General features: G+C 58.0%; 58 protein-coding genes, 1 tRNA gene and 1 pseudogene (1 of these 60 only partly in view). 25 read left to right on the top strand and 35 right to left on the bottom strand.

Features of this window, described 5'->3' with window-relative positions:
• Positions 1-170, top strand: partial view of a polyprenol monophosphomannose synthase gene (locus tag RAE09_RS00300; protein ID WP_005324764.1) — the 3' end only. The gene continues 724 nt to the left of window position 1, outside the view; only the last 170 of its 894 coding nucleotides appear in the window; its start codon lies beyond the left edge, outside the window; its stop codon occupies positions 168-170.
• Positions 171-249: 79 nt separating this feature from the next.
• On the opposite strand, the gene RAE09_RS00295 is transcribed toward RAE09_RS00300, so the two are convergent.
• A complete protein-coding gene (locus tag RAE09_RS00295) occupies positions 250-633 on the bottom strand; it encodes an RNA polymerase-binding protein RbpA (protein WP_005324763.1) in 384 nt (127 codons plus the stop codon).
• 130 nt (positions 634-763) lie between these two features.
• Here RAE09_RS00295 and RAE09_RS00290 point away from each other — a divergent pair, with 130 nt between their 5' ends.
• The 4 genes from RAE09_RS00290 (at position 764) to RAE09_RS00275 (ending at position 3,987) form a co-directional block, all read left to right on the top strand.
• Entirely contained in the window at positions 764-1,105 is a 342-nt protein-coding gene (locus RAE09_RS00290) for a hypothetical protein (RefSeq protein ID WP_034655353.1), read from the top strand.
• Positions 1,106-1,108: 3 nt separating this feature from the next.
• The gene (locus tag RAE09_RS00285; RefSeq protein WP_005324760.1) at positions 1,109-1,810 is read left to right on the top strand and encodes a YceI family protein; all 702 of its coding nucleotides are present in this window, start codon (positions 1,109-1,111) and stop codon (positions 1,808-1,810) included.
• 2 nt (positions 1,811-1,812) lie between these two features.
• Positions 1,813-1,989 (top strand): hypothetical protein, encoded by a 177-nt coding sequence (locus tag RAE09_RS00280; RefSeq protein ID WP_005324759.1) that lies wholly within the window; start codon positions 1,813-1,815, stop codon positions 1,987-1,989.
• A gap of 1,089 nt (positions 1,990-3,078) precedes the next feature.
• Positions 3,079-3,987, top strand: a complete 909-nt coding sequence (locus RAE09_RS00275) for a Dyp-type peroxidase (protein WP_150850617.1) — start codon at positions 3,079-3,081, stop codon at positions 3,985-3,987.
• Positions 3,988-3,998: 11 nt separating this feature from the next.
• On the opposite strand, the gene RAE09_RS00270 is transcribed toward RAE09_RS00275, so the two are convergent.
• The gene (locus tag RAE09_RS00270; RefSeq protein ID WP_179386497.1) at positions 3,999-5,312 is read right to left on the bottom strand and encodes a class I SAM-dependent methyltransferase; all 1,314 of its coding nucleotides are present in this window, start codon (positions 5,310-5,312) and stop codon (positions 3,999-4,001) included.
• Between the two features lie 233 nt (positions 5,313-5,545).
• On the opposite strand from RAE09_RS00270, the gene RAE09_RS00265 reads away from it, so the two are divergent.
• From RAE09_RS00265 to RAE09_RS00250, 4 genes are all read left to right on the top strand, one after another.
• Positions 5,546-6,889, top strand: a complete 1,344-nt coding sequence (locus RAE09_RS00265; protein WP_302257670.1) for an NAD(P)/FAD-dependent oxidoreductase — start codon at positions 5,546-5,548, stop codon at positions 6,887-6,889.
• 249 nt (positions 6,890-7,138) lie between these two features.
• On the top strand, positions 7,139-7,951 hold the full coding sequence (thiM, locus tag RAE09_RS00260; RefSeq protein WP_302257668.1) for a hydroxyethylthiazole kinase: 813 nt from the start codon (positions 7,139-7,141) through the stop codon (positions 7,949-7,951).
• Positions 7,952-8,581 (top strand): thiamine phosphate synthase, encoded by a 630-nt coding sequence (gene thiE / locus RAE09_RS00255; protein ID WP_150851598.1) that lies wholly within the window; start codon positions 7,952-7,954, stop codon positions 8,579-8,581. It abuts the gene before it with no gap.
• On the top strand, positions 8,574-10,109 hold the full coding sequence (locus RAE09_RS00250) for a bifunctional hydroxymethylpyrimidine kinase/phosphomethylpyrimidine kinase (protein ID WP_302257664.1): 1,536 nt from the start codon (positions 8,574-8,576) through the stop codon (positions 10,107-10,109). The genes thiE and RAE09_RS00250 overlap by 8 nt, the downstream gene beginning before the upstream one ends.
• Here RAE09_RS00250 and RAE09_RS00245 read toward each other — a convergent pair.
• Positions 10,106-10,708, bottom strand: a complete 603-nt coding sequence (locus RAE09_RS00245; RefSeq protein ID WP_316980677.1) for a class I SAM-dependent methyltransferase — start codon at positions 10,706-10,708, stop codon at positions 10,106-10,108. The genes RAE09_RS00250 and RAE09_RS00245 overlap by 4 nt on opposite strands.
• Positions 10,709-10,816: 108 nt before the next feature.
• On the opposite strand from RAE09_RS00245, the gene RAE09_RS00240 reads away from it, so the two are divergent.
• Both RAE09_RS00240 and RAE09_RS00235 read left to right on the top strand, forming a co-directional pair.
• Entirely contained in the window at positions 10,817-11,890 is a 1,074-nt protein-coding gene (locus RAE09_RS00240; protein WP_302257659.1) for a magnesium and cobalt transport protein CorA, read from the top strand.
• A 23-nt stretch (positions 11,891-11,913) separates the two neighbouring features.
• Entirely contained in the window at positions 11,914-13,080 is a 1,167-nt protein-coding gene (locus tag RAE09_RS00235; RefSeq protein WP_316980676.1) for a saccharopine dehydrogenase family protein, read from the top strand.
• Here RAE09_RS00235 and RAE09_RS00230 read toward each other — a convergent pair.
• A complete protein-coding gene (locus tag RAE09_RS00230) occupies positions 13,077-13,523 on the bottom strand; it encodes a PaaI family thioesterase (RefSeq protein ID WP_316980675.1) in 447 nt (148 codons plus the stop codon). The genes RAE09_RS00235 and RAE09_RS00230 overlap by 4 nt on opposite strands.
• A 59-nt stretch (positions 13,524-13,582) precedes the next feature.
• Here RAE09_RS00230 and gndA point away from each other — a divergent pair, with 59 nt between their 5' ends.
• From gndA to RAE09_RS00210, 4 genes are all read left to right on the top strand, one after another.
• Positions 13,583-15,034 carry an NADP-dependent phosphogluconate dehydrogenase gene (gene gndA, locus RAE09_RS00225; protein ID WP_179386491.1) on the top strand — a complete coding sequence of 484 codons (1,452 nt, stop codon included), beginning with the start codon at positions 13,583-13,585 and terminating at the stop codon, positions 15,032-15,034.
• A gap of 107 nt (positions 15,035-15,141) precedes the next feature.
• Positions 15,142-16,440, top strand: coding sequence for a DEAD/DEAH box helicase (locus RAE09_RS00220; RefSeq protein WP_316980674.1), 1,299 nt, complete (start codon positions 15,142-15,144; stop codon positions 16,438-16,440).
• 19 nt (positions 16,441-16,459) lie between these two features.
• Entirely contained in the window at positions 16,460-17,308 is an 849-nt protein-coding gene (locus RAE09_RS00215) for a hypothetical protein (protein ID WP_005329571.1), read from the top strand.
• Between the two features lie 40 nt (positions 17,309-17,348).
• Entirely contained in the window at positions 17,349-18,194 is an 846-nt protein-coding gene (locus RAE09_RS00210) for a hypothetical protein (RefSeq protein ID WP_316980673.1), read from the top strand.
• Between the two features lie 283 nt (positions 18,195-18,477).
• Here RAE09_RS00210 and RAE09_RS00205 read toward each other — a convergent pair whose 3' ends face one another.
• The 5 genes from RAE09_RS00205 to secA2 all read right to left on the bottom strand — a co-directional run bounded on the left by RAE09_RS00205 (position 18,478) and on the right by secA2 (position 23,476).
• Positions 18,478-19,041 carry a MerR family transcriptional regulator gene (locus tag RAE09_RS00205; RefSeq protein WP_225746972.1) on the bottom strand — a complete coding sequence of 188 codons (564 nt, stop codon included), beginning with the start codon at positions 19,039-19,041 and terminating at the stop codon, positions 18,478-18,480.
• 146 nt (positions 19,042-19,187) lie between these two features.
• A complete protein-coding gene (locus tag RAE09_RS00200; RefSeq protein ID WP_316980672.1) occupies positions 19,188-19,781 on the bottom strand; it encodes a bifunctional nuclease family protein in 594 nt (197 codons plus the stop codon).
• Positions 19,782-19,819: 38 nt separating this feature from the next.
• Positions 19,820-20,566 carry a transcriptional regulator FtsR gene (gene ftsR / locus RAE09_RS00195; RefSeq protein ID WP_316980671.1) on the bottom strand — a complete coding sequence of 249 codons (747 nt, stop codon included), beginning with the start codon at positions 20,564-20,566 and terminating at the stop codon, positions 19,820-19,822.
• A 98-nt stretch (positions 20,567-20,664) separates the two neighbouring features.
• The gene (gene odhI, locus RAE09_RS00190; RefSeq protein WP_005324732.1) at positions 20,665-21,099 is read right to left on the bottom strand and encodes an oxoglutarate dehydrogenase inhibitor Odhl; all 435 of its coding nucleotides are present in this window, start codon (positions 21,097-21,099) and stop codon (positions 20,665-20,667) included.
• Between the two features lie 85 nt (positions 21,100-21,184).
• Positions 21,185-23,476, bottom strand: coding sequence for an accessory Sec system translocase SecA2 (secA2, locus tag RAE09_RS00185; protein ID WP_316980670.1), 2,292 nt, complete (start codon positions 23,474-23,476; stop codon positions 21,185-21,187).
• Between the two features lie 87 nt (positions 23,477-23,563).
• On the opposite strand from secA2, the gene RAE09_RS00180 reads away from it, so the two are divergent.
• The 3 genes from RAE09_RS00180 (at position 23,564) to RAE09_RS00170 (ending at position 25,255) form a co-directional block, all read left to right on the top strand.
• Positions 23,564-24,721: an alpha/beta hydrolase family protein gene (locus RAE09_RS00180; RefSeq protein ID WP_316980669.1), complete on the top strand. Its 1,158-nt coding sequence runs from the start codon at positions 23,564-23,566 to the stop codon at positions 24,719-24,721.
• Positions 24,721-25,110: a YchJ family protein gene (locus RAE09_RS00175; RefSeq protein WP_179386485.1), complete on the top strand. Its 390-nt coding sequence runs from the start codon at positions 24,721-24,723 to the stop codon at positions 25,108-25,110. The genes RAE09_RS00180 and RAE09_RS00175 overlap by 1 nt, the downstream gene beginning before the upstream one ends.
• A gap of 71 nt (positions 25,111-25,181) precedes the next feature.
• Positions 25,182-25,255 (top strand) — tRNA-Pro (locus tag RAE09_RS00170).
• Between the two features lie 50 nt (positions 25,256-25,305).
• Here RAE09_RS00170 and RAE09_RS00165 read toward each other — a convergent pair.
• Complete coding sequence (locus tag RAE09_RS00165) at positions 25,306-25,878, bottom strand: cadmium resistance transporter (RefSeq protein WP_316980668.1); 573 nt, start codon at positions 25,876-25,878, stop codon at positions 25,306-25,308.
• Between the two features lie 91 nt (positions 25,879-25,969).
• On the opposite strand from RAE09_RS00165, the gene RAE09_RS00160 reads away from it, so the two are divergent.
• The 4 genes from RAE09_RS00160 to RAE09_RS00145 are packed head-to-tail and all read left to right on the top strand — an operon-like array spanning position 25,970 to position 29,446.
• The gene (locus RAE09_RS00160; RefSeq protein WP_316980667.1) at positions 25,970-26,869 is read left to right on the top strand and encodes an ABC transporter ATP-binding protein; all 900 of its coding nucleotides are present in this window, start codon (positions 25,970-25,972) and stop codon (positions 26,867-26,869) included.
• Positions 26,870-26,908: 39 nt separating this feature from the next.
• Positions 26,909-27,700 (top strand): ABC transporter permease, encoded by a 792-nt coding sequence (locus RAE09_RS00155; RefSeq protein WP_150851084.1) that lies wholly within the window; start codon positions 26,909-26,911, stop codon positions 27,698-27,700.
• Positions 27,637-28,845 carry a sensor histidine kinase gene (locus RAE09_RS00150; RefSeq protein ID WP_316980666.1) on the top strand — a complete coding sequence of 403 codons (1,209 nt, stop codon included), beginning with the start codon at positions 27,637-27,639 and terminating at the stop codon, positions 28,843-28,845. The genes RAE09_RS00155 and RAE09_RS00150 overlap by 64 nt, the downstream gene beginning before the upstream one ends.
• On the top strand, positions 28,838-29,446 hold the full coding sequence (locus RAE09_RS00145; protein ID WP_150851083.1) for a response regulator transcription factor: 609 nt from the start codon (positions 28,838-28,840) through the stop codon (positions 29,444-29,446). The genes RAE09_RS00150 and RAE09_RS00145 overlap by 8 nt, the downstream gene beginning before the upstream one ends.
• A gap of 45 nt (positions 29,447-29,491) precedes the next feature.
• Here the strand turns inward: RAE09_RS00145 and RAE09_RS00140 are convergent, their stop codons facing one another.
• Both RAE09_RS00140 and RAE09_RS00135 read right to left on the bottom strand, forming a co-directional pair.
• Positions 29,492-30,880 carry a hypothetical protein gene (locus tag RAE09_RS00140; protein WP_316980665.1) on the bottom strand — a complete coding sequence of 463 codons (1,389 nt, stop codon included), beginning with the start codon at positions 30,878-30,880 and terminating at the stop codon, positions 29,492-29,494.
• A 198-nt stretch (positions 30,881-31,078) separates the two neighbouring features.
• Positions 31,079-31,252: an antitoxin gene (locus RAE09_RS00135; RefSeq protein ID WP_150851667.1), complete on the bottom strand. Its 174-nt coding sequence runs from the start codon at positions 31,250-31,252 to the stop codon at positions 31,079-31,081.
• Between the two features lie 336 nt (positions 31,253-31,588).
• On the opposite strand from RAE09_RS00135, the gene RAE09_RS00130 reads away from it, so the two are divergent.
• Positions 31,589-32,848, top strand: coding sequence for a site-specific DNA-methyltransferase (locus RAE09_RS00130; RefSeq protein WP_316980664.1), 1,260 nt, complete (start codon positions 31,589-31,591; stop codon positions 32,846-32,848).
• On the opposite strand, the gene RAE09_RS00125 is transcribed toward RAE09_RS00130, so the two are convergent.
• The 3 genes and pseudogenes from RAE09_RS00125 to RAE09_RS00115 form a co-directional block, all read right to left on the bottom strand.
• Positions 32,845-33,612, bottom strand: a complete 768-nt coding sequence (locus RAE09_RS00125; protein ID WP_285439611.1) for an alpha/beta hydrolase family esterase — start codon at positions 33,610-33,612, stop codon at positions 32,845-32,847. The two genes, RAE09_RS00130 and RAE09_RS00125, sit on opposite strands and share 4 nt — an antisense overlap.
• A 188-nt stretch (positions 33,613-33,800) precedes the next feature.
• A pseudogene (locus tag RAE09_RS00120) lies at positions 33,801-35,544 on the bottom strand (ABC transporter ATP-binding protein).
• Positions 35,544-36,974, bottom strand: a complete 1,431-nt coding sequence (locus tag RAE09_RS00115) for an ABC transporter ATP-binding protein (protein WP_316980663.1) — start codon at positions 36,972-36,974, stop codon at positions 35,544-35,546. Before RAE09_RS00115 ends, RAE09_RS00120 begins: the two are co-directional and overlap by 1 nt.
• Positions 36,975-37,011: 37 nt before the next feature.
• On the opposite strand from RAE09_RS00115, the gene RAE09_RS00110 reads away from it, so the two are divergent.
• The gene (locus RAE09_RS00110) at positions 37,012-37,818 is read left to right on the top strand and encodes a class I SAM-dependent methyltransferase (RefSeq protein ID WP_316980662.1); all 807 of its coding nucleotides are present in this window, start codon (positions 37,012-37,014) and stop codon (positions 37,816-37,818) included.
• Here RAE09_RS00110 and RAE09_RS00105 read toward each other — a convergent pair.
• The 5 genes from RAE09_RS00105 to scpB form a co-directional block, all read right to left on the bottom strand.
• Positions 37,815-39,200 (bottom strand): anaerobic C4-dicarboxylate transporter, encoded by a 1,386-nt coding sequence (locus RAE09_RS00105; protein ID WP_150850987.1) that lies wholly within the window; start codon positions 39,198-39,200, stop codon positions 37,815-37,817. The two genes, RAE09_RS00110 and RAE09_RS00105, sit on opposite strands and share 4 nt — an antisense overlap.
• A gap of 156 nt (positions 39,201-39,356) precedes the next feature.
• Positions 39,357-40,937, bottom strand: a complete 1,581-nt coding sequence (der, locus tag RAE09_RS00100) for a ribosome biogenesis GTPase Der (protein ID WP_316980661.1) — start codon at positions 40,935-40,937, stop codon at positions 39,357-39,359.
• Positions 40,930-41,625 carry a (d)CMP kinase gene (gene cmk, locus RAE09_RS00095; protein ID WP_250409718.1) on the bottom strand — a complete coding sequence of 232 codons (696 nt, stop codon included), beginning with the start codon at positions 41,623-41,625 and terminating at the stop codon, positions 40,930-40,932. The genes der and cmk overlap by 8 nt, the downstream gene beginning before the upstream one ends.
• Positions 41,625-42,536, bottom strand: coding sequence for a pseudouridine synthase (locus RAE09_RS00090; RefSeq protein WP_005324678.1), 912 nt, complete (start codon positions 42,534-42,536; stop codon positions 41,625-41,627). Before RAE09_RS00090 ends, cmk begins: the two co-directional genes overlap by 1 nt.
• 55 nt (positions 42,537-42,591) lie before the next feature.
• On the bottom strand, positions 42,592-43,146 hold the full coding sequence (gene scpB / locus RAE09_RS00085) for an SMC-Scp complex subunit ScpB (protein ID WP_150850798.1): 555 nt from the start codon (positions 43,144-43,146) through the stop codon (positions 42,592-42,594).
• A gap of 88 nt (positions 43,147-43,234) precedes the next feature.
• On the opposite strand from scpB, the gene RAE09_RS00080 reads away from it, so the two are divergent.
• Positions 43,235-43,801: a GNAT family N-acetyltransferase gene (locus RAE09_RS00080; RefSeq protein WP_316980660.1), complete on the top strand. Its 567-nt coding sequence runs from the start codon at positions 43,235-43,237 to the stop codon at positions 43,799-43,801.
• Here the strand turns inward: RAE09_RS00080 and RAE09_RS00075 are convergent.
• The 15 genes from RAE09_RS00075 to RAE09_RS00005 all read right to left on the bottom strand — a co-directional run bounded on the left by RAE09_RS00075 (position 43,798) and on the right by RAE09_RS00005 (position 56,420).
• A complete protein-coding gene (locus RAE09_RS00075) occupies positions 43,798-44,595 on the bottom strand; it encodes a segregation and condensation protein A (RefSeq protein WP_316980659.1) in 798 nt (265 codons plus the stop codon). The two genes, RAE09_RS00080 and RAE09_RS00075, sit on opposite strands and share 4 nt — an antisense overlap.
• Before the next feature lie 6 nt (positions 44,596-44,601).
• On the bottom strand, positions 44,602-45,474 hold the full coding sequence (locus RAE09_RS00070) for a ParA family protein (protein ID WP_040425292.1): 873 nt from the start codon (positions 45,472-45,474) through the stop codon (positions 44,602-44,604).
• Between the two features lie 127 nt (positions 45,475-45,601).
• A complete protein-coding gene (locus tag RAE09_RS00065; RefSeq protein WP_316980658.1) occupies positions 45,602-46,609 on the bottom strand; it encodes a hypothetical protein in 1,008 nt (335 codons plus the stop codon).
• 12 nt (positions 46,610-46,621) lie between these two features.
• A complete protein-coding gene (xerD, locus tag RAE09_RS00060; RefSeq protein ID WP_179386469.1) occupies positions 46,622-47,512 on the bottom strand; it encodes a site-specific tyrosine recombinase XerD in 891 nt (296 codons plus the stop codon).
• Entirely contained in the window at positions 47,509-48,147 is a 639-nt protein-coding gene (locus tag RAE09_RS00055) for an NUDIX domain-containing protein (RefSeq protein ID WP_005324666.1), read from the bottom strand. The genes xerD and RAE09_RS00055 overlap by 4 nt, the downstream gene beginning before the upstream one ends.
• 3 nt (positions 48,148-48,150) lie before the next feature.
• Positions 48,151-49,053, bottom strand: coding sequence for a copper transporter (locus RAE09_RS00050; protein ID WP_316980657.1), 903 nt, complete (start codon positions 49,051-49,053; stop codon positions 48,151-48,153).
• A gap of 3 nt (positions 49,054-49,056) precedes the next feature.
• Positions 49,057-50,208, bottom strand: coding sequence for a putative cytokinetic ring protein SteA (gene steA, locus RAE09_RS00045; protein WP_316980656.1), 1,152 nt, complete (start codon positions 50,206-50,208; stop codon positions 49,057-49,059).
• Between the two features lie 19 nt (positions 50,209-50,227).
• Positions 50,228-51,898, bottom strand: a complete 1,671-nt coding sequence (recN, locus tag RAE09_RS00040; RefSeq protein ID WP_316980655.1) for a DNA repair protein RecN — start codon at positions 51,896-51,898, stop codon at positions 50,228-50,230.
• Complete coding sequence (locus RAE09_RS00035) at positions 51,898-52,782, bottom strand: NAD kinase (RefSeq protein WP_005329485.1); 885 nt, start codon at positions 52,780-52,782, stop codon at positions 51,898-51,900. Before RAE09_RS00035 ends, recN begins: the two co-directional genes overlap by 1 nt.
• Entirely contained in the window at positions 52,779-53,585 is an 807-nt protein-coding gene (locus tag RAE09_RS00030; protein WP_250409724.1) for a TlyA family RNA methyltransferase, read from the bottom strand. Before RAE09_RS00030 ends, RAE09_RS00035 begins: the two co-directional genes overlap by 4 nt.
• Entirely contained in the window at positions 53,585-53,746 is a 162-nt protein-coding gene (locus tag RAE09_RS00025; RefSeq protein WP_200436158.1) for a hypothetical protein, read from the bottom strand. The genes RAE09_RS00030 and RAE09_RS00025 overlap by 1 nt, the downstream gene beginning before the upstream one ends.
• Positions 53,737-54,720, bottom strand: coding sequence for an HAD-IIA family hydrolase (locus RAE09_RS00020; RefSeq protein WP_316980654.1), 984 nt, complete (start codon positions 54,718-54,720; stop codon positions 53,737-53,739). The genes RAE09_RS00025 and RAE09_RS00020 overlap by 10 nt, the downstream gene beginning before the upstream one ends.
• Positions 54,720-55,529, bottom strand: a complete 810-nt coding sequence (locus RAE09_RS00015) for a tetratricopeptide repeat protein (protein WP_316980653.1) — start codon at positions 55,527-55,529, stop codon at positions 54,720-54,722. Before RAE09_RS00015 ends, RAE09_RS00020 begins: the two co-directional genes overlap by 1 nt.
• Before the next feature lie 79 nt (positions 55,530-55,608).
• Complete coding sequence (locus tag RAE09_RS00010; RefSeq protein ID WP_316980652.1) at positions 55,609-55,968, bottom strand: hypothetical protein; 360 nt, start codon at positions 55,966-55,968, stop codon at positions 55,609-55,611.
• 2 nt (positions 55,969-55,970) lie between these two features.
• Positions 55,971-56,420: a hypothetical protein gene (locus RAE09_RS00005; RefSeq protein WP_250409922.1), complete on the bottom strand. Its 450-nt coding sequence runs from the start codon at positions 56,418-56,420 to the stop codon at positions 55,971-55,973.
• Positions 56,421-56,586: the final 166 nt, after the last annotated feature.

Genomic DNA, 56,586 nt, shown 5'->3' with positions numbered 1-56,586 from the left:
AGCTGCAGGACTTTGGCGGCGCGGTGTCCAAGTTGGTCAACCGTGAAGTCAAGGACGGCTCCATTCATGACCTAGGCGTTCAGGCCCGTAAGGGCGCCGGCTGGGTTTCTGACTTCGCCAGCGAGATTGGCCATCTGGCAAAGCACCAGATTGCGCAGCTGAAGAAGTAGGCGCCACCGCAACGCATAAGGCCCGTACCGTCCCTTAGTCAGACTAGGGAGGTACGGGCCTTTTTGCTGCCGCAGAACTTTAAGAGTTATTTTGCTGCTGCTCCTGCTGTTCCTTCAAGAGGCGAGCTGCGGAACGGCGGCGGGAGCGCAGGTGGTTAATGCGCTCTTCAAGCAGCTCATCGAGCTCCTCGATGGAGCGGCGCTCACGCAGCATATCCCAGTGGGTGCGTGGTGGCTTAGCGGGCTTAGACTCAACGCCTTCACCTTCTACTAGGTGGCCCAGCTTGCCGTTCTTGCACATCCATTCTTCAGGGATTTCAGCATCATCCGCGAAAGGCACCTCATAAATCTCGCCGTCTTCGGTGCGGTACTTCACCATCTGGCGCGGTGCGAGGTCGTGGTCGCGGTCGGTTTCGTAGCTGACTGCGCCCATACGGCTGCCACGGAGTACGCGATCTGCCATGCAACATCATCCTTTTCAAAGAGATCCCTGATTGAGTGCGAAGCAAAACTTCGCCTAAGAGCTACTAATTATAACGAACACCCACGCGTCTTTGTTCCCAGCCCGCCCAAAATGGACTAAAGTGTATCGGGTGATCCGTACAGCTAGTCGTGAACGCAACGTCGGTTCCTGCCAATGGTGTGGGAAGGACATTGACCAAGGCGGTAGGGGACGGCCACGGAAGTTTTGCAGCGCCTCCTGCAAGCAGCGCGCTTATGAGCAGCGAAATAACGTCAGTGGCACGGGGATTCCCGCCAATGCCGTGATCCTTACTCCAGAAAAGGCAGAGAGTTTGCGCGACGGACTTTTTGAACTACGTTGTTCCGCAGAAGATATCAATACCGCCGCGGAGGAAGGCGCTAGTGCGCAGGAGCTTGCCGGTTTGTGCGAAGAGCTTGTTGCCCTGGCGCGACGCCTAGAAGGACTTCGATAGCAGATGAAAAAGCTTTTTTATAACCGCAAGCTCGTCATCACCATCTTTGTGGTGCTGATTGTGTTGCTCACCGCCGTGGCCATTGGCCCGATGGTGTATTCGCTCCTCAAGGGCGCCGGAGTAAAGACCGAACCAGTTTCCGCCGACGGCGCAAAGGCCGCATCAACGGAGCTCGATGGCACCTGGGAGGTAGCCAAGGGACGCGCCAATAACCATACCTCGGTTGGTTTTACCTTTAATGAGGTTCTACCTGCGGAAAAGACCACCACATCGGGTTCAACCACGGAGGTCACCGGCCAGGCGGATATTTCTGATTCCACCCTGAAAACCGCCGCGGTCACTGTTGATATGGACGAGCTGACCACGGACAAGAAGGTCCGCGATCAGAACATGAAGTCCAAGCTCTTTGAGACCCAGCTTTTCCCAGAGGCATCCTTTGAGCTCACCGAGCCAGCCTCGCTTGCCGACGTCCCGGATGACGGCACCATTGGCACAGTCAAGCTCACCGGAGATCTGACTATCAAGGATGAAACGCACGAGATTTCCCAAGACTTCGACGTTCTTCGCGATGGCGATCAGATCGTCATCGGCGGCACCGTGCCAGTTGATCGCCTTGATTATGGCGTGGAGACCCCGGAGATGCTCGCCGCGAAAGTCGAGGAAAAGGGCGAGGTAAATCTCCGCATTTCCTTTGAGAAAAACTAGCGATGGTCAAGCCAGTGAATTCCCGTCAGATTATCCCGTTTATGTGGCTGCGCCTCGTCGTCGTCATCGGCTTTACCATTTTCGTAGCCGTTCAACAGATGTGGGTCATTGTGGCCATCTCGGTTCTTTTGGCGCTGTTGACTATGTGGCAGCTGTGGAGCGCTTACCGTAATTCCTAGTTGAGGCCTTCACGGCGTGGGTAGAGTTCCCCGAATAACGTCAGTGTGACGTTATATAGTGGTGTAGTTGGCACCGCCAGTAGGGCGTATTTTCGCCCAATATCAGGTTTTTCGGTCACCGAACGAAACACCGCCACCAACGGTTGACCCCCTGAATGAAGAAGTCCCGAAAGATAGATGGGGCCCGCTGTAGTAAAACCGAGCCCCAATGAGCTACAGCCGGAATCCATACCTGCGCCTGAGTCTGGCGGTCGGCGGAGGGCGCGACAGAGACCGCGGGGCGTCGCCAAGCAAAGCGTCGTAACATCGCGTGGAGGGTTAAGGGAGCTGAACCGGAAACCAATAGATGGGCCGGGAAGATGTGTAAGCACTCGGGCGCTTATGGTGGCGACGAACGATGACCCTCCCGATATCAGTATTTGTCCGATAATGTACATTATGTCATTTTAACCAGGGGTGGCATTCCCCCTTTTAGCTCCTGACTCCATACATCGATACCTGCACCTCGCTTCTGTCGTTCGCTCCTGACAACACGCGCCCGAATGAAGCTTCCCAGATGTGCCATTCCTTCACGACAATTGGGCTCTCGTCATTTCTCATACGGCGGATGACTTCTTTCTCGGCTAGGCCTCTCGTAGCACATGCGGCCTTAAGCTCTGGATCGAATTCAGCGTTCGACGGATCCGATCCCTGCGCGTGTCCACCGCTAAATACGATATAAACCACTTCCGGATGGTGTTCTACATCCAGTGGACCTTTCCACCCACGCAGGTGTGCCTCTTCAGTCCAACAGGTTACCCCTGAGCGGTCTACACATTGTCCCATCGCTTTTTCTTGAGCGCGCGTCAGCGCAACTCCTGCAAAAGACTCATCATATGAATCGTCATTCCGCGCAAACAATACGAAGAGCCGCGCGGTTCCTTTTCTTCTACTTCTTCGTATCCATGTCCACATCTTCTCACCCGGCTATCGGTTAGTTTTCAACCAAAATGCACACTAGCGCATATAACGGCCAAGCAGGTCTCTATCAGGGGCGATTCCAAGCCGGCGAACGGACCTCATCTCCACAGGGTGCGTAGAATCGACATCATGACGATTCAGCACGTAGTAGATAAGCCTTCCCGCGCAGCTCTCTTCCTCGTCCTTGAAATCAAGGACGGCGGCGAGCAAGCCACTCGCGATATGCTCACGGGGTTTGCCGGACTGTTTAAGTCCGTTAACTTCCGCTACAACGAAGGCGAGCTTTATACCGTAGTCGGCATTGGTGCCTCCATGTGGCCACGTTTGACCAGCGCGCCTATGCCGGAACGCCTGAAGGAATTTGAGGCAATCGATGCCGCGCATAAGGCCCCGGCCACGCCGGGCGATATTCTTCTCCACTTCCGTGCGAATACCTATGACCTGTGCCATGAGATGGCCCGCCAGGTACTGGATCAGCTGGGCGATGCCGCCAGGGTTATCGATGAGACCCACGGCTTTAAGTACTTGGACCAGCGCGATTTACTAGGCTTTGTGGATGGCACCGCCAATCCCCTCGCCGAGGAGGCTTTGGATACCGTGCTGCTTGGCGACGACGCCGACTACCCCCGTGGCTCCTACGTCACCGTTCAAAAATATATCCACGACCTGGCCAAGTGGAACGAGCTGAGCACCGAGGAGCAAGAAAAGGTCATCGGCCGCACCAAGGTCGACGATATCGAGTTGGATGACGATACCAAGCCCACTAATTCTCACGTGGCCCTGAATGACCTTGAGGAAGATATTTACCGCGAAAACATGGTCTTCGGCTCTTTCGCCGCGGGTGAGATGGGCACCTACTTCATCGGCTATGCCAAGGACCCAGAAAACGTCATGGAGCGCCTACGCAATATGTTCATTGGCAAGCCGGAGGGAAACTACGACCGCATCTTGGACTTCTCCACCGCGCTTACAGGCACCAATTTCTTTGTGCCCAGCGCGGATCTGATGAAGAACTTCGACGAGCTGCCGCCGGCCTAAGGGCCACCTGCCTAACGCCGGCCCCCGCGGTTGCGGTGGGCCAACCCAAATTGCACCGAGTCAATCATCCCGAGCGTCATAAGGGCCTCGCGGAGGGCAAATTGGAAGGTCCACAAGCGGCGGAAGACTGGGTCGAACCCAGCGGCCGCTGCTTCCCGCAGGTGACCGTCAAAAAAGGAACGCTGCTGACGCAGGGACTCCAAGTAATGGGTGCCCACGTGTGTTTCGGACACGATGCGCAGGTTAGAGTTCTTATCTACTAGCTGGTGCATCTCCGTGGTGCGCGGATAGTCCAACCCCGGCCACACATAGGCTCGTAAGGCCTGAAGCGATGCCTTACCGGCCTCCGTCATTGACTCGGTCGCCACGATGGACTGGATTCCTGCCCGCCCATTAGGCGTCAAGAACCGGTCGACTGCGCGAATGTACTCTTTGCGCTCACTAGCGCTGAGTTGTTCTACCTTTTCTACGGTGACGATGGCGTCATAGTGCCCATGCCACTGCTTGGGGTTCGGGACGACGCCGGGAATGCGCTCGACATGGATGGAATCGTCTGCCCCCTCTAGTACGAGGGCCTCGCGCATGTGGCTCATTTGGTCCACATCACTGGTCAAAACATCCACCGTAGCGCGTCGCTTAGTCGCCCGCATCGCAGGTTGCATTCCGGCAGCCGGGTACACCAACAGGTGGGTTCCGGCGCCGGTACGGGTGACGTCAAGCAGCCAATCCGCCGCGCGGCGCTGCGCATCTCCCAGATCATCCCTGTCCACACTCGTGGGCTCACTCAGCGTCGTGACATCGACGAAGTGGCTCTTCGGCTCCTTGCGGCCAGCCTTAGGGCTATAGCTTTCCACCGTTTCCCTTATGGTGGTCGGTACACCACTGGAGAAAATTCCACCGACATGGCTTAAACCATCGCCGGCATAGAGTCGAACCAATTCCAGCGGCAGCTCCCCTGGCTCCGACTTACCGGCACCCAGCATCTTGGCTTTGGGGAGGTAACCCACCCCCAATAGGCGGCCGAGGACCTTTACCAGCTGCGAGGAAGAAGTAACGGTCCACTCTCCTGCCATATAACTTTCCGCAAATCCCAGCCAACCGCTAGCGGCAATGCGCTCAAACAAGGCATCATGCCCCACCTTGAGATCTGGTCCGCCTTCGGCTTCTAGGTCTAGTTCTAGTCCGGCATCATCGCAGGCCTTGGCAAATTCAGCCTCTGCCCGGCGGGCTTTCATTCCAGGCCAACGAGGTGCGGGAACCGTAGCCACATTGGGCCAGGATTCAGCATCGATAGAGCTCAAATGCTCAGGGCGGGTAAAAGTCATAATGCCAGGTGCGCTCCTTGGTGGGCGGAGGAAGTCACTATCCGGAACAACCTTAGTCAGCTTTGTGCGCACCCCGGTTGAGGCGCTCCGGACAGCCGCGCCGGTTCTTCCCACGGAATCCGCAACGCAGCGGCGGAAGTTTATCAGTCATTAAGTATGCGCGTTCTGTTTGAAGTGTTTAGACTGTACGGGTACTAAACATTAGCTTTCTTAAGGAAGGTCGCATTAAATCCATGACTGATACCCCTTATCGCCCCAACGGTGGCCGCCACCACGTCGTCGTGGTTGGCGCCGGCTTCGGTGGTCTCAACACCGTTCAGAAGCTGAAGAACGCCGATGTGGAAATCACCCTCATCGATAAGAAGAACCACCACCTGTTCCAGCCGATGCTGTACCAGGTAGCAACCGGCATGATTTCCGCCGGTGAGGTTGCTCCTTCCACCCGCCAGCTGCTGCGCGATCAGGACAACGTCCACTTCGTCAACGCTGAGGTTACTGATATCAACCTGGCGGATCGGACGGTGACCGCCGAGCAGGACGAGTTCTCTCGCACCTATGCTTATGACTCCCTGGTTGTCGCCGCGGGTTCCGGTCAGTCCTACTTTGGCAACGACCATTTCGCTGAGTTCGCCCCAGGCATGAAGACCTTGGACGATGCCCTGGAGCTGCGCTCTCGCATCATCTCGGCATTTGAGAAGGCTGAGCTTACCGACGACCCTGCGGAGCGCGAGCGCCTGCTCACCTTCATCATCGTTGGCGCTGGCCCGACCGGCGTTGAGCTCACCGGCCAGATTGCCGAATTGGCAAACCGTACCCTCAACGATGTCTATTCCAACTACGGCACCACCTCGGCCAAGATTTACCTGCTCGATGGCGCCCCACAGGTACTGCCGCCATTTGGCAAGCGCCTAGGCCGCAAGGCTCAGCGCACCTTGGAAAAGGAAGGCGTACAGGTTCACCTGAACGCGATGGTGACCGATGTAACCGCGGACACCGTCACCTACAAGGACATGAAGACCGAGGAGGAAACCACCCTGACGGGTGCTACCAAGATCTGGTCCGCTGGTGTGGCCGCTTCCCCACTGGGCAAGATGGTTGCAGAGCAGGCCGGCGTCGAGGCAGACCGCGCAGGTCGCGTCTCCGTCAACGAGGACCTGACCGTAGGCGAGCACAACAACGTGTACATGATCGGTGACATGATCTCCCTCAACCGCCTGCCGGGTCTGGCACAGGTTGCTATCCAGGGTGGCGCGCACGTCGCTAAGCTCATCCAGGCCAAGGTGGACGAGGAATCTACCGCAAACGAGAAGGAAGCCTTCGCCTACTTCGACAAGGGCTCCATGGCCATCGTCAAGCGCTTCAACGCCGTCGTTAAGCTGGGCAAGACCGAGTTCGGTGGCTTTGCAGGTTGGGTAGCATGGCTCGGCCTGCACCTGACCTACGTTATTGGTCTGCGCAGCCGCTTGGCCGTTCTGGTTAACTGGGCAACCAATATCCTCTCCCGCGATCGCGGCAATCTGGAAATTACCACCCAGCAGCGCATCGCACGCAATATCATTAACAAGAACGAGGAGTAATACCTCCTCGCTCGCACATCGTCGCCCCATCTGCTGCAAAAGCAGGTCTTGGGCGGCGATTTTTATTTTCCCGGGCTATCTGCTGCTAGCACCGGCGATTTCGCTACTGGGTAGCCCGGATGTCGATTTTCGCACATAGTTTCCGTGACCTTTGTTAGGCTGAGACACGCAACATGGGGTGCCGCACGCGGTGCGGCTGAGAAATACCCATCGAACCTGCACTCAGTTAGAACTAGCGAAGGGATAGTTGTGGATTATGCTTTTCTGCGCGCACACGACGCTGTGCGCGAGTCCACGCCGCTTATTCAATGTTTGACCAATAGGGTCGTTAGCAACGTCACCGCCAATGCCCTGCTGGCCATCGGGGCTAGCCCGGCGATGGTCGATACGCCGGAGGAATCGCGCGAATTCGCCCAGGTAGCCAGCGGCGTACTCATCAATTGCGGCACGCCCAGCTCAGAGCAATACGGCGGCATGCGCGAGGCTATCGCTGGGGCGAACTCCGCCCACACCCCCTGGGTACTCGATCCGGTGGGTGCCGGCGGCCTGAGCCACCGGACCGAATTCATGCGCGAGGTGCTGCCACTCGGCCCGGGCGCAATTCGTGGCAACGCGTCAGAAATCATCGCCCTCGCAGGTACTGGGCAGGGCGGCCGTGGCGTCGAATCCACCGATGGCGTGGAAGCCGCCCTAGATTCGGCCGTAGCACTTTCCCGGGATACCGGCGCCGTCGTGGCCATTTCCGGCCCGCGGGACCTTATCGTCCATGTCGGCGATACAACGCGTGCCGTCTACCTCGAATCGGGGCACCCGATGCTCCAAAACGTCATTGGTACTGGCTGTTCGCTTGGCGCTATCTGCGCCGCATATCTGGCCGCGTGGGAGGATCCTTTCGAAGCGATCATCGCCGCCCACGCGCACGTTGGCGCGGCAGGTAGCTTGGCCGCCGAAAAGCACCACGCCCCCGGCTCCTTTGCCGTCGCTTGGCTGGATGCGCTCTACGATGTCCCAACGGCGGATATTGAGGGCTTGGTCAAGCTCACTGACGTAGAGGAGGTTTAAGTGTCTATTGACTGGACTCTCTACCTGGTCACCGATCCAGATCTAGCTGGCGGGCGTGACAACGTGGTTTCCATCGTGCAGGAGGCTGTACGCGGCGGTGTAACCGTTGTCCAACTCCGGGACAAGGAAGCTAGCGATGAGCAGATTGAGCGCACTGCACGCGAGCTGCTGGGTGTACTGGGCGATGTCCCGTTGTTCATCAATGACCGCGTAGAAGTGGCCGCAAAACTCGGTTGCCACCTGCACATTGGGCAGGATGATATGGCTTTTCGCGAGGCCCGGGAGAAGCTGGGTGAGGGCCAGCTTATTGGCTTATCCATCGGCAGCCACGAGGAGCTTGCTGCTATAGCGGACGATGCGCGCCCAGATGTCATTGGCATCGGGCCCGTGCATTCGACTGCAACGAAGAAGAACGCCCCAGCCGGCATGGGTACGGCTGCAGCCGCAGCACTCGCTCACGCCGCACGTGAGCGTGGCATCGAGTCCGTCGCCATCGGCGGGATCAAGGCCCATAATGCGCACGAGCTGGCGGGCAGCGACTTTGCCGGAATTTGCGTAGTCAGCGACATCATGGCGGCCGAGGACCCCGCAGCAGCCGCCGCCCACCTTAAGGAGGCTTTCCATGGCTAAAGGCATCTATCCCCGAGTACTGTCCATTGCCGGCACCGATCCCACTGGCGGAGCAGGCATTCAAGCCGACCTGAAATCCATCTCTGCCGCAGGCGGCTACGGCATGAGCGTGGTGACTGCGTTGGTGGCTCAAAACACCCAGGGTGTCCGCAGCGTCCACGTACCACCGGTGGACTTTCTGCAGGAGCAGCTAGACTCCGTCATCGACGATGTGGAGATTGATGCGGTAAAGATTGGCATGCTTGCCGACGCCGCCATTACCGCCAAGGTCGCAGACTTCTTGCGCCGCCTGCCGGACGATGTTCCCGTGGTACTTGATCCGGTCATGGTAGCTACGAGCGGAGATCGCCTGCTGGAGGAGGAAGCAGAACAGGCTGTGCGCGATCTCTGCTCCCAGGTAGACCTCATCACCCCCAACTTGAAGGAATTGGCAGTACTTACCCAGACGGACGAGGCGAGCGACCTAGAAGAGGCCATTGCCACGGCGAAGGAATGGGCGAAGGGTGCTGGTACCGCGGTCGTCGTCAAGGGCGGGCACCTCGATGCCGACATCGCGGATAATGCGGTGGTCAATGCGGATGGGTCAGTGCACCGCGTTGCTTCCAGCCGGGTGGACACGAAGAATACGCATGGAACTGGGTGTTCCCTTTCCTCTGCCCTAGCCACCCGCCTGGGAGCCGGCGATAGCGCTGCCGCAGCTCTGGCGTGGTCCACCCAGTGGCTGCATGAGGCGATTGCTAATGCGGATGCGCTTCACGTGGGCAAGGGACACGGACCCGTGGACCACCTGCATCGCTCGCAGCGCCTCATGCAGGCCGCTTCTACCCTGCCCCAGCCTTACCTGTCCGGTACTCTCGAGGAACCGGATACCGTCGACCAACCCCGCGTTCCCGCGGCCGGCCCACACACGCAACGCCTGTGGAACCTCGCCGGGGAACACTGGGAGGCGATCAAGGCGCTGCCCTTTATTCGGGCCTTGGGCACGGGAGCGTTGGAAAAGGATGCCTTTGGCTTCTACCTCGACCAAGATGCCCAGTACCTGAACGCTTATTCCAAGGCGTTGGCTCGCCTCGCCAGCCAAGCCCCAGAAGCGGCACAGCAGCTGCACTGGGCTGAGGGAGCGCATGATTGCTTGGCGGTGGAGGCCGAGCTGCACCGCGGCTGGCTCGAAAGCGATATCACGACCGCAGCCTCCCGGGTAACTAGCGCCTATACGGATTTCCTTATCCGCTCGACGCATACGGATGACTACGTGGTGGGCGCTGCGGCGGTACTGCCCTGCTACTGGTTATATGCAGAGGTAGGCCTCCACCTCGCAGAGTTTGATTCCCCCGAACACCCCTATCACTCATGGCTCTCCATGTACGGCGGCGAGGACTTCCTCGACGGGGTTCGCGCTAGCCTCGACATCGTCGAACAAGCCCTCGCCGGGGCGGATGAGCCTACCCGCCTGCGTGCCGAGCGCGCCTATATCACCGCCAGCCACCATGAGGTCGATTTCTTCGACCAAGCCGATAGGCGCTTTTAGGCCAGCAAGTCTGAGCCGGGTCGCGAAAGAACGGCGACGAGGAAGGTGGAATGCTCCGAGAAGAGCTTCATGTCCCACGAGGAGAAAGTGAAGTCGACTCGGTAGCCCACCTTCTGCGCCATGTCGAGGAAATCAGCAAATTCCCACCCACGGCCCTCGCCAAAGCCAGTGACGAGGCGACCACCGGGCTTAAGGGAATCATAGATATTGCGCAGCGCGGGCTCGCGACCTTCCTTTGCTAGAAAGCCCATGACATTGCCTGCGGACACGGCGATATCAAAGGGGCCTTCTGGCACCTCTTCCTCGCACAGATCTCCCACGAACCATTGCCCCTCTGGGAAATCGTGCTCTGCGTGCTCGATGAGAATGGGGTCTACGTCGACGCCCACAACGCTGTGGCCACGGCGAAGCAGCTCACCGCCCACGCGGCCGGTGCCACAGCCGGCATCGAGGATGGTGGAGTCGCGCTCCACCATGGCGTCGATAAGCCGGGCCTCGCCATTGATGTCTTTACCCTGTGCGGCAAGCACCTTCCATTTGCGAGCAAAGTTATGGGAGTGCTCGGGATTAGCTTCGGTTACTTCTTTCCACGTAGGCATAGATTCGATTATATTACCCGGCTTCGGTGTAAGATTTACCCGCTGCGTAAAATCGCCGCCTGCCCATTGGGAAAATACCCGCACTACCGCGCAAAGGAGGCTGAAAAGATGCCATCCGTACCTTCACCCTTTAGGGGCCGCAAGAAACCCGAGCCTCCTAGTAAGCCCACTTCCCTGCCGGTACCACCGGAGCGAGCCATTGAACATTGCCGCGTCTTTGTGGATGGCGAGGCGCTTCCGGGAGAGTATTCCACCAGCTCCGCGCTGGAAGCCATTGAGGAGTACGGCCGCGGATTTATTTGGGTGGGCCTGCATGAGCCCTATGAATCCCAGATGACTAAGGTGGCCTCCCAGTTTGGCATCCACGAACTTATCGTGGAAGACGCCGTTATGGCCCATCAACGCCCTAAGCTCGAGCGCTACGATGATCAGCTCTTCGTGGTCGCACGTTCCGTGAACTACCGCGATCATGATGAGGTCACGGATAAGCGCCAGATCATTTCCACCGGCGAGATCCAGATGATCATGGGCTCCAACTTCATCATCACCGTGCGCCACGGCGCAAAGCTACCCAACCTGGCTTATACGGTGGAAGATGAGCAGGACTTGGTAGAGCTTGGCCCGGTGGCCATGGCCTGGAAGATCCTGGATATGATGGTGGACCGCTACTCGGAGATTTCGCGCCTTATCAGCATCGAGGTCGATGAGCTTGAAGAGGAGATCTTCACCCCGAACCTCAAATTTGATGTAGACCGCATCTACATGTTCAAGCGTGAGGTGCTGGAGATGAAGCATGCCATTGACCCACTTTCGGTGGCACTGAAATCCATGGTCTCTGACCACAAGGATTTAATTTCCAAGCAATTGCGCTCCTACCTGCGCGATGTCAACGACCATGAGCTCGTGGTGAAGGACCAAGTATCCAGCTTCGATGAGCGCCTTACCTCGCTTATCGACGCCTCCGTGGCCAAGGTAACGATGCAACAGAACTCGGATATGCGCACCATTTCCGCGGTCGTTGGCATGTGGGCCGCGCCTACCCTTGTGGCGGGTATCTACGGTATGAACTTCGACATCATACCGGAGCTGCACTGGGCGCTGGGATACCCCATGGCGATTATCATTATGATCTTGGTCGTTGTGGGCCTGTGGGCTTGGTTCCGAAAGAACCACTGGCTCTAATCCCTCCGGTACGCTCGTGCACTATGAGCGATATCGCTGTTTACGGCGCTACCGGGCTGGTCGGCCAATTGGTGGCGCGCTACCTTGCCTCGATTAACGCGCCCTCTGTGACTCTGGCCGGCCGGAACCGACCGGTGTTAGCCGCGCTGCGCGATGAACTCAATCCGCACTGGGACATCGCCATCGCCGCCGCCGATGATGCCGCCGCTGTGGAGCGCATGGTGGTAGGTACCAAGGTGCTAATCACCGTGGTCGGCCCCTACAGCCTGTATGGAGATTACGTCGTTGCCGCCTGCGCGCGCCATGGCGTGGACTATGTTGACCTCTGCGGTGAGGTTCCTTTCATTCGCCGGAGCATCGACTCCCACCACGCCACCGCCCAATCCACGGGTGCGCGCATCGTTCACTCCTGCGGCTTTGATTCCGTGCCCTCGGATATGGGCATGCTTAATCTCTATCAGGCGGCAGGAAAGCCGTTTGCACGGGTGCAGATGGTCGTCGACAAGCTCAAAGGCGGAATCTCACCGGGCACCATCGAGTCTTCCCTGCAGGTCTCGCATGCCGCGCACGCGGACAAAGAGGTAGCCCGTAACCTGCACAATCCTTACTCGCTGGACCCGGATCCCAAGGCCGGGCCACGCTTAGACGGCCTCCAAAAAGACTTCGAAATTAAAGAGCTCGACGGCGTGGGCTGGGTAGGCCCCTTTTTCATGTCCATGTTCAATACCCGCGTGGTGCGCCGCTCTAACGCTCTGCTGGGGCGCGCGTGGGGAGCACGCCTGTTTTACAAAGAAGCATGGTGGGCTGGCACCGGACTTTCCGGTCGCGCACGCGCCTATGGGCTGGCGCTCGCCACCAAGCTACTTTTTGATGGCACTCAGTCGCGCCTGCGCCCACTGGTGGAAAAGGTCCTGCCCAAGCCCGGCCCTAAGGGCGCGCATTTCCAAGTCAGCCACCACGGGACTACCGAAGATGGCGAACACTGGCGAGCAGCTGTGTCGGCACAAGGCGACCCGGGCTACGAGGTCACGGCAATGATGCTGAGCCAGGCTGCGCTTTGCTTGCTCGATTCGCGCTCTAATGCCGGCCGTGCAGGCGGCGTACTCACCCCGGTCACCGGACTTGGAAAGCCCTATCTACAGCGGCTTTCCGCCCACGGCATGTCGTTTACCGCTGCTCGGGTCAACTAGCGCAGAATCATAGTACGCAAGGTGGTGCGGGCGATAAGGTCGCGGCCTTGCCACATATCGACGCTCCACACGTGGGTGCGGCCGCCTAGCTGCACGGGCGTAGCCACGGCTTCTAACTCGCCCTCACCTGTGGAGCGAATGAAGTCGCTGGAGTTATTGACGCCGACCGCTGGGGCGTCGGCAGCCGCCACGCTGGCAATGGAGGCCACGGTTTCTGCGATGGAGCAATACAACCCGCCGTTGGCTACTCCCCAGGGTTGGTGATGCTCCGGCAGCACCTGCAGTTTCGCACGGGCCTCGCGCGGGCCCACGTGGGTGAACTGCAGTCCTAGCAATTCCGCAAGGCCGCCGTTTAAGGCATTGAGAGACTCCAGTTCTTCAGCATTGAGCACTCGCGTGTGCGCGAGGTGGAGCAAGTCATTGAGTTTCTGCGTATCCGACATAGTCCACCAGCCTAGCCATTGACGCCAGTCTCGCATCCTAGTGACGTAGGATAGGCAGCATGACTGATAAGAATGAACTTGCTCAGATTGGCGTCGTGGGATTGGCGGTCATGGGCTCTAATTTGGCCCGTAACTTTGCCCGCAACGGCAATACCGTAGCGGTGTATAACCGCAGCCCTGAAAAGACTCATGCGCTCATTAAGGCCCACGGTGAGGAAGGCAACTTCGTGCCCTCGGAAACCATCGAGGACTTTGTGGCTTCCTTGGAGCGCCCGCGCAAGGCAATCATCATGGTCAAGGCTGGCAAGGCCACCGATGCCGTCATCGATCAGCTGGCCGAGGCCATGGATGAGGGCGATATCATCATCGACGGCGGCAATGCTTTGTTCACTGACACCATTCGCCGCGAGAAGGACGTAGCCGCCCGCGGCAAGCACTTCGTCGGCGCCGGAATCTCCGGCGGCGAGGAGGGCGCGCTCAACGGTCCGGCCATCATGCCCGGCGGCCCCAAGGAATCGTGGGAGACCCTCGGCCCGATTCTTGAGTCCATTGCCGCCAACGTGGACGGCACTCCGTGTGTCACCCACATTGGTCCAGACGGCGCCGGCCACTTTGTCAAGATGGTCCACAATGGCATCGAGTATGCCGATATGCAGGTCATCGGCGAGGCTTATCAGCTGCTGCGCTATGGCGCGGGCATGGAACCGGCCGAAATCGCAGAGGTATTCCGCGAATGGAACTCCGGCGACCTTGATTCCTACCTCATTGAAATCACCGCCGAGGTTCTGGCCCAAAAGGATCCGGAGACTGGCGCCCCGCTGGTCGACATCATCGTGGACGCCGCCGGCCAGAAGGGCACCGGCCGCTGGACTGCCATCAATGGATTGGAACTCGGCGTTCCCATTACCGGTATTGCCGAATCCGTCTTCGCCCGCGCGCTGTCCTCCTCCACCGCGCAGCGCGCTGCCGCCCAAGAAGGCCAGCTGCCAGCCGGCACCATCAAGGAGCTGGACGTGGACAAGGCGGAGTTCATCGAGGATGTGCGCCGCGCGCTCTACGCTGCCAAGCTCATTGCCTACTCCCAGGGCTTTGACGAGATTAAGGCTGGGTCCGAAGAATTCGGTTGGGACGTTGACCCGCGCGATCTAGCAACCATCTGGCGCGGCGGCTGCATCATCCGCGCCAAGTTCTTGGATCGCATCCGCGCAGCCTATGACAATAATGCGGACTTGCCCGCCCTCATCCTCGATCCCTACTTCAAGGGCGAGCTGGAAGACCTCATCGACCCTTGGCGCCGCGTGGTCGTCGCCGCTACCCAGCTGGGACTGCCGGCACCGGTCTTTGCGTCATCCCTCTCCTACTACGACAGCCTGCGTGCCGAGCGCCTGCCGGCCGCTCTCATTCAGGGCCAGCGCGATTTCTTCGGCGCCCACACCTTCAAGCGCACCGACAAGCCGGGCACCTTCCACATTGAGTGGTCCGGCGACCGCAGCCTGACCCAGACCGACTAGATTCGCAGTGACGTGATCCGGGGCCCTTCGGGGCCCTTTCACTTTTCTAACAGGCGTGTTGATTCGAATGCGGCGATTCGACTCGCTGCCGATAGGATGGGAAAGCGATGACTACCTTTGCCGATCTCGGCCTTCCCCAGCGCCTGGTACACGTTCTGCACAACGAAGGCATTACCGAACCGTTTCCTATTCAAAAAGCCGCGATTCCCGACGCCCTTGCAGGCAAAGACGTACTCGGCCGCGGCCCTACCGGGTCGGGCAAGACCTATACCTTTGGCCTGCCCATGCTTGCCCGCCTTGCCGGAACAGGTGCATCCAAGCCTGCTCATCCCCGTGCGCTTATCCTCGCCCCAACGCGCGAATTGGCTACTCAGATTCACCAGCGCCTTGATGAACCAGCGGCGACGCTGGGCTTAAGAGTGCTCGCTGTCGTTGGCGGGGTAAATATCAATCACCATATCCGCTCCCTCGCCCGTCCCGTTGATGTCCTTGTCGCTACCCCTGGCCGTGCCCAGGATCTAATTGACCAGGGCAAGCTGCATTTGGATGCGGTCCAGATCACTGCGCTGGATGAAGCCGACCAAATGGCCGATATGGGCTTTTTGCCCCAGGTACGCAAGCTTCTGCGCCTAACTCCGGCGCAAGGCCAGCGCTTGCTGTTTTCGGCAACGCTTGACGGCGACGTCAACAAGCTGGTGGAGCAATTCCTCCATGACCCGGTGGTCCATTCCACTGCCCCGGTGCAAGCTGCAGTGGATTCCATGTCCCATCACCTCTTTTTCGTCGGCGAGCGGCCCGCCCGCAACGAGGTGGTGCTGCGCATCGCTGCCCGCCAAGGCAAAACCATCATGTTCATGCGCACCAAGCACGGCGTGGACAGGCAGGTCAAGAAATTGCGTCGCTCCGGCATCAACGCTTATCCATTGCATGGCGATAAAGGCCAAGGCGCGCGTACCCGCGCAATCGAAGGATTCGCCGATGGCAGCATTCCAGTCTTGGTCGCCACCGATATTGCCGCCCGCGGCATCGATATTGCGGACGTTTCACTCGTCGTTCACGTCGATCCGCCCGCGGAGCACAAAGCCTATCTCCATCGCGCCGGCCGCACGGCGCGAGGCGGTGCTGCGGGTACCGTGATCACTTTGGTCATGGATGAACAACGCAAAGAAGTAGACGCTCTAATAAAGAAAGCCGGGGTCACGGCTACGGAGCACGATATTTCTCACCGTGAAAATCCTGCGGGTGCACCGATACTTAAGGAGATTACGGGCGCTCGCAAACCCAATGGCCCTGCCCTTCCCCCACCCGGGCAGGGCTCGCCCCAGAAACCGGCGAAATCTGTCAAGAAGTCCAACTCTCAACGCCGCCGCTCGGGTGGCAAAGTCGCCCGCCGCCGACGCCGCTAAGTCAAGGAGGTAAACGCTCATGCGCATCTTGAGCCCTGAGGAATGGAGTGCTCAACAGCATGAACACGAAAAGCAAGCCACCGACCGCTTGGAGCGCTTCCGACATCCTGGCAGCTACCACCCTGTTTTCGATTTTCTCTTTGAGTACTACCCCGTACGCCCTTCTCACCTAAAGCGCTGGCACCCAGGTGTAGGAACTGCGCTAACGGGCACTCCTCCGCACGCTGAATGGCGGGATTACCACGCCACCTCAGACGGCATCACCGTCGACATCGGCAGCTTTCTAGAGCGTCGTGGTGACTCGGTTCGGTATATTTCTAATCTGCTTCGGCGTTCCGCTACCAATCCGGCCCACTTTGACTGCTTCGGTCTGCATGAATGGGCAATGGTCTACCACACGGATTCCCCGCGACATTCGCTGCCCTTGCGGCTTGGTGCGGACGGGACCAATCGGGTTGTCGATGAGCACTCAATTAAGTGTTCTCATTATGATGCCTTCCGGTTCTTTACTCCTCCCGCTCGCCCTCTTAACCTCACTGTCCTGCATCGTGAGGATCAGCCCGACAATGACCAGGCAGGCTGCGTACACGTCACAATGGATTTATATAAGTGGGCCTGGAAGCTGGGACCACTGGTTCCAGGCGAACTTTTCCTTGAGTGCCTGGATCTGGCGATTGAAGCGCGCATCCTTGACATGGAGGCGTCCCCTTATGACTGCCGTGATTGGGGACTTGGCGTCGTGCCCATCGAAACACCTGAGGGCAAGGCCGAATACGTCTCGAGGCAAAGAACGCTGGCGCACAAAGCTGAACCACTGCGAGAACGGCTTGTCGCTGTGATAGATCAGGCACTTGCCCCGCTAGAATGAGCCACTAACAACGGCAGTTTGCTTGGGAGGAAAACACCACATGGCACGGCATTCAAACGGGAAAAATAGCTTCGCAGTAGCGGGATGGGTTATTGCGGTGGCTATTATCGCGCTGCTGGCCATAATCGCCCTGGTTACCTTCCTTTTACGCGGCGCGGGCAACGACGACGGCGAAGACTCCGCCGCACCCGCCGCAGTGGAAACCAGCACCGAGGCTGCACCGGAAACCAGCACGGCAGCTGCTTCCAGTGCTTCCACGTCCGATGCGCCCACGAGCTCTTCTTCCTCGAAGAGCTCCGCTCCAGCGACGAGTTCCGCAGCAGCTCCCAAGCCCGATGTGACGATGGCGGCAAATACGCTCCTGCTCTTGGATACCTCTACGGCCATGGCGCCGATGTACGGCCCTGTATCCAAAGCCTTGGGCACCACTGCTTCTGACCTAGCCGCTGACGGCGGAGCAGTTTCTTTGTGGAACTACTCCTCTCCTATCTCTGAAACCGCCACGGTTGGGTTCCGACAAAACCTGGGCTTTGGCGATGGCAACGCTGTATCCGGCACGCTCAGTGGCTTTGGAACTGGCGGTGTTCCGCAAACGCGCAGCGCAGTGGTAGCGGCAGTAGCCAATGCCGCCGACCAAGCTGCAGGCGGCGGCGATAAGGCACGCGTGCTCGTCGTAACTACTGGCACCGAGCAAGACATGGATGATGCTCAATTCACGTCCGCTCTTGAAGACGCCGCCTCCAAGGACGTTTCCCTCAGCGTCGTCCATGTCGGTGAAGGCAATGTCGATGCCGCACTGAAGTCCGCAGCCGATAGCTTCACTTCCGTTGACTCCGCCGATGAGACCCAGCTTTCGGGAGCAATCAACAAGGCCGCCGGCATTTAACAAGGAACCGATTTTTCCCCAGCACCGTACGAAGTCTCGTGCGGTGCTTTAATTTTTGCCCTCAAAAAGACTAGAGCTCTCATACACAGCCCACCCACGGGGCACTTCACCCGATTTAAGCTCAAGGCCGGCACGGGCTCTAAGGCAGAGCTCGACCTCGATACCGCGAGCCACGCAGCACGGAACAGGACGATCTTGCATGTTGTCATCGTGGCGATAGAGATCAAAAATCCACCCTTCTTCCCCGTGAGCTGGGAAGGAGGGTGGATTCTGTGTGGAGGATTTAAGAACTCTTGCGCTTGCGACGAGCAGCCAACTCGTCGAGGCCGACTACATTGTCTTCGGCAAAATCCTCGATGCGCTCCGAAGGGAAGGAAGAAATAGTGCCGGACAGTTCCTTCAAGATGCCCGGAACTGCGATGCCGAAGACGCCTTGACCGCCAGCGAGCAAGTCAATGACCTCATCGTTGGAACGGCATTCATAAACGGTGGTGCCATCGGAGACGAGGGTCAGCTTTGCCAAGTCATTCACACCACGATCACGCAGGGACTCAACTGCCAAACGGATATTCTGCAGGGAGATGCCGGTATCCAGCAGGCGCTTCACGATCTTGAGTACCAGCACATCCTTGAAGGAGTACAGGCGCTGGGAGCCGGAGCCGCGCGCCGTGCGGATGGAAGGGTTGACCAGGTTGGTGCGAGCCCAATAGTCCAGCTGGCGGTAGGTGATGCCGGCTACCTGGCAAGCGATGGGAACGCGGTAGCCCACTTCTTCGTCAGGTCCGACGTCAAAAAGTGATTCCTGCACGTAGGTGGATTCGGACTGGGAGTCCTCGTTAATGCTCACGTAATTACTCCAATGGGGTTTGTTGGAAGTTCTAAAGATCAATTAAAAGCCAAGCACATACGCCCGTCAAGCGCTGCTTGCTCAACTGTCAAGTACAACTTTAGACTTCTCAAACCCCATTGTCACCATTAGTCACACGCGTGTCATTAACTTTTTTCGTCGTCATCCCCCGAAAGGAAATCCTTTTCGTCCATACCCAAAGACCTCATCATGGCTTCAAAATCTGCATCTGCCTGCGCATTTCCTGACGCCGAGGTCGAGGAATCATTGTTTTCGCTGGTCGATAGATTATCGCCTGCGGCGGGGGTGGAAATTTCCAGGTCGAAGTACTCTTTCACATCCGCATCGCTGGCATATACGGATACCTGGGCAAGGAGATCTGCTTCGGCTGAAATAGGGACGTTGAAATATGCGGATACAGCAAGTGCGTCACTTAACCGAGAGTCATAAACCTCTCCGTTCGGAGCCTTGATATCTACCATGAAGGTTCCCTGGTGGTAATTGGCAATTTCAATCGCATCTACCCCGCCAGTGCCCTCTAGTACCTCGCAGATCAGATCGTGTGAGGTGGGACGGTTTGGCTGGTGTCCGTCCAAGACTGCGGCCAGTTGCATACCCTCGATGGGAGAAATCCACACGGGTATCAAGCGGTTTTCTTCCGGCCAGCGCAGCAAAGCGCACACATCGTCTTCGGGGCCGACCTGGTGGATACCGTGGAACTCTAGGGATACATCACTCATAACTACCACTCTCCCACAAAGACGGGAGCGCGTGTGTATTAGGAGTGGTATTCGTCGCGCAGATCCGACTTCACTAGCGTTGCGTGCAAGGACACCACGAGCGCGGTCATTTGCTGGGAGATTTCCTCCGCCTTCTGATGCGCGGTATCGGAATTTGAGTGCGCCACTGGAGCCGCTGCCTGGGAGATCAGGTCTGCCTGTCGGCGGGCGTTATTGCGCAGGGACTTGAGTTCACGGGAGCCGAAACCAAATGCCTTAAGCGCCACCGCGGCCGAGACAATGGCTACGTCGTCGGTATTGAAAAAGCCTGCGACATCCGGGCGGATGAGGCCATATTTAACCAAGGAGGCTACATCATCTTCGCTGGCACTAGCTTGGGTAGCCACCTCTACATCGGTCAGGCGGGTGACCACAGGGGCCTTAAACTGCTGCGGCGAGAGCAGGGTTTCCGCATTTCCTGCGGAAACGATGGCGGTCACCTGGCCGGAATCCATGGCTTCTAGCTGCTCGCGGATAACCTTCAGCGGCGTATAGTTATCGCGCTGAGTGGTGAGAATATACCGCAGTCGGTCCACGTCCTCCTGGGTGAAGCGGCGGTAGCCCGAGGCCGTGCGCTGTGGACTGATGAGCCCCTCAGATTCGAGGAAGCGAATCTTGGACACCGTGACGTCTGGGAATTGCTGATTCAGCGTTTCCAAAACCACGCCAATGGACATGGTCCTTGGCTTCTTAGCTTTAGGGCTGGTGCGGCGTACTGCTGCTGCCGAAGAATCTGCTGGGCTCACTGTGTCTATCTCTTAGGGGTACTGAAAGTTCTTATCGTGCCATAAGCAGACTACACCGCCCCTCCTAGTAAGGAAGTGCGGCTAGTCTACGAAAATAATTAGCTCTGGTTCGCGATGAAAACCAGGCGGAACTTGCCAATCTGGATTTCGTCTCCCACCTCGAGCACCTGGGAGTTGCGGGGCTCGCGGTTAACGTAGGTTCCGTTGAGGGATCCCACATCAACTACCTCGAACTTGCCGTCATCATTCTTGCGAAACTCCGCGTGGCGGCGGGACACCGTAACGTCATCGAGGAAGATGTCTGCCTCGGGGTGGCGGCCGGCGGTTGTAGTCGCCTGATCCAGCAAGAAGCGGGCACCCGCATTCGGGCCACGCTTTACCACGAGGAGGGCCTGACCTTCCGCCAGGTTGTCGGTGCCGGCAGCGGTAGCATCATTGCCATTCGCGCCGTTTTCCATCTCCTTGAGCAGGTCTGCGCGGAATACAGATGTGGTCTCTACCTGTGGTTCCGGGGTTCCGGTGTTCTCGCTCATTGTTACCTCCGGGGATTAGTTACGAGTTACTTATAACAATACTAGCGACTCATGTGAGTCCATGACCCCTTCGCGGGGAATAATTTCACCGAAAAATGTTTCCGATGCCGCTCAGCACGGAATTTCCCTTGCCGGCAAGGGGGTTATCGGAGACCATGTAGGTCCATGTAGCACTCGGACGAGCGAGGCCGGCGTCATCGAGGTGTGCCCCGGCGGCGTCGATAAGCACTGTGCGGAAAGTCTCCACAGACTTGTCGACGGCCCGCTGGGCCAAGTCCTTAAACTCCCTCACCGCAATGCGGTGGTACTCATCGATGGGCGTCTCACGTGCGATGGCGCGCAGGTGGATGGACTCGCGCACATCGTCCATAAGCTCCAGGTGGTCGGCCCAGGCCAAGTCCAAGTGATAGAGCATGATTTCGCGCGCGGCCTTGATGCGGGCTTCCTCAGGAACCTCCGTGAGCTCTGCTGCGCGCTCTGCGGCGCGCTGGGATAGTTCCTGCCAGGCTTGATCAGTATCCAGTAGTTTGGCTCGGCGCTCATCAATAATAATGCGCTGATCCGCCAGGAGCTGGTTATACTTCCAGGTCTGGGCATGAATTTCGAGTAGTTGGCCCTCGGTCACGCGCTGGCAGTGGGCCACGAAATCGCTCACTCGCTTGGATTCAATGCGCCCGTCTTCTGCTGGTTGGGCACGCACAGTCTCGCCGTCGCCGCCTTGCTGGACCACATCGTCTTCAAGGGAGACGAAGAATAGAGACAGGCCCGGATCGCCCTGCCGGCCTGCACGGCCGCGCAATTGGTTATCCAAGCGGGCGGTGCGGTGGCGGGAGGTACCGATAACCGCCAAGCCTCCCAGCTCCGCTACGTCATCGTGGTCAGCTTCGTTAGCACCGCCCAACTTAATATCGGTGCCGCGTCCGGCCATCTGGGTAGAGACGGTAACGCGTCCAATATCGCCGGCCTCGGCCACGATCTCTGCCTCCTGCTCATCGTTTTTAGCGTTGAGCACATTGACGTCGATGCCGCGCTCGCGCAACGCATCCGCCAGATCTTCCGACTCGGCTACATCCTGCGTGCCCACCAGGATGGGCTGACCCGTAGCGTGAATGGTGGCTATTTCCTCCACGATGGCGGCGGATTTATCATCGACTGTCGCGAAAATGCGGTCTTGCTCGTCAAAGCGCTGCAGCGGCTTATTGCGGTCGATCACGGATACATGAAGACCATAGAACTGCCGCAGTTGATCGGTCGCCTCCACCGCGGTACCAGTCATGCCGCACACGAGTGGGTAACGCCGCATAAGCTCTTGCAGCGTGATGGTGTCGAGGATGCGACCGCCTTCGGAAACCTCTAGGCCTTCCTTGGCTTCTACTGCCGCTTGGAGCCCGTCGGGCCAGCGTTGTAGGTCGGCAACGCGGCCCCGGGAGGCGTCGATAAGCTGCAGCTTGCCATCGACCACGATGTAGTGGATGTCCCGGATAAGCAGGGCCTTGGCATGCAGGGCGAGGTTGACCTTCACCAAGATGGTGCCGATATTCTCCTCCGAATAGAGCGAATCAATGCCCAATTCCTGCTCCACGCGGCGTGCACCAGTCTCGGTCAGCTGAACGGTGCGGCCGTCCTCAGAGATGGAGTAGTCCAGCTTCTCGCGCAGGCGGGAAACCACATTGGTGATGTGCCCGGTGGGGGCCTCACCCGGCCGATTACCGGCCAGCACTAGGGGCACAAGCGCCTCATCCACCAAGACGGAATCGGCTTCATCCACGAGGGCAACGTCGCCGGCAGCCTGCACCGTGTGGGAGCGGTCGGTAATTTGATTATCGCGCAACAAATCAAAGCCCAGCTCGTTGACCGGTGCGTAGATAATATCCTGCGCGTAGGCAACGCGGCGCTCGTTCGGTGACATGCCCTCCGTCACCGAGGCGACGCTTAAGCCAAAGAACTCCACGACAGGGCGCATCCATTCAGCGTCGCGGGCGGCGAGATAGTTATTGACGGTAACAACGTGGACGCGTTTGCCACTCAACGCGAAACCTGTAGCCGCCATGGCGCCAACCAAAGTCTTGCCTTCGCCGGTTGCCATCTGGATGACGTCTCCGGTGAGCAGGCGCAGGACTGCCTGGGATTGCACGTTGAAGGGATTCATGCCCAAGGTGCGCTCGCACGCTACGGCCAGGGCCGCGAGGAACTGCGCCTTATCCGCAATCTCGCCGCCTTTCACAGCATCGCGTGCGGCTTGGGCTACAGCTGCGTCGTCTTGCTGGCCCAATGCCCGTGCCGCTTCATCGGCTGAACCCACGATGGCCTTGGATTTCTTATCGTTACGTTCGCTTTGCGAGCCCATTGCCTTCCAGAACCAATCAAACGCGCCCATACCTCATCCTCCTTATTTGGATTGCTCCTATCGACTGTAGTCAACCTGGTATGGCTTGCGGGTAAGAGGCCCGTTATTCTAGTTCTCATGCAATCCGTCAATGTTAAGCTGCCTTCGAGCCGGGGTACCGAGATGGCCGGAACCATCGACTTCCCGGATTCTCCTCCGATCGCCTATGCCATCTTTGCCCATTGCTTCGCCGGCTCCCGCCATACTCCCGGTGCTGCCCGCACCGCGAAGCAGCTCACCGAGTTCGGCATCGCCACTTTGCGTTTCGATTTTCCCGGCCTTGGCCAGTCCGCCGGTGAATTTGGCGATACTACTTTTAGCCAGAACGTTGAAGATATTCATGCCGCTGCCGCCTGGCTGACGGAGAACTACTCTGCCCCACAATTGCTCATGGGCCACTCGCTAGGTGGCGCCGCCGCGTTGAAGGCAGCTACGACCATGAAGTCCCTCAAAGCGGTAGCTACCCTCGGCGCCCCATTTGATCCTGCCCACTCCGTGCTTCACTACGCGGATAAGATTGGCGAGGTCGACGCCAATGGTGAAGTAGAAGTAGTCCTCGGCGGCCGCGGGCTCATCATTTCCCGCAAGTTCTTGGAGGACTTGGCAGATACCAATCCCGAGGAATATCTGCCTAAGCTACGCAAGCCTTTGATGGTGTTGCATTCCCCCATCGACCAAACCGTGGGTATCGATAATGCGCAAAATATCTTCCTCCTCACGCGCTACCCCAAGTCCTTGGTCTCCCTCGACAAGGCCGACCACCTGCTCACCAAGCAAGGTACGGCCGCTCGTGCAGCGGATCTCATCGGTGCATGGGCCGAGCAGTTTATCGTTCCTGATTACCGGCCAGAAGAAGTGGGCACCGACGCCGCCGTTGCGCAGCCGGCCACCGGCACCAAGTTCGGCGTGGTCGTCCGCCACAATGACCATAGCCTCAGTGCCGACCGCACGAAGAAGAATGGCGGCAAGGGTAAGGGCTTTACCGCCGAGGGCCTTATTATGTCCGCGCTGGCTACGGCCGCAACACAAGCAATCAAGGATGCCGGCAAGAAGCTTGCGCTTGACGACGTCCACGTGAGCATCACCCAGACCGGCCCCGCCAGCTTTGAGCGCCGTATCGAGCTTAAAGGGAACCTGTCTGCGTCAGAAGAAACCACGCTGCGCTCTGCCGCGAAGGACACCGATGTGGAGCGCATGCTCGGCAACGTCACCATCGTGGACGTGGACGCGCACTAATGGCAGCCTTTGATTCCTCGCGCCGCTGCCCGTGCGGCACCGGCCTGACCTACGGAGAGTGCTGCGGCAAGTACCATGCCGGCACCAATGCGCCTACCGCTGAGGCGCTCATGCGCTCGCGCTTTAGCGCGTTTGTTACTGGCGACGAAGCTTATCTGCTCCGTACGTGGGATCCCGATACTCGCCCTGCAACACTCGACTTGGCTGATTCTCCCGTCCGGTTTTATCGCCTCGATATCCTGGACACCCAAGCAGGCGGATTGCTCGACAATTCCGGCGTAGTCGAGTTTGAGGCCTTTTATAAAGGTGCGGCCGTTGGCTCACAACGCGAGCGTTCTTCGTTTCGCCGTGTCGGCGGCGCTTGGGTCTACTCCAGCGGCGAGTTTTAGCGCAGGTTACACCCCAAATTTCACAGTAGAATCCTACTGATGTAATCTAGACAAGTCGCACAGTTCGACGGCGGGCTATGGCGCAGTTTGGTAGCGCACTACACTGGGGGTGTAGGGGTCGCAGGTTCAAATCCTGTTAGCCCGACAAAAAGTTCAGCCGGCACCGTGAAGGTGCCGGCTTTTTCTATTCTGCGTTTACACCGCAAGCAAGATCGCAATTCCTAAAAGAATTAAGACCGCTGGAAACAGTACGCTTTCCCACTTTTCTAGTGCTTCTGCAATGCCCGGCCGCGTGGCCACAAACCGCGCTGCCCACACTAGGGGCGCCACGAGGATTAAGAAGACCACGCAATAGATCGCTACCTCAGCCGGCGTAGAGGTGGTAAACACTGGTACATAAACGCCGATATTGTCGCCACCATTGGCAAAAGTCACCCCAGCTACCGCAAGTGCGCTCAGCCTTTTGCCCGAAACGTCCTCATCGTCGTCCTCGCCCCGGAATGCTTGCCACGCTGCCCAGAGGCCCAGAAGCAATGGGATGAGCCCGAAGTAGCGAATCAATTCCTCAGGTAAAACGGCATTAAATCCCAATCCGACAATGGCAGAGGTCGCCAGTATGCCGAGAAAACCCAAATACTGACCTACCAGAATCGCGGGCGCCGTGCCCTTGCGTCCAGCACCACGGGCGAAGAAGAGGGACAACACCACAATGTCATCGATATTGGTGGCCACAAATAGTCCAGCGGCCGCTGCGAGAGTAGAAAACACTCACCCAGCCTATCGCACCATGACACTTGTCATGAAAATGTCATGACAGATATTATTCACCATTTTGGCTCGCCACGGATACTTTTCAAGTATGAGCACGACAGCTATAAAAGTATCCGGAGTGAGTAAGATTTTCACCTCGAGGGGCACAGAGCCGATCCATGCGCTGAGCGAGGTTTCATTTAGCATCTCTCAAGGCGAGATCGTAGGGCTTCTAGGCACTAATGGTGCTGGCAAAACTACCCTTTTTGACCTCATCTTAGGGCTTACCACCCCCACCTCAGGCAGCATTTCAGTCCTTAGCCGCACGCCACGGGCTGCCGTTCAGGACTCGGAGATCGGTGCCGTACTGCAAACCGGCGGTCTACTACCCGAGCTCACTGTCCTTGACACCTTGCAGATGGTTTCCTCCACCTTTCCTCATCCCCTGCCAGTCGGGGAAATAGCCAAACAAGCAAACCTGGAGCGGATCCTTCACCGAAAGGTGGGCAAATGTTCTGGTGGCGAACAACAGCGTGTCCGCTTTGCCCTCGCGCTTTTAGGAAATCCTCACATCCTCTTGCTCGATGAGCCTACTGCAGGAATGGATGCTAATGCTCGCCACGAATTCTGGACCACCATGCGCCGCCAGGCAGAGATGGGACGAACTATTGTCTTTGCCACCCACTATCTGGAGGAGGCGGACAATTTTGCGCAAAGGATTATTCTCCTTCATGAAGGCAAACTACGTGCGGATGCAAGCGCCCAGGATTTTCGCGAGCAGTCGGCCCAGCGCATTGTCGAGGCGAAGTTCGCAGGGCCAGTCCCCTCTACAGACGAGCTACCGATTTCTGCCGAGATTTCCCAGTCTGGCGACTACGCCCGCATAGTAACCAGTGACTCCGATGCGCTTGCACGATACCTCCTTAACCAGACCTCGGCGCGCGACATCACAATTCGGAATCGCTCCTTAGAGGACGCATTTTTAACGATGACTGCGCCCCAACCTTAGCCAGCCACTTCCAGTAAACCTTTGCACAAGGAATCTCCCATGACGATAAAACCTGCAACCACTACTGCACGAACCCTACGGTTTGCCGGCCATAACCTGCTGCGTCTGCGTAGAAATTTCACCCCACTATTTTTCAGCACCATCTTGCCGGTCTTTTTCTATCTCCTCTTCGGCGCCATGATGGACTTTGGCGACACTCCTTTTAAAGGAGGTAATTATGCTGCCTTAGAAATGATCAGCATGGCTCTCTACGGTGGCGTCGCTGGTTCTGTTGCAGCCGCTGGTTCCGCCGTCACCGATGCCAAGACGGGGTGGGCGCGCCAATTAGCGCTCACTCCCTTGCGTTCACGCCAGCTACTGTGGGCCAACCTCATATCCATCGGCTTTCAAGCTTTGCTACCCATTACGGCGGTTTATGTCACCGGCGCTGTAACGCAAGCGGAAATGCGGCCGCAGCAGTGGTTCTTAAGCTTCACCGCCTGCCTCCTAGTGTCCATTCCCCTGGGCTTTTATGGCTTGGTGTGGGCAATGGCATTGCCCACCGACAACTCCGTTGCAATCGCCTCGACGTCTGTTGTTCTTTTTCTTTTCGCGGCGAATGTGTTCACACCGCTCACCACAACGCTAATGGAGTGGGGCCGCTTCACTCCCCTTTTCGGTCCAGTTGTACTAGCCCAGTGGCCTCTGGCAGAAGGGAGCCAGTTCCTCAACGGGGATGAAGGCACGATTACGCACCCGTTGTGGATGGCGTGGCTAAACTTCGCGGTATGGACGACAATCTTCCTGACCGCGTGCCTCCTGCTACGCTCCCGCGACAAAGCGCGGCGCTGATGTCATCTCTCCGAGAGCCATTCCGCGGTTTTAGTCTCAATAGTGCTCTTTTTGCCAGTGTGTGGTTAGTCTTTCTCATTCCCGGACTGGTCATCACTTTTGCCGCGCCGGGGTTGACACTCAAGAATCAAATCGGGGCCCTTTCGTGCGCTCTCGTGTTTGGTCTTGTCTATTTCTTCGCCTTTGGCGCTGGAGGCTACTACCCCCGCGGATGGCGGGCACCGCAGCGAATCGGGCTGTATTGGTTTGCACTTGCCGCCATCGCGTTATTGTCGACTAGCTTTTTCGGCAGCATTGCCGTCATTTTTGTGCCTTACTTGGCGGCGTTTCTCGGTTTTAACCTTCCGTTGCGCCACAGCTTAACGTTCACCCTTCTTACAGGGGCTGTTGTGGCTGCTGCCACCTGGTACTTTACGCCCAATAATATCGGGTGGGCCCTGATCGTCCTTTTCGCTTGGCCAATACTTTTAGTGTTACTCGGTACCTTTTCCCAGCGTCAAGATAGTCGCGCAGAGTTAGAACGTCGTCTGGAATTGGCACGCCAGCGCGAGGACATTGCTACCGATGTTCACGATCTCTTGGGGCACTCTCTTACTGTCATTAATCTAAAATCCGAGCTGGCGCGCCGGCTAGTAGATACGGATCCCCAGCGGGCAAAGCAAGAGATGCAGGAAGTAAGTGAGCTTTCTCGAAAAGGATTGGCGGAAGTCCGCTCCACAGTGACTAGGATGCGCACGCCCAGTTTTGAAGGGGAAATCTATGCTGCCCGGAGGGCGCTCAAAACCGCGGGCATTGCGCCCTATTTGCCTTCGGCTACCAAGACCGCCGGCCCATATGACGCCCAATTTTCCTGGGCCCTGCGCGAATTAACCACCAACGTGATCAGGCACTCCGGCGCCACCCACTGCTGGGTCCAAGTAACAGACCACCAACTTCAGGTAGCAGATGACGGCTGCGGGTTCGATGGAGAAGAGAGACTGCTCCGCCCCCAAGGAGGGATTAGCGGTCTGCGCAAACGCGTGAGAAAGGCTGGCGGGCAGCTGCTATTTACGCATCGCAATAACTGCACACTCGCCTTGGTTACTATGAATGGCGACAATGAATTTCTTCCTCTCAGCGCCGACGGAGGTGTAGGCGATGCCTGATACTATTCGCGTTCTCATTGCTGAGGATCAATCATTGGTGCGAGGGGCGCTAGTTGCTCTCTTGGAAACAGAGCCAGACATTAACGTTGTCGCTGAGTGTGCAACGGGGACGGAGGTTGCGGGGCTCGTCGCCAAGCATGGCGTCGATGTTGCTCTGCTGGATATTGAAATGCCCGGTAAGAGCGGGTTAGAGGCGGCCGCAGAATTGCAAGGAACGGGCTGCCGCAGCCTCATCGTCACTACCTTCGGCCGCGGTGGCTACGTAAAACGCGCGCTGGAAACCGGAGTTTCCGGGTTTGTCGTCAAAGATACCCCGCCAGAACAACTAGCCGAGGATATTCGACGGGTGCACTCTGGGCTTAAGGTCATTGACCCAGCACTCGCCCAAGAGACCGTATTCATCCAGGAAAATCCGCTGAACGCACGCGAACAGGAAGTCGCACTATTCGTTTTGAAAGGTAGCGGCACTCACCAGATCGCCCGAAAGATCCACTTGAGCAATGGCACGGTGCGCAATATTGTATCTTCGCTCATCGCTAAAACTGGGGCTGGAAATCGCTTTGAGGCAGCAACTATTGCGCAAGCACAAGGATGGCTTTAGAACACGCGGCCCCGGTGCTGAAATCCCCCTGCTGCGCGTGAATGCTTAATCAGGCTTCTTTAGCTCGAGGACGTTGACCATGCCCTGAAGGACTACGTCCATCACCTTGGAAGCTAGGTTGAAGTAGAAATCAGCCGAGTGGTAGCGCAAGGCTCCTACGGTACTCAACTGCGAGAGCCCGTGGATGGAGGCCCACAGCGCCGCAATCTGAGTGAAGAGAATCCATGGCGATCGTGGCCCATTCGACTCAGAAATGGCATCGCGCACCAGATTCATGATGAAGGTGAAGGCCTTACCCATATCGAATGGTTGCTCAGTATCGCCGGACTCATCGAAAGAGACGGGGACAATCGAGCGGCTTGACACCTCAATGAGGGCGACAAAGCCGACGGGGTCTTCCAGCGCATACTCCAAATATCCGAAGCCGGTTGCCTTAATATAATCCAGCCCGTGGGATCCTTCTGGCACGGCCTGGTTCTGGCGCATGATCGATAGCGTGTTGGCTTCATCCAAAGACTCTTCCAAAGAGCGCAGCAGGTGAGAATTACCATCGAAAAGATGCTCCGCATCTGCCAAATCTACGCCTGCTCGCGCAGCAGCAGAGCCAAGATGCAAGCTAGGAAGACCGTTATAGACAATTTCTTCGGCTGCACCACGGAAGATGGCTGCACGCTTTTCCTCAGCCGTAGACTTTGGCATGTCCTTTGCTGCTGTAGTAAACGGTTCCGCTGGTTCACCAACGAGTGCTAGCGGTTCAAAGGGCGCAATCTCCCCGTCACGCAAGCTAACTTCCAGCCCAGAGAATAAAGTCTCAATGCAAGCATTGAAGGTCTGCTTCTTCGCCGTGGGCGAGAGATGACGCATAATGCCGAACGTGGCCAAGTGAGTAATGCCCTGCAACTCAGACAAGAAAGTAAGTGCTTGGATCACTACCAAGCGGTGATCAAAATCGCCGCGTGCTGCAATGGCGGCTTCCCGCATGTGTTCAAGCATCCAGCGGAAAGTGGGCGGGAAGGCATCAAAGCTTCTCGACTCTTCGATGCCGTCCTCAAAGTTGGGAAAGCTCGTTGCCGTCTCGGAGTTGTTATAGGCGGCGAAGTAAGTGGGGTTATCAACAGCCAAGTTGAAGTAAACCTTGGCAGACTCGCGAAGTTTCTGAATCGCGGTCGCATCATCCGGCAATTTATCGAGTGCCTCATAGGCCGCTACTCGAAGACGCTCATCCAAGAACCGGCTGGTCTGAATGTAAAGGTCGTGGTCATCTTCAAAGAAAGACTTAGCTTCATCGACTGGAACAGCGATCTGCTCCGCCACAGCACAAACCTTTAAAGCGTCGCGCCCACCCTTAGCCAGGATACGGGCACTCTGCTCCAGCAAGCGCTGCTTAGTGGAGCCCGCATCGGAAACGGTGCCTTCAAGATTGTTCACAAACATAATCCTAGCGATTTCATGCAAATTTGCTTGGGATACGTTCACTTTTTAAGTTGAGTCACCCACAAACAGGTGGGAGCACCAATATAGACCTTTCCCGGCTTTGAGCCACTGGTCTTCATATAACTTTGGCCCCCAGCCCTTGCGGGCTGGGGGCCAAAGTAGAAAGTAGCCATTCACCCTTTAAGCGGGCGAAGCTATTTACTCGGTACCAAGCTTGCCGTCAGCTGCGTCACGAGCCTTGTCGATCTGCTCAGCCTTGTCCTCGCCGAGCTTGCCCTTAGCTGCTTCAGCTGCCTTGTCCAAGCCCTTGTCGGTGAGCTCTTCGCCCTTGTCGGAGTTCAGTGCGTCCTTTGCCTTATCGAAGATACCCATGTGGTTATCCTTTCTTCTAGTTCTAGCTTTATCTAAAAGCTGCCGTGTCCGGCAACACACCCCAACGTACCGACACTTGAGCCAACACGCCACCGAAAAGTTTATTAAGTCACTAGACCAAATAAGTTTTACTGCTCATTAGAATGGTTGCACTCAGGGGTATCCAGACACCCCCGTAGCCTATCGAGTACCCAAGAGGGCCTGCTGCTTTAGCCCCACCCTAGCGATGTATAAGGAAATTCAGGGGTCTCAATTTAGCTTTTGGCCAATTTTCCTCAGCCTTGCAAATGATAGCGTTAGACGGTATCAACGATTCTCCGACGAAGGCTTCGCACCATGGCTTCACCTACCTCAGCGCCACCGTCCACCCCGGAACCGGGCACGGAATTCTTTGGCTTAGTATGGCCAGGTAAAGAGGCTGCCCGAGCAGCTGCCAGATCGCCGCTGAGCCGACGTTTCACGCGTGATTCCGCGCTCAGCACAGCCTGCGACACGGACAACGCGATTATTGCGGCAGATAATCTTCCGGTTCTGCAAAGGCTCACCTCCCGCGGAGAACTCTTTGACGTTATCTATATCGACCCGCCTTATAACACGGGCAAAGACTTTGTCTACCGCGATAACTACCGATTGCGCCGCCAGATGCGTTCCGGAAGCTATGCAGAATGGCACTCGCAATGGCTGTCGATGATGCTTCCCCGACTCATCTTGGCCCGAGACGTACTTTCCGCACAAGGTTTCATTTTTGTCTCCATCGGAGAAGACGAAGTGGCCAATACGCGCAAGGTACTCGATGAAGTTTTTGGAGAGGAGTGCTTTGCCGGCCAATTGATTTGGAAAAAGGCCGGCACCGGCAAGAACGATTCTAAGTACGCGGTGGTAGAACACGAATATATTCTGTGTTACGCCCGTACTCCCGACAATCCGGGGTTCAATGTCGATCTCCACGGTCACACTTCTACCAAATACAACCATGAGGATGACAAAGGGAAGTACTCCTTGGTGCGTTTAGACTCTAAGACCCTTGGGTACCTTCCCTCCCTCGACTTCCCTATCTCTGGGCCCGACGGCAAGGAATATTGGCCGGACCAGCCGGTGGGAAAAGAAAAGGTCGCCCGTTGGCGCTGGGGACGGGATAAGGTTGAACAGCGCTTCGATGAGCTCGTCTTCCGGCGAGGTTTTGTCTATACCAAGAACTATCAGAAGGTGGGAGCGCGCCCACGCTCCATCTTGGACGGCGAGCGCTTTGGGGTGACCCGCACTGGCAGGCGCGATGCTGAAGACGTCATGGGGATAGAGGGCGTTTTCGAGTTTCCCAAACCGGTGCGCTTGATTAAGCACCTCATTTCCATTGCGGGTGGAAAGAATGCGCGCGTCCTTGACTTTTTTGCGGGCTCCGGCACCACTGCCCAGGCGGTAGTGGAACTCAATAACGACGATGGGGGCACTCGGTCTTTTCACCTTGTGCAAATTCCAGAGCCAACCTCCCCGCGTAGCGCTGCTCATCGCGCGGGCTTTTCTACCATTGCAGATATTTGCATTGAAAGGGTGCGCAAGGTTCCAGGCGCTAACTTTCAGGTCTATCGCCAGGACTAAGTCTGTGCGGTACCGGACGGGCGACCGGGAATGCCGAAGAAGTCTAGGACGCGGTCGGTAGCAAAGAATTTGCCTACCTCATTGTGCGCGTCTGCTGTACCACCAGGCCATACGTGTGAGCCTCCGGCGATACGGATGTGTTCAAGCGGTGCGGTACAGCCGCTCCACTTCATATCGAGTGCATTGTTGACCAGGCGGGTCGTATCGACATTGGTAGAGCAACCATTGCGTTTACGGTCTTGTTCCAGCACGGATTCCACAGAATAGTACTTGGTCTTATGGCGCGTTCCACCGTAGTAGCCCACCACGGGGTCCACGGTGCCGTGCATATCCAATCGGCCCACGGGTGAATGAGCACAGTCTTTGAGAATATCTTTGTAGTAGGCGGCGGAAACTGTAGCCACGGATTTAAAGACATCGGGCATCTGACAAGCCAGGTAGGCGGCAAACCCGCCACCGTTCGACATCCCGGTAGCAAAAATCCGGGAGTCATCTACCCGATACGTGGCTCGAACGGCATCAATGATGTCGCGAACAAATTTCTTGTCTTCTGCCGTTGACGTCTTGGCATAAGGAGCAGGGCTCCAAGCCTTCTTTTTACCTTCTGCGAAAACAGTGATGGCATCAGCGGCATCGAGGCGGGAATAGCCGCGGAGATTCTCAGCAGATTGTCCCCAGCCTGGAAAGGCCAGGACCATGGGCCACTTTTTCTCCCCAGTGTAGTCTTTGGGCACGCTGAGGATAAAGGAACGGCCCGAGGGCAGATTAACTGTTGTATAGCTTCCCGGCTCGGGTCCGCTCAGCGGTGCGGAGGTTGGAATACCTAGGTTTTTCGTCTCAGTTGGGACTGCTTGAGGCGCGGAGTCCGGCGAATCGGCCGAACATGATGCGCCGGCAACCGCAAGGAAACTCACTGCTACTGCGCCTAACACGACCCGTAGCGACCTCGCGTTCATCTTTGTCGTCCCTTCTGCCATGCGGTCCATAGTTGCTTGTAGCGGCCACCATAATCTAACAGTTCGTGGTGACTGCCTTGCTCCACCACCCGCCCGTTATCCATCACGGCGATGCTATCGGCTCGTGCGGCTTGGTCTAGTCGGTGTGCCACTATCAGTGCGGTTCGCCTACGGGTGACCTCTGTCGCGGCTTCTTCCAGAGCTTCCGCCCCCACCGATCCGGCCTCTGCGGTGGCCTCATCCATGATGACGATCTTGGGATCTAAAAGCAATATTCGCGCCAGCGCAAGCTGCTGTGCTGCTACCGGGTCTAGGTGAATCCCCTGTGCGCCAATGACCGTATCTAGGCCCTCTTCTAGCTGCAGATACCACTGTGCGCCGACGCGCTGTAGTGCATCTTCCATTTGTGCGTCTGAGGCTTGCGGGGCAGCCAAGGACAAATCTTCGCGCAGGGTTCCTGAGAATACGTGGACCTCTTGGGAAATCATCGCTAAACGCGCCACCCGTTCGGAATCAGAAAGGGCCGATACCTCTACTCCATCGACCACGACTGTTCCGGCAGCAGGCACCCGCAGTCCGGCTAGAAGAGCAGCGACCGTGGTCTTTCCCGCACCAGAGGCTCCCACTAAAGCTACGGTGTGTCCAGCGGGAAGCTTAAGGTTTACGTCTTGCACAGCCCAGCCGCCGTCATCGTAGCTGAAGCTCACTTCTTTTAATTCGGCAACTCCACCTGGGGTCGGGGCGCCGAAGTCTGGCACCGCCCGTGGCGGATCCATGACCACCCCAACTATCCGTGACAGGGAGGCATAGCCGGATTGAACGGTATCGATGACTCGCATCAATCCCATGAGCGGACCGCGCAAGCGAATAAGAAGGAGCATGGCCGCGGTGACTGCGCCAACGGTGAGGGCCCCAGACTGCACCACCCAAAAGCTAACGACCAGACCGCAGACCAGCATGACTAGCTCAATGACCGTCATCCATAGCTGCAGGACCATCATTGTCCTTCGCGCAGCGTAGCCCTTGTCCACCACCTGTGCGGAGGCACGTTCAATACCGGCATGCATCTGGTCTTCCATGCCAAAGGCGCGCACAGTCTCTCGCCCGCGAATTGCCTCCAGAAGCCTGCGTGCCCGTTCCGCCATGGCAGCGCGTTCGTCGGTATAGCGCTGTGGAGCGCGCTGCAGGTACTGGCGCGCAGCAATGAAATATAACGGCGTAACTGCGCCTACTACCAGTAAGTATTGCCAATTGAGGCTGACTAGTGCCACCCCGGTGGTTGCGATGGCGAAGACGGATTTCGCCAGCACAGGAACGGTCTCGGTTACGGCTGCCGATAGTTCTGCTACGTCGTCGGTCGAGCGAGAGACCAAATCCCCAGTGCCGGCTTCCTCCACACGGTGGGTAGGCAGGCGGAGAGCGGTAGAGACCATATCTTCCCGCAAAGCGGAGATCACGCGCTCGCTCAGGCGCGAAAGGACATAGAACCCCGCAGCGGAAAACAGTGCGGAGACCACAGCCACCAGCACCAGCGAGATACCGATGGGTGCGATGGCGCCGTGATCAATGACAGCGTCAACGATCTTTCCCAACAGGATGGGGATAGCTACATTGCTGCCGGCGCCTGCGGTAAGCAAGGCTAAGGCCGCTGCGGCTTGGGGGGCGGGCACCGGGGACGTCGGAAAGCTGGCGGCCCACTTCCTTACGCACTTGGGGCCAAGAGGCCGTGGGAAAACGCATCATAGCTCCGCCCCCACTGTTGCCCACGCCGGCGAAGTGGTGAAGACAAGCGTGGGCTTAGAACCGCGGTGATGCGCCACCCGCAGGGCAATTTCCTGCTCGGTCACCGAATCCACCGCGGTAGTTGGGTCGGCCAAAACTAAAATTTCTGCGTCGGCAGCAATGGCTCGTGCAAGCGCCACGCGCTGTTGTTGTCCACCAGAAAGGTTTCGGCCGCCTTCTCCCACCTCACGGTCCAACCCGCCCGGGATATCTTCACCTGCAGCCACGAAGAGGGCTCGTTGTGCACTCGCGCTATCCGGATGAATATTGTCCCCCACGGTCCCCTCAAAAAGCATGGTTTCGTGTGGAACAACCAGGAATCGCTCGCGCGGCAAGAAGACGAGATCCTCTGGAACAGGCTCGGGCACCACGTTAACCCCAGGAGCGAGGGCCGGAACCTCCGGTTCACTCTTCTCCACCCCGGGGGCGGCGAGGACCGCAATAATGCGCTCAGCGCTTGCCTGTGCGGCCGCCCACCGCGAGGCGATATTTCGGCCCAGCATCGTCATTGGGGTGATAATGAACTGCGTAAGGCCAATGACCGTAATGAGTTCACCTACGCTCATCATGGAGCGCATAGCCATCATTCCTGCACCAATACCCACCGCAATGACATATACCGAGCCCAAAATCTCCGTAGTCGCATTAAGTCGGGCTTGGGCACCATTGGCTTCTACCGTTCGCGCATAGGCGGCACCAGACACCGCGGAATAGCGCCTGCTCACTGTGGCTACAGCGCCCAGGCCCTTAAGGATCCGCAGGCCTTGGACCACATCGGTGGCCATGGCGCTGGCCTTCGCCAACGCCGCTTGGCGGACTCCGGAACGCGTACGCAGAGGCTTTGCCGCGCGCACTGAGCCCCACACCATCAACGGCCCGCCACACAAAATGGCAATGCCTAAAGGCAGGTTAATACGGCTAGTCATAATCGACACATACACAATGGCGGTGATCTCAGCGACGGGAAAGACCGTCATCATAACGGCATTCTGCACGCGCCGTGCGTCTGTGGAGGCGATGGCAAGCAGCTCGCCGGCGCTGCGGGGCTCACCCGCAAGGCCCCGCGGGTCCTGAATCCTATCCGTGATGGCCATGCGGACATCGTGCCCAATTACTAGCATGGCTCGCGCGTTGAGGCCGCGTCCGAACCATGCGGCTATGGCATTCAGACCAAAAGCTGCCCCGAATACCACCAGCCACATGCCTAGTCGGTCAACGGATCCTTTCGACACAGCTTCATCAATGGCATGTCCCACGATCACTGGAGTCGATCCGTTAAGCAGAAAAGAGACAGCCATGCAGACTGCGGCCGGCACAGTGAGTGCCGGACGAGAAAAGACGGTCTTTAGCAGCCACCTGGGATCTGATGGCGCAGGAAGTGTCCTCATAGGCTGCCATTCTAATTCGCGGTAGGTTAGATGAGCTATGTCGACTCGCCGCCCCGATCCCAGCCACTTCCCTAGCTACCGCAAGGCCTCCACTAGACAAGGCCCCGGCTTCCGCAATGCCGCGCAACGCACCGCTTCCGCCCAGGCCTTCCGCCGCGGCGCGAGCACCTATCACGATGTGCGCCCCGGCTATCCGGACGAGGTTTCTGCCCTTATTGCTGACGCCCATACCGTTGCCGATATTGGCGCCGGTACTGGAAAACTCGCCGAGTCCCTCCCCAATGCTCGGGTTATTGCGCTCGAACCCTCCGCCGATATGGCTGGAATTCTCGCAGCGCACCTCCGCCTGCCAGTCCTTCGTGCTACGGCCGAAAACACCGCGCTTGCCGACGCCTCCTTAGACGCCGCCTGCCTCGCCCAAACCTGGCACTGGGTCGACGTACCAGCCGCCTGTGCAGAGCTTGACCGCGTCCTCGCGCCGGGTGGAAAGATTCTCCTGGTGTGGAACACACTTGATGTCAACGCGGACCCCTGGATCCTGCGGCTATCTCGCATCATGCACTCCGGCGATGTACATAAGCCAGGCTTTTACCCGGACTATACGGCGCCGTGGTCTTTAGACCGCGAGCTGCGCTTGACCTGGGAGAACAAACTTACCCCGGAGCAGCTTCACCAATTGATGCATACCCGCTCCTATTGGCTGCGCAATGGCGAAGCCATCCATGAGCGTATGACCCACAACCTGGATTGGTACCTCTACGAGCACATGGGATTTAAGCCGGGGCAAAAACTACGCATCCCGTACCGCACGGATGCCTTCGTGCTGGTACGGGATTCGGATTAGAGCAGGACCTGCGCCAGTAGCGAGCCCACCACGCAGGAGGTGAACACCGAGATGGCGCCAGGGACAAGGAAGGAGTGGTTGATGACGAACTTGCCAATGTGAGTGGTGCCCGTGCGGTCGAAGCCGATGCAGGCTAGGTCCGAAGGGTAGGTTGGCAAGATGAAGTAGCCATACGCTGCGCCGTAGAAACCGACGATAATAGCGGGATCGATGCCGAGCTGCAGGCCAATCGGAGCGATGGCAACCAGGGCGGCGGCCTGGGAGTTAACCAGCTTGGACACGATGACCAGTACCACCGCGTAGGCCCACGGGGCGGCCTCGACCACGGACCCGAGGTTGGATTCTAGGGCATCGATATGGGCTTCGAAGAAGGTATCTGCCATCCATGCCACGCCAAAGACCGAGAATACTGCGGTCATACCGGCCTTAAAGACTGGCGTGGACGCGATCTTCTTCGGGTCAGCCTTGCAGCTAAGCAAGATGATTGCGCCGGCAACAAGCATGACCATCTGGATAACCAGGTTCATCGACAGCGGGCTCAACTCGCCATCATCGCCTGGGACGAGTGGGCGCAGGAATTCGAACGCACCGAGCGCGACCACGCTGGCGATAGCCACGAGGAAGATAACCACTGCTCGTTTTGCTTCCGGCGAAAATTCTTCATCCATCAGCGATCCGGTGGACTGGTGAATGCTTTCTGCAAACTCCGGATCCTTCATGCGCTCCTGGAATGCCGGGTCCTCGTCCAGGTCCTTACCGCGGCGCAGCGACCACAGCGAGGCAAGAATGACACCGGCAAGCGAGGCGGGCATAGCCACCATGAGGATCTGCGGAATGGAATAGGCGTGATCGATAGCACCGGCGTTTTCCGCGATGATGGACGCTAGGGATACGGTGGCCACAGATACTGGCGAGGCCGTAATACCCATCTGAGCCGACGTTGATGCCACGGCCATGGGGCGCTCTGGGCGGATGCCCTTCTTCAGGGCAATGTCCTCGATGATCGGAAACATCGTGTAGACCACGTGGCCCGTACCGCACAGGACCGTCAGGAACCAAGTGGTTAGCGGCGCGAGGATGGTAATGCGCTCTGGGTGGGCGCGGAGAAATTTCTCGGCAAATTGCATCATCACTTCTAGGCCGCGCGCCTGTTGCAAGGTGGCGGCGCAACCGATGACCGCAATGATGGTCAGCATCACGGATACCGGCGGCTCACCCGGGGCGAGGCCGAAGACAAAGACCATGAGCATCAAACCGATGCCGGAAATAAGACCAAGTCCGATGCCACCATAACGAGTGCCCAATAGCAGGGCACTGAGGATGATGATGACCTGGAGCACGATGGCCAGAATTGAATCTGGCGCAATTACGCTGGCTAGCATGCTGAGCCTTCCATCACGAGAGAATATTTGACTGGTTATATCCTATCCAGACCCACATAACCGGACATAAACGGAAAGGCGAGCGAATTCTCACACCGTGTCCGGTGCAATAATCGCTCGCCTGAGTGCTATAATCCCAGCGTAACGGGCATACTGCTAGCGCTTCTTGCCGCGCTTTTCCCTCACGCGCACTGCGATGCGGATAGGCGTTCCGTGGAAACCAAACCGCTCGCGGAACTTGCGCTCAAGGTAGCGGCGATACGCCGCGTCCAAGAAGCCCGTCGTAAATAAGACGATGGTCGGCGGCTGAGTCGAGGCCTGCGTGGCGAACAATACGCGCGGCAGGCGGTTATTTTTCATCGGCGGCGGATTAGCCGCGATAGCCTCACGCAACCAGTTATTCAGCTGGCCCGTGGACACACGCTGATCCCAACTTTCCAGTGCCTCAATCATGGCCGGCTCCAGCTTCTGCAGCGCGCGGCCCGTTTCCGCAGAGATATTCACGCGCGTGACCCACGGCAAGTGGCTCAGCTGCTGATCAATCTCGCGGTCCAGGTAGTAGCGGCGATCCTCGTCCATGAGGTCCCACTTATTGAACGCAATGACTAGGGCCTTGCCGGCCTCTAGCACCATATTGAGCACGCGCTGGTCTTGCTCGGAGATCTCCTCAGAGGCGTCGATAAGCATGATGCAGACCTCGGCCGCATCGATAACGCCGCGGGTACGCAAGGACGCATAGTATTCATGCCCCTGTGCGTTCTTCACCTTCTTGCGCAGGCCAGCGGTATCAATGAACTTCCACAGCTGCTCATCCAGCTGCACTAGAGAGTCCACCGGATCCACGGTGGTTCCCGCGACGTTGTCGACCACGGAGCGCTCCTCGCTGGTGAGCTTATTCAGCAGCGAGGACTTGCCCACGTTGGGCTTGCCCACCAATGCGACGCGGCGAGGGCCAGAGGTAATCGCGGTCTGCCGAGGTTCTTCAGGGAAGAACCGCAAAATCTCATCGAGCACGTCCGCACCACCGCGACCATGCTGGGCGGATACGGGCCACGGATCGCCCAAGCCCAAGGCATAAAATTCCGCCATATCCGCGTACTGATTATCGGAATCGAACTTATTCGATACCAAAATCACCGGCACAGGCGATTTCTGCAGGCGGCGGGCCATGACCTCATCCGTCTCCGTGATGCCCACCTTGGTGTCCACCACCATAACGATGACATCGGCGGTTTCCATGGCTACTTCTGCCTGGCGGGCAATCGCCGCATGGATACCCTTCACGTTGGGATCCCAGCCACCGGTGTCCTGTACCAAAAAGCGCTGACCGTTCCAGTCTGCAACGTAGGAAATTCGGTCACGGGTAACACCTGGGTGGTCTTCTACCACCGCTTCACGGCGGCCAAGGAAACGGTTAACCAAGGAGGACTTACCCACATTTGGGCGACCGACAACGGCCACCGTGCACAAAGCTTCTTCGGTGTGATCATCGGATTCCACGCCGAAGGCACAGGAGAGTTCTTCCCACTCCTCTTCACTCAGAGGCTCTTCTGCGTGCGCATCGTCGCTATAATCTGCCTCACCAAATTCCGAGTCATCAAAGTCATAGTCGAATTCCTCGGTATTGAAATCATCGGCGGCCCAACCAGGAGAGGCTTCTACCACCTCGTCATCGAACTTACCGGCTGGGTAATGGAACTGAGTCTCCGACTCTTCCTGGGGATCGTGATTAGTCATTGACAGACTCCTTTACCACGTTAATCAGAGCTTCCAGCACATCCTCTGGGCTCATATTGGAGGTATCGACTAGGGTTGCGTCTTCCGCTGGGCGCAAAGGTGAGGCCTTGCGGGAAGAATCCGCCGCATCACGGCGCTGGACATCTGCGAGCACCGTCTCGTAATCCGAAGCGATGCCCGCCTTTTCATTCTGGGTTTGGCGGCGCTGCGCGCGGACCTCGGCAGAGGCAGTCATGAATGCCTTAGCGGGGGCGTCGGCAAGCACCACAGTGCCAATATCGCGCCCTTCTACAATCGCGCGGTGCGCTTCGCGGGCAAGCTTGCGCTGCAGCGCTACCAGATTCTCGCGCACCTCCGGAATGGCTGATACGGCGGAAACATTACGGGTCACTTCGTCTTCGCGAATAACGCGCGAGACGTCCTCGCCGCCGAGGAGAACTTCAGTGGAGTCCGGGTCATCGGATACTCCCAAGGGCAGATTGGCCGTAGCCGCAATAACCGCGGCGGTATCAGCAGGGTCGACGCCTTCACGCAGCACAGCAAGCGTTGCCACTCGGTACATAGCACCAGTGTCGACGTACTTTGCATCCAGCTGCTTGGCCAGCGCACGGCACGTGGTCGACTTTCCAGTTCCAGATGGGCCATCCACGGCGAGGATGAGACCCTCATTCGGCATATTAGAAATCATTACATCTCCACCGCCTTGTACAGGCTAGTCAGCTCGCTGGAATTAAGGGCACGCAGACCTCCAGGCTTCATATCGCCCAGCTGGACTGTATGCAGCTTGGTGCGCACCAGGCGCTGCACGGGGAAGCCGGCCTCCTTCAACATGCGGCGCACGATATGCTTGCGACCTTCATGCAGTTCAAGACGCACCAAGGAATAACCCTGGTTGGTATCAACTACCTGTGCAAAGTCGGCCTTTGCCAGTCCGTCTTCCAGCTCGATGCCTTCCTTGAGCTGTCGCACGAGCTTCCTATCGGCCTCACCCAATACGGTGGCGAGGTAGGTCTTGGTCACCTCGTACTTAGGGTGCATCAAGCGGTTGGCCAACTCGCCATCATTGGTGAGGATGAGCAGGCCTTCCGTATCGGCGTCGAGGCGGCCAACGTGAAAGAGTCGCTGGCCAGCTGCGACCTTTTCTGACACCACGTCGCCCACGCACGGTCGCCCCAGGTCATCGGACATGGTGGACTGCATGCCGCGCGGCTTATTGAGCACAAAATATTCGTGCTCCTCATTGACGTTGACGCGCACGCCGTCCACTCGGATGACGTCGACGGAGGGGTTTACCTTGACGCCTTGCTTGGCGATGATCTTGCCGTTGACCTCAACTCGGCCGGCATCGATGAGGATTTCTGCGTGGCGGCGGGAAGCGACGCCTGCCTTGGCGAGCACCTTTTGGAGGCGCTCTCCCTTGGGCTTGTCTTCATCGACCAGCCAATCGGCACCCAATTCGCGGGCTACGGATTCTGCAGTAGCCTTCTGCTTTTTCTTTGACACATGCTGGTGACGGGCCGGCTTGGCATTGGAGACAATGATGTCACTGTCTCGCTGCTTCTTATCCGGTGTGCCGTCACGGCGAGCGGGAGGAGTCACGTACGTGTCCTTTTCTCTCGAAGATATGAAATTACCTGGGCAATCCTACCCCACGCTAGTACTCTTCGTCGATCGCCTCGACGTCAGGCAACAGCGGCGCCAAGTCAGGCAGGCGCTCCAAAGAATCGATCCCCAATAACTCGAGAAATAATTCCGTTGTCTCGTACCGGTGCGCGGCGCCCTCAAAATCATCCTGCGGCAGCTCCCGGACCAACCCGCGCAGGTTAAGGGTCCGCATTACGCCATCGACATTGACGCCGCGAACCGCCGCCACTTGCTGGCGAGTAACGGGCTGACGGTAGGCCACTACCGCCAAAGTCTCCAGGGCAGCACGGGAGAGTTTGGTTTGGGCGCCATCTAAGAGAAATTCTTCTACCGCCGCGGCATTTTCGGTGCGCGTATAAAAGCGCCACCCCTCTTGGGTCTCGCGCAGGTCAATACCAGAACCGCGACTATCCAACTCCCGCTGAATAGAACGCAAGCAATCACTGACGACGTCCCTCTCTGCCCCTAGCGCACGCGCCAAAGCCTCCACAGAGGCCGGGGAGTCGAGCACGAGCAATATGGACTCAAGACGGGAACGCAGCTGCGAAATGAGGGGAAGATCCATAGCGCCCGAGTTTACTGGAGAGGAAAAAGTCGCAGAAAATTCCCCAAATCACTTTCGTTCCCCACTGTGACTCGGCTAACATATTGTCATGGAAACCATTACTCGCACCGACAGACTCATCCTCATCCCGCTGTCCGCCGCTAATACCGAAGAGACCCACAAGGTCTACAGCGACGGACGCATCTGGAGCCACCGTCCCAATGGGCGCTTTGCCGATATCCGCACCACGCGTGCACTCGCACAAGCATCCTCCCAGTCGTGGGACGCCCACCACTTCGGGCCGTGGGCCGCGTATATGCGCCACAACCCTTCCGAATTCGTCGGCGTCGGCGGTGCCATCTTCGTCGATGAGGCAAACTTCTGGGACATCAAATACCGACTGCGCCCCGCCCATTGGGGTGCCGGTTTTGCCACCGAAATCACCTCCGAGGCGGTGAAGAGCATCCGCCAGGTGGACCCCAACTCCCCCATTACCGCCCGCGTGACCACAAATCACCCGGCGGCCATCCGGGTCATCGAAAAGCAAGGGCTCAATCAGGCATGGGAAGGGCGACGCATAGGCACCGAGGACAACCCCGAGGAACCAGACGTACGCGTCTACTCCGACCGCGAGCTCACCCCCGAGACGCTGGAATTCATCCAGCAACGGCCTTAGTCCCAGTTCGCTGCGGCAACTACCGCTGGGTCAACATCCAGGCCTGTCCACGATAGGTCCAGCTGACCCAGCGCTTCTTCTTGTTGTGCATCAACTGCCTTGGCTTTGTACAACTCCAACAGGGCCAAGAAACGCCCCACTACCTGCATAGAAACCGTACAGTCGCGGGTTAGCGCACCGAAGCTGGTCCATTGGCCCGCACCGAGCAGCTTCAGTGTTTCCAAAATTTTGCCGGCCTGCTCTGGCACCGATACTGCTACGGCGTGCACGTGACCGGTTGCCACCTCCTCCGGTGGCTTGGGACGGAACACGCCCGCGGCAAGCTCGGCAAAGCTGGCCGGCGTATGACCGAGCGAGACGGGAGGCAAAAGTTCCGCAAACTTCTCCTCGATGGAAACCGCACGCGGATAGCTACGCTGCGCCTCGCGCTGCCACACGGCGAATTGGTCGGCTGCTTGCTTATAAGCCTTGTACTGCAACAGGCGGGCAAAAAGGAGGTCGCGCGACTCCAGCAGTTCCAAGTCTTCAATATCGTCGACATCACCGCGCGGCAGAAGCCGCGCCGCCTTCAAATCCAAGAGCGTAGCTGCCACCAACAAAAACTCAGTGGTCTCATCCAGATCAGCGGACTCTCCCAGCTGGCGTGTATACGCCACGAATTCGTCCGTCACTTCTGACAGCGCAACGTCAGTCACGTCCATCTTCTTGGACTGAATAAGCTGCAAAAGCAGGTCAAAAGGGCCTTCAAAATTCCGCAGTGCAATGCGAAAGCCCGTAATCTCCGGCTGGGTCACGATACCTTAAACGGTCGAGCGCTCGATGACCTCTTTGGCCAGATTCCGGTATTGCTGCGTGGCCGGGGAGCTTGGCGCCCAGGTAGTAATCGGCTCGCCGGCTACCGAAGTCTCTGGGAAACGAACAGTCCGGGTAATGACTGTGTCAAAGACCTTATCGCCAAAGTAATCCACCACCCGGGACATCACTTCCCGGGCGTGCTTGGTCCGGCGATCAAACATGGTCACTAGGATTCCCATGACCTCAAGGTCAAAGTTAATGCGATCAGAAACCTTTTCCACGGTATCGGTCAACAGCGCCAAACCGCGCAGGGAGAAGAACTCGCACTCCATAGGGATGATCACGCCTTGTGAGCAAGCAAGGGCATTGACGGTAAGCAATCCCAAGGAGGGCTGGCAGTCGATAATGATGAAATCGTAATCGCGGCGCACCGGACGCAGGGCGCGGGCAAGGGTGTGCTCGCGACCGACTTCATTGACCATCTGTATTTCCGCAGCGGAAAGGTCGATATTCGCCGGCACCAGATCTAAGCCCGATACCCCGGTGTGCTGGATAGCGGAATGAATAGAGGTGTGGCTATCGAGCATCACGTCATAGATGGTGTCCTCGATATCGTCATGCGTGAGCCCGAGTCCCGCCGAAAGCGCACCCTGGGGGTCAAGGTCAACCAAGAGGACTTTACGGCCGTACTCGGCCAAGCAGGCACCCATATTGATGGTTGAGGTGGTTTTACCTACGCCACCCTTTTGGTTACACATCGAAATGATGGTGGCCGGCCCATGCTTTTCCAAGGGTGCGGGTTCCGGTAGCTCACGGATAGGACGACCGGTCAGCCCCACCTCTACGTCAGAGGCAGAAAATAGACCCTCTTCGCTCACAGTCACACCTGCTTCCTTGACGCCAAGTTCCGGACCATGACACTTGGCTTAGGGTTGATTACAACGTTGTCATTAAAGCGTACCCGTTACAGGTTAAAAGTACCGAGACTTAGCCTATATCAAGCGTTTAGCGTTGACTGGAACGGCGTTTGCGGATTGCCACCAGAGCTATGAGCGCGATGAGCACCGCCGCAGCTACCCCTCCAATAATCCAGCCCAAATGGGAGCCGCCGTCTTCTTCTTTGGGTTCCCTTTGCTGGCGCTCATCGAGGTTTTCCGCGGCGGATTGATAGTTAGGGTCCTGTAGGGTGACGATGAGTGCGGCCCCAGAACCGTCATTGCGAAGCAGCTGCATGATAAAGGGATTATCAGGCGCCTCGCCCTCCGGATAGGTCAAGGTGAGGGTTCGAGAAGAGGCATCCACGTCACGCTCTACGCCTTGGATAATATTGCCCTCGCCATCGAGGTAGCGCAGCGTGACGTCATTTTCTTGCGTGTCCTTGAACTGCTGGTAGAGGTCATAGGCCTGCTTGAGGCCCATCTTTGCGGTAATTGTATTGCCTTCGATTTTCGATTCAAGGTTGACGTATTCCGCGCCTTCAAGGTTGGCTTCCCCAGCAGGCTTGCGCTCCGGCTTTTTACCTGGAACAACCGGCAAGTTGCTATCTTCTTTCGCCGGCGCGGGCTTGTCATCTCCGCCCTCGGCATCGTTTCCGGCTGGCGCCTTGTCACCTTGTGCCGGCTTATCAGAGCCCGGATCCGGCGCTGGCGCTGGGTTCGGGCCGCCTTCCGCGCCGTCAATTTCTTCCTGAATGTCCTCCTGTGCGACCGACCCATCGGCTACCAGCGTCAGGGTTGCATTCATGCCTTGGGCGGAGACAGGAACCGAGATTTGGCCGCCATCTGCCGGGGCGGTGATGGTAGCGGAGGTACCTGAGGCGGAGACGTTCCACCCATCGCCGGAGTAGTTGGCTTCGGCCGGCACGGGCAAGCTTACAGTCGTGGTCTGGCCGGCAGGAACCGAAATGGGAGCGGCAATAGCAGCCTCTACTTCCGGAGGCAGCTGCGCGTGTGCCACCGCTGGGAAAAGCAATGCGGCAGAAATCGCCGCACCAGCTACACGAGTTGAAAACATATAGGTCCTTTCTTAGGCACGGGGGTGCGCAGTGCGCCAGACCTCGCGCAAGGAATCGGCAGTGACGTGAGTATATATTTGCGTTGTTGTCACCGAGGAATGTCCCAGCAATTCTTGCACGGTGCGCACATCTGCGCCGCCTTCAAGCAGGTGCGTCGCAAAAGAATGCCGCAAGGTGTGCGGAGAAATGGATTTTCCCAATTGCGCCCGCTGCGCTGCAGTCTTCAACACAGTCCACGCACTTTGACGGGATAAAGCCCCACCGCGGGTATTGAGAAACAGCGCCGGCGTCTTACCTTTGCTCAGCGCCGGTCGCGCCCGCACCAAGTAGGCATCGAGAGCCTGGCGGGCATGCGAGCCCACTGGCACAATCCGTTCTTTGTCTCCCTTGCCCCGCAAGCGTATTACCTCCTGCGCGGAGGACACGTCATCAACGTTCAGAGAGATGATTTCCGAGATTCGCGCGCCGGTGCCATAGAGCATCTCCAGCAGGGCACGGTCGCGCACATTTACTGGAGTTTCAGTAGGAGTCGCTTCAATGAGGGCGGTGACCTCATCTACCGATAATGTCTCCGGCAAATGCTGCCCGGTTGACGGAGGGGTTACCTCAACCGCGACATCGACGTCCACTACGCCTTCTGACACGGCAAATTTATGCAGTCCGCGAGCAACGATGAGCGCTCGGTTGGCTGAGGACACAGCCATGTGTGAGCGCAGGTCTTTAAGATAAGCCTCCACCATCGGTCGCGTCACCGACCGCAGATCCTCTACCCCGTTATCCCCCAGCCACGAAAGGTAGCGGCGGACATCGCGGCGATAGTTGCTCAAGGTATTGGCAGAAACGCCGCGCTCGACTGCTAGGTGATTAAGCCAGGTCTGCGCTATGTTTTCTAGCGCACTCACAGCTGCTTTAGGTCCGCGCCCGTGCGGCGGGAGCTCATCGAGGTCGGTCGAAGGTCGAACGGCTCCTCCACGCTGCGGGTCTGCTTGCCGCCGCGCAGCACAGCGTAGGCCGCCAAGATGCCGCTGCAGGCGATGGAATTAACGATGTCACCGCGCAGCACCTTGTCGACGGCCTCGTCGAGGCCCACCCAGGCGACTTCCATATCGGCCTCTTCATCCCCCGTAGCCTCCATCCGGGGGACGTCGGAAAGCTCCGAGGCGAGGAATACGCGAACCGCCTCTTCGCAGAAACCCGGCGAGGTGACAAGGTCCGTCAGCACGGACCAGGTCTGTGCGCTCAAACCGGCCTCTTCCTGCAACTCACGCTGCGCGCCGGTTAGCTCATCCTCACCGCGAACGTCGAGCAATCCCGCCGGCAGTTCCCACAGGCGCTTTCCCACGCTGTGGCGGTACTGATACACCATCGCAATACGCTCGTCTGAGTCCACTGCCACGACGGCCACAGCACCTAGGTGCTCGACTACTTCCCGGGAGGCAGAAACGCCGCCGGGCATGACTACCTCGTCGCGGCGGAGGGCGAGAATGGGGGCTTCGACAAGCAGCTGCGAATCAAGCACCTTGAAATCATGCGCCATGGGCTATTCCTTTCCCGGCAAGGCGGAGTCAGCAGTTTCGGTGGCGCCATAGTCGCCCTGGCCACCATCAAGTTGTTCCTTGGTGGCCAGAATGACCGCAATGCGCTCCACTGCCCGTTCGGTGCTATCGACCGTAGACAGCTCCGCGTCCTGATCCCGCACCTGGGCTAGCGCCTTATCATCCTGGGTCTGCTTGGTGCGCCCGCTCAACACCACGGACCCATTGACATCATCTAACCCGGTGGAAAATTCTGCCAGCGCGCTGGACGGGTAACCACGCAGGCCATTGCCAGAGACCACGATGATGGCCTGGGCAGGAACGATGGTGCCATCTTCGTAATCAATGAAACCCTCGTCGCGCAGCTTATGGAGCACGTCTGCGCGCTCTTCTACTGAGGCCAAAGGCTTCGTGCTTTCAGGATCCATAGACAACGCAGTACCCAGGACCTCACCGCTGAGGGCTCCTGCAGAATCCAAGTTCTTGATATCTGCCTTTTTAGGCGCAGTATCTTTCAAGATGGGAAGCAGCTTGTCCTTAGTTTCGGGGCGCAAGAAGTCCTTGGTCAGCTTAATCTCGCCGGCCTCCGTGGCATCGGAAGACTCCAAGAGCTTCCGAATCGCGTCCACGTCTCCGCCATTGGCGTCATCGGTGGTCACGATGAGTACTGGGCGCTGAGACAAGGCTCCATCAACCATTTCCGCGCCAGAATCGGCCACGATCTTGTCGCTGGCGTCATTCTGGGTCTGCAGAATCTTATTGTCTTGGACCACCTTGCGGTGCTCCTCGCGGATGGGATCGTCGTCTGCCATGCTGGTGGTCAAGTTCGGCGCAATCACCAAGGCGCCCAAGGCTACGCCTACCGCGGCGCCGAAGCCCAAGCCTGCTACAAGCTCAGTCTTTGCCATGGCCTATGCGCCCCCAAAGAGGCTGGACCAGGTTTCGCTGAGGTTGCTAGCAAAGTCCTGGCTGCCGCCGAAGCCGACGATGAGGATGACCGCCGCAATGGCAACCAGGATTCCCAGCACTGCCCACAACCAGCCGAGGTTGGAGGAAGGCGCACTGTAGAGATTAATTACCGCATCAGCGTCAACCACCTTGGTACCGGCCTTAAGGCGGGACAGCACGGCAGAGGGATTGGTGCGGTCCGCAAAGATATCATCGAGGTCTACCCCGCCGCCGGCCTGCACGATGAGATCGGCGCCGTGGTAGTCCGCAAAGAGCAGGCCCAGGTCGGTACCGGAATGCGTTGCCGCGGGGAAGGTCATCGCACCGATGCCGAGGTCCTGGATGCGGTCGAGGCCTTCTACCTCCCCTTCCGGGTCCGCAGGCACGATTACGCGGGCGCCGCAGCGCAGGGCTTCATCGCTCACGCTATTGGGATCCCCAATAATGAAATCCGGCTTATACCCTTGAGCCAGCAACGAATCTGCTGCTGCTCCCACTGCAATCAGCAGCGGCTCATACTCACGGATAAAGTTGCGCAGCTGCTTGAGCTGTTCGCGGTGCCTATCGGTAGGAGAAAACAGGACAGCCTTGCGGCCGGCGATTTCGGAGCCGGAGGCGGGGACGCCGAGGCCGTCGATAAGCAGCGGGCCTTCCGAGTTAATGAAATCGATGGAATTGCCAAAGAAGGATTCCATATGGTCAATCAGCGCGCCCTGCGCCGCGGTGAAGTTCTTTTCTGCTCGCTCACGGGTTACCACGCGGCCGGTGCCGAGCGCCTTATCGCCGCTAAAGACGGTGCCGTCCTCCCCGATACGCGCCTTCTTGCCTTCTTTGAATTCGGAAACAAAGGACTGGCCAACGCCTTCAAGGAGAGTAATGTCGGCGTCAAGCAACATGTGCGGGCCATAATTAGGGACCGTGCCGGTAGAAAATTCCGCCACGTTAATGACGGCGGAGGGCTTAAGGTCTATGAGGGTCTGAGCCTCGTGGCGAGAGATATTGGCCGCATCAATTACGGCGACGTCGCCTTCACTAAACTTTTTCATCCCCTTAGCGCCTGGAGTGCAATCGCGCAGTGCACCAGGCTGCTCGGGGTTACGGGAAAACAGAGCCATGGGCCCTATTGTGGCGTGATTATGGTTTCGAGTGGGTGAGGCGCGCGGAAGCTTCTTCCTGTGCGCGGTCAAAAAGCTCCTGTGCGTGCGCGCGGCCGGTCTCGGTATCGTCCAACCCCGCCAGCATGCGAGCCAATTCCTCTACGCGCTCCTCCTGTGACAGCTCGGCCACGCCAGAGGTAAATTTCTCCTTCGATACATGCAGGTGCGCATCCGCATACGCTGCGACCTGCGGCAGGTGCGTTACCACAATCACTTGATTATGCACCGCCAAGCGGGCTAAGCGGCGGCCGATCTCTACGGCTGCGCGCCCGCCCACGCCGGCATCGACCTCATCGAAGACCAAGGTGGCGCCGTCCTCGTCCGCCAGCACGACCTCCAAGGCCAGCATGACACGGGAGAGTTCGCCGCCCGAGGCAGCAGAGGCAATCGGCTTGCCATTCAATTGCAACTCGGCCGCGTCTGCGCCGGACTTTGAATACTTCGCCTGCGTAAGCTCGACCGTCAAGGTCGAATTCGGCATGGCTAAGCCGTGGAGCTCCTGCGTTACCTGCTCGCCCAGGGCCTTCGCCGCTTTCCGACGCCCCCTTGTCAGCTCCCCTGCCCGCTCAATCATCACCGATTCAGCGTCTTTGACCTGCTTTTTCAGCTCCTCCAGGGCTTCTGTGGAGGTATCCATGGACTCCAGTTTTGCCGCTGCCTCATTGCGCCAGGCGAGCACGCCATCAATATCCCCGGCGTATTTCCTGGTCAACGTGCGCAATTCCTGCTGCCGCTGGAGGGACTTTTCCAACAGGTGTGGCTCCGCCGGCAGCCCGGCTAGATACCCACCGAGCTCGCCGGAGATATCGCCCAACTGCGTCGAGATCTCGCTGAGCCGTTCGCCCAAGGCCGCCAGTTCCTTATCGGTGGACCCCGCCAAGGCAGAAACCGCCCGGCCTAGCAGTGCCGAGGCAGCCTCTTCCAGTTCCTCGGTGCCGTCGATGGAAGCCAACGCAACTTCCGCGGACTCGCGCAGCCCATCGACGTCCTGCAGCTTGCGAACCAGCTGCACTAGTTCCTCATCCTCGCCGGGTTCTGGGGCAATGCCATCGATCTCATCGACGGCGAATTGCAGGCGGTCAACCTCCTGCGCCAGCTCGCGGCGCTGCTCCGTACGCCGCTTATAGTCCTTCGCGAGGCTGCGCCACTGTTTGAAGGCCTTGGTATAGCGCTCTCGCACACGCGCCAATTTCGGATCCGCACGATCAACCGCACCCAGTTGTTCCTCGGGCGCGAGCAAACGCAGCTGGTCATTCTGCCCGTGGACCGTTATAAGCTCGCGCGCGAACTCGCCCAGAGTTGCAGCCGGCACCGCACGGCCGCCTAAATAGGCCCGCGATCTTCCGGCGGCAGAGACCGTGCGTGAAACGATATACTCGCCATTTTCGTCAGCATCGCCGCCGACCGACTCCACCAACTCACGGATGGATTCTTTCGACGAAGAAAAGTGCCCCTCCACTGCAGCCTTCTTCGCGCCATCGCGCACTCGAGAGGCGTCCGCGCGACCACCGGCTAAGAGCCTTAAACCAGTAACCACCATGGTCTTACCCGCACCGGTTTCACCGGTAAGCACGGTAAGGCCCGCGGATAGTTCCGCAGAGCTCTGGCTAATGACGCCAAGATCATTGATGGAAATATCGACGAGCACTACTTCTCCTTCGGCCCGCGCCACCCTTCTACGGGCAGGCGCAGCTTCGAGACTAAACGGTCAGTAAAAGGTTGGTCATCCAAGCGTACCCACCGCACCGGACGCTCGCCTCGCACTACTTCCACACGTGCCCCTGCTGGCATCGCAAATTCGCGGAAGCCATCTAATATCACGGTGGCGGGAGTCGTGCGCATCGTCGATTCGACGGCTACTAAAGAATTGGGCGATACAACCAATGGCTTGGTAAACAGCGCATGCGCATTATTCGGCACTACCAAGATTGCATCCAGAGAGGGCCACAACACCGGACCACCTGCGGAAAACGCATAGGCGGTCGATCCAGTGGGCGTGGAAATCAGCACCCCATCGCAGCCAAAGGACGACACCGGCCGCCGGTCAACCTCCAAGATTGCATCTAGCACGCCGGAGCGGTTTTGGTTTTCTACCGAAGCCTCATTCAAAGCCCAGCTGCGGTTGAGAAGGGTTCCCTCCTCATCAAAGATGGACACATCAATGGTGAGGCGGTCCTCAATGCGGTAGCGCTTTTCAATCACGCGCACCAAGGCCTGATCGAGGGATTCGACCTCCCACTCGGCGAGGAATCCCACGTGGCCTAGATTGATGCCCAGCACCGGAATATCTACGGCACGCGCCATGTCGGCGGCACGGAGGAAGGTTCCATCGCCGCCTAAAACCAACACCAATTCGCACCCCGCGGCCGCATCTTCGGTGTGCGGTACATGCTTCAATCCCGGCAGTACCTTTTCGTCCGCGCACACTCGTACGGTAATTCCCGCATCTTGCAAAAGCTCAGCTGCACGCGACGTCGCCTCCAGGTTTTGCTGGCGGTTGGCATGAGGCACCAACAGGATTTCACGGGTCATTGCGGGCCTTCCTCGACTGCACGGTCAATCATTTCTTCCACTTTAGCCAGATCTGTGGACTGACCGTCCTTTTTCAGCCACAGGAAGTACTCCACATTGCCGCTTGGCCCAGGCAGCGGGGATGCCACAGCCCCATGCATGCTAAGCCCCAGGGACAACGCAAATTCAGCGACCTCCTTGGTTACTTCTTTACGCAACTCCGGCGAACGAACCACGCCACCGCTTCCGAGGCGCTCTTTGCCCACTTCAAATTGCGGCTTCACCATAGGCAACAACCAAGCGCCGTCCTTCAGACAATCCACAATGGCCGGCAATACCAAGCGGAGGGAAATGAAGGACAAATCGCCTACCATGCCGTCGCAGGGGCCGTCGGTAAGCTCCAGCGTTAAATTCCGGATATTCGTGCGGTCTAAAACGGTTACGCGATCATCGTTTTGCAGGCGCCAGAGCAGCTGCCCATAGCCCACGTCGACAGACAGCACTTCCTGCGCACCGTGTTCCAGGCACACGTCTGTAAAGCCACCGGTAGAAGCGCCGGCATCGAGGATGCGGCCGTTCATGTCGACGTCGAACTCGGCCAAGGCACCCAAAAGCTTGTGAGCGCCACGTGAAGCCCACTTGTCTTCTTCGGCTTCCTCTACCTTGATGGAAACCTCGGGCTCTACAATCGACGCCGGCTTGTGCGCCTTGAAGCCACCCACCGTGACACGGCCGGACTTAATCATCTCCCGTGCCTGCTCACGTGACCGGGCAATCTTTCGGCGCACCAGCTCCGCATCTAACCTACGACGTTGTGGGGGCATTAATTCTCCTGCAATGCATCGCGCAACACATTGTGAGCGCGATCAAGCTGATCTACTTCAGCGGCCAAATCCGCTGCGTCTTCTCCAAGGATCTCTGCTACTTCCGCATCGATCTCTACCGGTTCCTTGACGGCTCGAAAGTCGTGCGGCTTTACCGCCATTGCGCAACAACCTTTTCCGCGCGCTCGCTACGCGGCTGAATATAGCGTGGCGGCGACGGCATGGCCCATGCAACTTCCAACACCGTGCGCAATGCTTGAACGGAGGTAGACTTTTCGTCGCCGCCCTCGAGCAGAAGGTCATGGCCATCGCACCGCGCCGTAAATCCACCCTGTGCTCCGGGACGAGCGACGGAGACGGGAAGGGCAAGCTCGTGCATTCCTGCACCGATAAAGTTAGGGCGTGACTCCACAGGTGCTTCAATCAGCTCCAACTCACCAGAAACGCCGGTAAGCACATGGAAGGTATCCATTGCAGCAGAGTTACCACCTGCAATATCAGTATCCAGACGGTCGCCCACAGCAAGTGGCTTCTTCGCGCCGATTTGCTTTGCCGCAAAAGTAAACATTGCCGGCTCGGGCTTGCCAGCAGATACCGGCTCTACCCCGGTGGCTGACTGGATGGCGGCAACCAGAGAACCATTTCCCACAGCAAGACCTCTCTCAATTGGCAAAGAGGTATCGAGATTCGAAGCAAAGAACTTGGCTCCCTGGCGAATGGCCAAGGCACCTTCAGTCAAGTGTTCCCAGCCAACCGAGCGGTCAAAGCCTTGCACAACGGCAGCAGGCTTGTCATCGGCGCTGGAGACTACCTTGAAGCCCATCTCTCGGGCCAAGTCACGGAGGGAATCAGCACCGATGATAAGCAGCTTTGCCCCAGCTGGGACCTCTTCCGCCGCGAGTTGGAGTACCGCTTGCGCAGAGGTAACGATCTGTTCCGTACCCGCGGTGAGACCGATGTCCGCCAGCATCTTCGCCACTGCCTGTGGGCTGCGCGAAGCATTGTTGGTCACATACACTGCCGGCACTCCGCAGGTGTTGATGACGTCCACCACGTTAGAAAGGGGTCGGCCGCCTTCCCACACGGTGCCATCGAGATCGAGAAGAAGAGCGTCGTGCTTGCTGAGAACCGTCACTACTTGCACTCCTCAAGGCGCTCGGCAGCATCGGTCCAGTCGCCTTCATCAATAGAAACTGCGTGCTCAAACCAGTCCCGAGCCTCGTCCTTTCGGCCTGCTTCAAGCAGAGCATTACCGTAGGCATAAGCGAGACGGCACGCGCTTACCCCGCGGGCATCGCGGTCAGGATGTGCGCGTTGAATGGTGACAACCGCGGACTCGGCTTGCCCCATGTCTAGGCGGGCGCCGGCCAAAACAATTGCCAGCTCAATCTTGGACTCTTCATCAAGTTCCGATGCTCCCTCCGCACGACCTAGCTCCAGCGCCTTCTCCGGGCGGCCCAAGCCGCGCTCGCAATCCGCCATTACTGCAAGCATTCCAGGGCCACCGGAAATGCGTCGCGCGGCACGCAGCTCAGCAAGGGCTTCCTTCCACTCGCCCGCACGATACGCAGCAATGCCATTGACCTCACGAGCAATTGCGACGCGGCCAGCGCGGTCCTTGGCGGCACGGGCATGCCGCAATGCAAGCTTGGGATCATCTTCCATCCAGGTCGCAGCCATGATCATATGCTTGGCGACGGCCTCGGAGTTCTCCTTCGATAGCGACTTCAGGTCCTGCAGCACCATCGGGTCCAGGTCGTTGACATCTACCTCAGCCGGGATGTCTGGGTCACTCATGCGACGGTTAATGCGTTCCTCACGGTAACCGGAGCGCTGAGGCGAAAAAGACTTCTTCTTCCGGGAATCGCCCTTAAAGTCACGGCCCTTGTTATTGCGTGGCTTGCGGTCTCGTCCGCCTCGCCCATTGTGATTGCGCTCCGACATTCAGCCCTACCCTTTCTTGGTTGGAACTAGCACAGAAATACCGGCCCTATTCTACAACCCGCAAACAAAAAGCCGGAATTTAGATCCTGGCGGGCTGCCGCAGCGTTACCCAAACATTACTCATCAAACCAACCCAGAGGCACACCGTGACGAAACGGATGCTACCACCAGGAACAAGTAGCGCGCCTAGCGCGCCGTAGACAACAAATAGCAGGCCCCACAGCGCTTGACGACGCACCGCCTTCCTCAATGCAGCCCAACCGAGAAGAATCACTGCACACACAATCAAAACCGCACCAGTCGCAGCGTCCCACCAGCCCACAACGTCGCCTTCACACGAAATAGACAAGAGCAAAGATCCCGGCAGCGCAGTGCCGATACCGAATAAGACCCTAGTTCCAGAAACATCTAACGGTCTTTCAGAAGAGAAAGAAGACACCGCTAAATCTCCTTAAGCCGCTGCGAAAAATAGTCACGGTTAAATTCTTGCTTGTCAGCGAATTCCTTGAGCACACCCGGCCAAGTCGGATACGCATCAATAAGGTTCTCTGCGACATTCAATAGTGGGGAGAATGCAATCTCACCCCATCTAACGCCTATGCCTACCCGTTCAGAGTATGGTGTGCTGCTCAATGGGCCTAGAGCCCACTGGCTACCGGAAGCAGCATTCATCCATGTACCGCTAATAGCCAGTACTCGGGAAACCTTGTCTTCGTAGCTGTCCTTGGAGTTTAAGACGTCTAGCACCGCATCGAACGGAAATTCTTTAGAGCCCTGGGTGACTTGTTCTTCCTGCTCCGGCGAAAGCTCCTCGAGCATCGCAGGAATCGCAACCGCGTGAAATTCTTCCAGACGCTTTCCAAACTGCTGATGATAGCCATCGAACCACATAAGTTTCCTCCCAAACTATCGAGTGGATAAGTGTAGCGAAGATGCAAGGACCTGGCCCCCGTTAGGTAGACACCTGATATCCAGCCCGGTTGGGTTGGGAAGAAAGGTAATCTACCACCATGCCTAGGTACTCCGAACAGTTCAAACGTGATGCTGTAGCCCTCTA

Origin of the sequence: Corynebacterium tuberculostearicum (genome assembly GCF_032821615.1) — a bacterium.
Taxonomy (GTDB): domain Bacteria; phylum Actinomycetota; class Actinomycetes; order Mycobacteriales; family Mycobacteriaceae; genus Corynebacterium; species Corynebacterium tuberculostearicum_H.
The sequence above is the reverse complement of the archived record's forward strand: the minus strand, read 5'-3'. Positions and strand labels throughout refer to the sequence as shown.

Bases quoted from the DNA above. Each gene is read 5' to 3' on its own strand.
- RAE09_RS00295 (WP_005324763.1), bottom strand. From the start codon at position 633: ATGGCAGATCGCGTACTCCGTGGCAGCCGTATGGGCGCAGTCAGCTAC.
- RAE09_RS00285 (WP_005324760.1), top strand. From the start codon at position 1,109: ATGAAAAAGCTTTTTTATAACCGCAAGCTCGTCATCACCATCTTTGTG.
- RAE09_RS00280 (WP_005324759.1), top strand. From the start codon at position 1,813: ATGGTCAAGCCAGTGAATTCCCGTCAGATTATCCCGTTTATGTGGCTG.
- RAE09_RS00275 (WP_150850617.1), top strand. From the start codon at position 3,079: ATGACGATTCAGCACGTAGTAGATAAGCCTTCCCGCGCAGCTCTCTTC.
- RAE09_RS00270 (WP_179386497.1), bottom strand. From the start codon at position 5,312: ATGACTTTTACCCGCCCTGAGCATTTGAGCTCTATCGATGCTGAATCC.
- RAE09_RS00265 (WP_302257670.1), top strand. From the start codon at position 5,546: ATGACTGATACCCCTTATCGCCCCAACGGTGGCCGCCACCACGTCGTC.
- RAE09_RS00250 (WP_302257664.1), top strand. From the start codon at position 8,574: ATGGCTAAAGGCATCTATCCCCGAGTACTGTCCATTGCCGGCACCGAT.
- RAE09_RS00245 (WP_316980677.1), bottom strand. From the start codon at position 10,708: ATGCCTACGTGGAAAGAAGTAACCGAAGCTAATCCCGAGCACTCCCAT.
- RAE09_RS00240 (WP_302257659.1), top strand. From the start codon at position 10,817: ATGCCATCCGTACCTTCACCCTTTAGGGGCCGCAAGAAACCCGAGCCT.
- RAE09_RS00235 (WP_316980676.1), top strand. From the start codon at position 11,914: ATGAGCGATATCGCTGTTTACGGCGCTACCGGGCTGGTCGGCCAATTG.
- RAE09_RS00230 (WP_316980675.1), bottom strand. From the start codon at position 13,523: ATGTCGGATACGCAGAAACTCAATGACTTGCTCCACCTCGCGCACACG.
- gndA (WP_179386491.1), top strand. From the start codon at position 13,583: ATGACTGATAAGAATGAACTTGCTCAGATTGGCGTCGTGGGATTGGCG.
- RAE09_RS00220 (WP_316980674.1), top strand. From the start codon at position 15,142: ATGACTACCTTTGCCGATCTCGGCCTTCCCCAGCGCCTGGTACACGTT.
- RAE09_RS00215 (WP_005329571.1), top strand. From the start codon at position 16,460: ATGCGCATCTTGAGCCCTGAGGAATGGAGTGCTCAACAGCATGAACAC.
- RAE09_RS00210 (WP_316980673.1), top strand. From the start codon at position 17,349: ATGGCACGGCATTCAAACGGGAAAAATAGCTTCGCAGTAGCGGGATGG.
- RAE09_RS00200 (WP_316980672.1), bottom strand. From the start codon at position 19,781: ATGAGTGATGTATCCCTAGAGTTCCACGGTATCCACCAGGTCGGCCCC.
- odhI (WP_005324732.1), bottom strand. From the start codon at position 21,099: ATGAGCGAGAACACCGGAACCCCGGAACCACAGGTAGAGACCACATCT.
- secA2 (WP_316980670.1), bottom strand. From the start codon at position 23,476: ATGGGCGCGTTTGATTGGTTCTGGAAGGCAATGGGCTCGCAAAGCGAA.
- RAE09_RS00180 (WP_316980669.1), top strand. From the start codon at position 23,564: ATGCAATCCGTCAATGTTAAGCTGCCTTCGAGCCGGGGTACCGAGATG.
- RAE09_RS00175 (WP_179386485.1), top strand. From the start codon at position 24,721: ATGGCAGCCTTTGATTCCTCGCGCCGCTGCCCGTGCGGCACCGGCCTG.
- RAE09_RS00160 (WP_316980667.1), top strand. From the start codon at position 25,970: ATGAGCACGACAGCTATAAAAGTATCCGGAGTGAGTAAGATTTTCACC.
- RAE09_RS00155 (WP_150851084.1), top strand. From the start codon at position 26,909: ATGACGATAAAACCTGCAACCACTACTGCACGAACCCTACGGTTTGCC.
- RAE09_RS00150 (WP_316980666.1), top strand. From the start codon at position 27,637: ATGGACGACAATCTTCCTGACCGCGTGCCTCCTGCTACGCTCCCGCGA.
- RAE09_RS00145 (WP_150851083.1), top strand. From the start codon at position 28,838: ATGCCTGATACTATTCGCGTTCTCATTGCTGAGGATCAATCATTGGTG.
- RAE09_RS00140 (WP_316980665.1), bottom strand. From the start codon at position 30,880: ATGTTTGTGAACAATCTTGAAGGCACCGTTTCCGATGCGGGCTCCACT.
- RAE09_RS00135 (WP_150851667.1), bottom strand. From the start codon at position 31,252: ATGGGTATCTTCGATAAGGCAAAGGACGCACTGAACTCCGACAAGGGC.
- RAE09_RS00130 (WP_316980664.1), top strand. From the start codon at position 31,589: ATGGCTTCACCTACCTCAGCGCCACCGTCCACCCCGGAACCGGGCACG.
- RAE09_RS00115 (WP_316980663.1), bottom strand. From the start codon at position 36,974: ATGAGGACACTTCCTGCGCCATCAGATCCCAGGTGGCTGCTAAAGACC.
- RAE09_RS00110 (WP_316980662.1), top strand. From the start codon at position 37,012: ATGTCGACTCGCCGCCCCGATCCCAGCCACTTCCCTAGCTACCGCAAG.
- RAE09_RS00105 (WP_150850987.1), bottom strand. From the start codon at position 39,200: ATGCTAGCCAGCGTAATTGCGCCAGATTCAATTCTGGCCATCGTGCTC.
- der (WP_316980661.1), bottom strand. From the start codon at position 40,937: ATGACTAATCACGATCCCCAGGAAGAGTCGGAGACTCAGTTCCATTAC.
- cmk (WP_250409718.1), bottom strand. From the start codon at position 41,625: ATGATTTCTAATATGCCGAATGAGGGTCTCATCCTCGCCGTGGATGGC.
- scpB (WP_150850798.1), bottom strand. From the start codon at position 43,146: ATGGATCTTCCCCTCATTTCGCAGCTGCGTTCCCGTCTTGAGTCCATA.
- RAE09_RS00080 (WP_316980660.1), top strand. From the start codon at position 43,235: ATGGAAACCATTACTCGCACCGACAGACTCATCCTCATCCCGCTGTCC.
- RAE09_RS00065 (WP_316980658.1), bottom strand. From the start codon at position 46,609: ATGTTTTCAACTCGTGTAGCTGGTGCGGCGATTTCTGCCGCATTGCTT.
- RAE09_RS00055 (WP_005324666.1), bottom strand. From the start codon at position 48,147: ATGGCGCATGATTTCAAGGTGCTTGATTCGCAGCTGCTTGTCGAAGCC.
- RAE09_RS00050 (WP_316980657.1), bottom strand. From the start codon at position 49,053: ATGGCAAAGACTGAGCTTGTAGCAGGCTTGGGCTTCGGCGCCGCGGTA.
- steA (WP_316980656.1), bottom strand. From the start codon at position 50,208: ATGGCTCTGTTTTCCCGTAACCCCGAGCAGCCTGGTGCACTGCGCGAT.
- RAE09_RS00035 (WP_005329485.1), bottom strand. From the start codon at position 52,782: ATGACCCGTGAAATCCTGTTGGTGCCTCATGCCAACCGCCAGCAAAAC.
- RAE09_RS00030 (WP_250409724.1), bottom strand. From the start codon at position 53,585: ATGCCCCCACAACGTCGTAGGTTAGATGCGGAGCTGGTGCGCCGAAAG.
- RAE09_RS00025 (WP_200436158.1), bottom strand. From the start codon at position 53,746: ATGGCGGTAAAGCCGCACGACTTTCGAGCCGTCAAGGAACCGGTAGAG.
- RAE09_RS00015 (WP_316980653.1), bottom strand. From the start codon at position 55,529: ATGTCGGAGCGCAATCACAATGGGCGAGGCGGACGAGACCGCAAGCCA.
- RAE09_RS00005 (WP_250409922.1), bottom strand. From the start codon at position 56,420: ATGTGGTTCGATGGCTATCATCAGCAGTTTGGAAAGCGTCTGGAAGAA.